This window comes from Massilia sp. 2TAF26 (genome assembly GCF_052115005.1).
In the GTDB taxonomy this organism is placed as follows: Bacteria; Pseudomonadota; Gammaproteobacteria; order Burkholderiales; family Burkholderiaceae_D; genus Telluria.
In genome coordinates, this window is the sequence record NZ_JBFRFV010000011.1 from 54,990 (window position 1) to 110,972 (window position 55,983).

54 protein-coding genes (2 of these 54 running past the window's edge) are annotated in these 55,983 nt (G+C 67.2%); 26 read left to right on the forward strand and 28 right to left on the reverse strand.

Annotated features, from left to right (window positions below):
• The 9 genes from AB4Z32_RS13610 to AB4Z32_RS13650 form a co-directional block, all read left to right on the forward strand.
• A protein-coding gene (locus tag AB4Z32_RS13610; RefSeq protein WP_442122385.1) for a carbamoyltransferase family protein crosses the window boundary here: on the forward strand, positions 1–186 show its final stretch. It extends 1,662 nt beyond the left edge of the window; only the last 186 of its 1,848 coding nucleotides appear in the window; its start codon lies off the left edge, out of view; the stop codon is at positions 184–186.
• Positions 173–538: a hypothetical protein gene (locus AB4Z32_RS13615; RefSeq protein WP_442122386.1), complete on the forward strand. Its 366-nt coding sequence runs from the start codon at positions 173–175 to the stop codon at positions 536–538. The genes AB4Z32_RS13610 and AB4Z32_RS13615 overlap by 14 nt, the downstream gene beginning before the upstream one ends.
• A gap of 19 nt (positions 539–557) precedes the next feature.
• Positions 558–1,295: a hypothetical protein gene (locus tag AB4Z32_RS13620; RefSeq protein WP_442122387.1), complete on the forward strand. Its 738-nt coding sequence runs from the start codon at positions 558–560 to the stop codon at positions 1,293–1,295.
• 33 nt (positions 1,296–1,328) lie between these two features.
• Complete coding sequence (locus tag AB4Z32_RS13625; RefSeq protein ID WP_442122388.1) at positions 1,329–2,123, forward strand: DUF6597 domain-containing transcriptional factor; 795 nt, start codon at positions 1,329–1,331, stop codon at positions 2,121–2,123.
• Positions 2,124–2,132: 9 nt separating this feature from the next.
• On the forward strand, positions 2,133–2,435 hold the full coding sequence (locus AB4Z32_RS13630; RefSeq protein WP_442122389.1) for a hypothetical protein: 303 nt from the start codon (positions 2,133–2,135) through the stop codon (positions 2,433–2,435).
• A gap of 116 nt (positions 2,436–2,551) precedes the next feature.
• Complete coding sequence (locus AB4Z32_RS13635) at positions 2,552–4,135, forward strand: methyl-accepting chemotaxis protein (RefSeq protein WP_442122390.1); 1,584 nt, start codon at positions 2,552–2,554, stop codon at positions 4,133–4,135.
• Between the two features lie 112 nt (positions 4,136–4,247).
• A complete protein-coding gene (locus tag AB4Z32_RS13640) occupies positions 4,248–6,962 on the forward strand; it encodes an ATP-binding protein (RefSeq protein WP_442122391.1) in 2,715 nt (904 codons plus the stop codon).
• 126 nt (positions 6,963–7,088) lie between these two features.
• Positions 7,089–7,886 carry a prohibitin family protein gene (locus AB4Z32_RS13645; protein ID WP_442122392.1) on the forward strand — a complete coding sequence of 266 codons (798 nt, stop codon included), beginning with the start codon at positions 7,089–7,091 and terminating at the stop codon, positions 7,884–7,886.
• A 71-nt stretch (positions 7,887–7,957) separates the two neighbouring features.
• Positions 7,958–8,323 (forward strand): VOC family protein, encoded by a 366-nt coding sequence (locus AB4Z32_RS13650; protein ID WP_442122393.1) that lies wholly within the window; start codon positions 7,958–7,960, stop codon positions 8,321–8,323.
• Positions 8,324–8,353: 30 nt separating this feature from the next.
• Here AB4Z32_RS13650 and AB4Z32_RS13655 read toward each other — a convergent pair whose 3' ends face one another.
• The 4 genes from AB4Z32_RS13655 to AB4Z32_RS13670 form a co-directional block, all read right to left on the reverse strand.
• Positions 8,354–10,591 carry a RelA/SpoT family protein gene (locus AB4Z32_RS13655; RefSeq protein WP_442122394.1) on the reverse strand — a complete coding sequence of 746 codons (2,238 nt, stop codon included), beginning with the start codon at positions 10,589–10,591 and terminating at the stop codon, positions 8,354–8,356.
• A 199-nt stretch (positions 10,592–10,790) separates the two neighbouring features.
• Entirely contained in the window at positions 10,791–10,994 is a 204-nt protein-coding gene (gene rpoZ / locus AB4Z32_RS13660; RefSeq protein WP_005665923.1) for a DNA-directed RNA polymerase subunit omega, read from the reverse strand.
• A gap of 62 nt (positions 10,995–11,056) precedes the next feature.
• Complete coding sequence (gene gmk / locus AB4Z32_RS13665) at positions 11,057–11,704, reverse strand: guanylate kinase (protein ID WP_442122395.1); 648 nt, start codon at positions 11,702–11,704, stop codon at positions 11,057–11,059.
• 225 nt (positions 11,705–11,929) lie between these two features.
• The gene (locus AB4Z32_RS13670) at positions 11,930–12,817 is read right to left on the reverse strand and encodes a YicC/YloC family endoribonuclease (protein ID WP_442122396.1); all 888 of its coding nucleotides are present in this window, start codon (positions 12,815–12,817) and stop codon (positions 11,930–11,932) included.
• A 118-nt stretch (positions 12,818–12,935) separates the two neighbouring features.
• Between AB4Z32_RS13670 and AB4Z32_RS13675 the strand changes: the two genes are divergently transcribed.
• From AB4Z32_RS13675 to rph, 3 genes are read left to right on the forward strand one after another with little or no spacing between them, the layout of a single operon-like run.
• Positions 12,936–13,907: a serine/threonine protein kinase gene (locus AB4Z32_RS13675; RefSeq protein WP_442122397.1), complete on the forward strand. Its 972-nt coding sequence runs from the start codon at positions 12,936–12,938 to the stop codon at positions 13,905–13,907.
• A 10-nt stretch (positions 13,908–13,917) separates the two neighbouring features.
• Positions 13,918–14,847, forward strand: coding sequence for a PP2C family protein-serine/threonine phosphatase (locus AB4Z32_RS13680; protein WP_442122398.1), 930 nt, complete (start codon positions 13,918–13,920; stop codon positions 14,845–14,847).
• Between the two features lie 11 nt (positions 14,848–14,858).
• A complete protein-coding gene (gene rph / locus AB4Z32_RS13685) occupies positions 14,859–15,593 on the forward strand; it encodes a ribonuclease PH (RefSeq protein WP_442122399.1) in 735 nt (244 codons plus the stop codon).
• A 12-nt stretch (positions 15,594–15,605) separates the two neighbouring features.
• Here the strand turns inward: rph and AB4Z32_RS13690 are convergent, their stop codons facing one another.
• Complete coding sequence (locus AB4Z32_RS13690; RefSeq protein WP_442122400.1) at positions 15,606–15,728, reverse strand: hypothetical protein; 123 nt, start codon at positions 15,726–15,728, stop codon at positions 15,606–15,608.
• A 13-nt stretch (positions 15,729–15,741) separates the two neighbouring features.
• Entirely contained in the window at positions 15,742–16,950 is a 1,209-nt protein-coding gene (locus tag AB4Z32_RS13695; protein ID WP_442122401.1) for a cation:proton antiporter, read from the reverse strand.
• A gap of 259 nt (positions 16,951–17,209) precedes the next feature.
• On the opposite strand from AB4Z32_RS13695, the gene AB4Z32_RS13700 reads away from it, so the two are divergent.
• Positions 17,210–18,280 (forward strand): glycoside hydrolase family 43 protein, encoded by a 1,071-nt coding sequence (locus tag AB4Z32_RS13700; RefSeq protein ID WP_442122402.1) that lies wholly within the window; start codon positions 17,210–17,212, stop codon positions 18,278–18,280.
• On the opposite strand, the gene AB4Z32_RS13705 is transcribed toward AB4Z32_RS13700, so the two are convergent.
• The gene (locus AB4Z32_RS13705) at positions 18,277–18,720 is read right to left on the reverse strand and encodes a nuclear transport factor 2 family protein (RefSeq protein WP_442122403.1); all 444 of its coding nucleotides are present in this window, start codon (positions 18,718–18,720) and stop codon (positions 18,277–18,279) included. The two genes, AB4Z32_RS13700 and AB4Z32_RS13705, sit on opposite strands and share 4 nt — an antisense overlap.
• Before the next feature lie 111 nt (positions 18,721–18,831).
• Between AB4Z32_RS13705 and rdgB the strand changes: the two genes are divergently transcribed.
• Together rdgB and hemW are read left to right on the forward strand one after the other, a co-directional pair.
• Entirely contained in the window at positions 18,832–19,422 is a 591-nt protein-coding gene (gene rdgB, locus AB4Z32_RS13710) for an RdgB/HAM1 family non-canonical purine NTP pyrophosphatase (protein ID WP_442122404.1), read from the forward strand.
• A complete protein-coding gene (gene hemW, locus AB4Z32_RS13715; RefSeq protein ID WP_442122405.1) occupies positions 19,419–20,675 on the forward strand; it encodes a radical SAM family heme chaperone HemW in 1,257 nt (418 codons plus the stop codon). The genes rdgB and hemW overlap by 4 nt, the downstream gene beginning before the upstream one ends.
• Positions 20,676–20,683: 8 nt before the next feature.
• On the opposite strand, the gene AB4Z32_RS13720 is transcribed toward hemW, so the two are convergent.
• Entirely contained in the window at positions 20,684–22,003 is a 1,320-nt protein-coding gene (locus AB4Z32_RS13720) for a carbohydrate porin (RefSeq protein ID WP_442122406.1), read from the reverse strand.
• A gap of 198 nt (positions 22,004–22,201) precedes the next feature.
• Here AB4Z32_RS13720 and AB4Z32_RS13725 point away from each other — a divergent pair, with 198 nt between their 5' ends.
• Positions 22,202–23,395, forward strand: coding sequence for an aminotransferase class I/II-fold pyridoxal phosphate-dependent enzyme (locus AB4Z32_RS13725; protein ID WP_442122407.1), 1,194 nt, complete (start codon positions 22,202–22,204; stop codon positions 23,393–23,395).
• 21 nt (positions 23,396–23,416) lie between these two features.
• Here AB4Z32_RS13725 and AB4Z32_RS13730 read toward each other — a convergent pair whose 3' ends face one another.
• The 4 genes from AB4Z32_RS13730 to AB4Z32_RS13745 are packed head-to-tail and all read right to left on the reverse strand — an operon-like array spanning position 23,417 to position 29,346.
• Positions 23,417–26,533 (reverse strand): efflux RND transporter permease subunit, encoded by a 3,117-nt coding sequence (locus AB4Z32_RS13730; RefSeq protein WP_442122408.1) that lies wholly within the window; start codon positions 26,531–26,533, stop codon positions 23,417–23,419.
• Positions 26,523–27,695 carry an efflux RND transporter periplasmic adaptor subunit gene (locus AB4Z32_RS13735; protein ID WP_442122409.1) on the reverse strand — a complete coding sequence of 391 codons (1,173 nt, stop codon included), beginning with the start codon at positions 27,693–27,695 and terminating at the stop codon, positions 26,523–26,525. The genes AB4Z32_RS13730 and AB4Z32_RS13735 overlap by 11 nt, the downstream gene beginning before the upstream one ends.
• Positions 27,692–28,963 (reverse strand): TolC family protein, encoded by a 1,272-nt coding sequence (locus tag AB4Z32_RS13740; RefSeq protein ID WP_442122410.1) that lies wholly within the window; start codon positions 28,961–28,963, stop codon positions 27,692–27,694. The genes AB4Z32_RS13735 and AB4Z32_RS13740 overlap by 4 nt, the downstream gene beginning before the upstream one ends.
• The gene (locus tag AB4Z32_RS13745) at positions 28,960–29,346 is read right to left on the reverse strand and encodes a hypothetical protein (protein ID WP_442122411.1); all 387 of its coding nucleotides are present in this window, start codon (positions 29,344–29,346) and stop codon (positions 28,960–28,962) included. Before AB4Z32_RS13745 ends, AB4Z32_RS13740 begins: the two co-directional genes overlap by 4 nt.
• A gap of 232 nt (positions 29,347–29,578) precedes the next feature.
• Here AB4Z32_RS13745 and AB4Z32_RS13750 point away from each other — a divergent pair, with 232 nt between their 5' ends.
• The 5 genes from AB4Z32_RS13750 to AB4Z32_RS13770 all read left to right on the forward strand — a co-directional run bounded on the left by AB4Z32_RS13750 (position 29,579) and on the right by AB4Z32_RS13770 (position 33,996).
• On the forward strand, positions 29,579–30,280 hold the full coding sequence (locus AB4Z32_RS13750) for a response regulator transcription factor (protein ID WP_442122412.1): 702 nt from the start codon (positions 29,579–29,581) through the stop codon (positions 30,278–30,280).
• Positions 30,261–31,622: an ATP-binding protein gene (locus AB4Z32_RS13755; protein ID WP_442122413.1), complete on the forward strand. Its 1,362-nt coding sequence runs from the start codon at positions 30,261–30,263 to the stop codon at positions 31,620–31,622. Before AB4Z32_RS13750 ends, AB4Z32_RS13755 begins: the two co-directional genes overlap by 20 nt.
• A gap of 8 nt (positions 31,623–31,630) precedes the next feature.
• Positions 31,631–32,209, forward strand: coding sequence for a DUF4337 domain-containing protein (locus tag AB4Z32_RS13760; RefSeq protein WP_442122414.1), 579 nt, complete (start codon positions 31,631–31,633; stop codon positions 32,207–32,209).
• Between the two features lie 96 nt (positions 32,210–32,305).
• The gene (locus tag AB4Z32_RS13765; protein WP_442122415.1) at positions 32,306–33,085 is read left to right on the forward strand and encodes an ArnT family glycosyltransferase; all 780 of its coding nucleotides are present in this window, start codon (positions 32,306–32,308) and stop codon (positions 33,083–33,085) included.
• Complete coding sequence (locus tag AB4Z32_RS13770) at positions 33,082–33,996, forward strand: hypothetical protein (protein WP_442122416.1); 915 nt, start codon at positions 33,082–33,084, stop codon at positions 33,994–33,996. The genes AB4Z32_RS13765 and AB4Z32_RS13770 overlap by 4 nt, the downstream gene beginning before the upstream one ends.
• 12 nt (positions 33,997–34,008) lie before the next feature.
• On the opposite strand, the gene AB4Z32_RS13775 is transcribed toward AB4Z32_RS13770, so the two are convergent.
• From AB4Z32_RS13775 to AB4Z32_RS13800, 6 genes are all read right to left on the reverse strand, one after another.
• On the reverse strand, positions 34,009–35,637 hold the full coding sequence (locus AB4Z32_RS13775) for a methyl-accepting chemotaxis protein (RefSeq protein ID WP_442122417.1): 1,629 nt from the start codon (positions 35,635–35,637) through the stop codon (positions 34,009–34,011).
• A gap of 123 nt (positions 35,638–35,760) precedes the next feature.
• A complete protein-coding gene (locus AB4Z32_RS13780; protein ID WP_442122418.1) occupies positions 35,761–36,489 on the reverse strand; it encodes a haloacid dehalogenase type II in 729 nt (242 codons plus the stop codon).
• Between the two features lie 13 nt (positions 36,490–36,502).
• A complete protein-coding gene (locus tag AB4Z32_RS13785; RefSeq protein WP_442122419.1) occupies positions 36,503–37,492 on the reverse strand; it encodes a M28 family peptidase in 990 nt (329 codons plus the stop codon).
• Positions 37,493–37,602: 110 nt separating this feature from the next.
• Positions 37,603–39,024: an efflux transporter outer membrane subunit gene (locus tag AB4Z32_RS13790; RefSeq protein WP_442122420.1), complete on the reverse strand. Its 1,422-nt coding sequence runs from the start codon at positions 39,022–39,024 to the stop codon at positions 37,603–37,605.
• Positions 39,025–39,032: 8 nt separating this feature from the next.
• Positions 39,033–42,191, reverse strand: coding sequence for an efflux RND transporter permease subunit (locus AB4Z32_RS13795; protein WP_442122421.1), 3,159 nt, complete (start codon positions 42,189–42,191; stop codon positions 39,033–39,035).
• 27 nt (positions 42,192–42,218) lie between these two features.
• On the reverse strand, positions 42,219–43,466 hold the full coding sequence (locus AB4Z32_RS13800; protein WP_442122422.1) for an efflux RND transporter periplasmic adaptor subunit: 1,248 nt from the start codon (positions 43,464–43,466) through the stop codon (positions 42,219–42,221).
• A gap of 257 nt (positions 43,467–43,723) precedes the next feature.
• Here AB4Z32_RS13800 and AB4Z32_RS13805 point away from each other — a divergent pair, with 257 nt between their 5' ends.
• From AB4Z32_RS13805 to AB4Z32_RS13815, 3 genes are all read left to right on the forward strand, one after another.
• The gene (locus tag AB4Z32_RS13805) at positions 43,724–44,248 is read left to right on the forward strand and encodes a TetR family transcriptional regulator (protein ID WP_442122423.1); all 525 of its coding nucleotides are present in this window, start codon (positions 43,724–43,726) and stop codon (positions 44,246–44,248) included.
• A gap of 92 nt (positions 44,249–44,340) precedes the next feature.
• Positions 44,341–44,847: a hypothetical protein gene (locus tag AB4Z32_RS13810; RefSeq protein WP_442122424.1), complete on the forward strand. Its 507-nt coding sequence runs from the start codon at positions 44,341–44,343 to the stop codon at positions 44,845–44,847.
• A gap of 3 nt (positions 44,848–44,850) precedes the next feature.
• Positions 44,851–45,294 (forward strand): hypothetical protein, encoded by a 444-nt coding sequence (locus AB4Z32_RS13815; RefSeq protein WP_442122425.1) that lies wholly within the window; start codon positions 44,851–44,853, stop codon positions 45,292–45,294.
• A gap of 14 nt (positions 45,295–45,308) precedes the next feature.
• Here the strand turns inward: AB4Z32_RS13815 and AB4Z32_RS13820 are convergent, their stop codons facing one another.
• A complete protein-coding gene (locus AB4Z32_RS13820) occupies positions 45,309–46,202 on the reverse strand; it encodes a LysR family transcriptional regulator (RefSeq protein WP_442122426.1) in 894 nt (297 codons plus the stop codon).
• Between the two features lie 64 nt (positions 46,203–46,266).
• Between AB4Z32_RS13820 and AB4Z32_RS13825 the strand changes: the two genes are divergently transcribed.
• Positions 46,267–47,484 carry a YbfB/YjiJ family MFS transporter gene (locus AB4Z32_RS13825; protein WP_442122427.1) on the forward strand — a complete coding sequence of 406 codons (1,218 nt, stop codon included), beginning with the start codon at positions 46,267–46,269 and terminating at the stop codon, positions 47,482–47,484.
• Complete coding sequence (locus AB4Z32_RS13830) at positions 47,481–48,548, forward strand: NAD(P)H-dependent flavin oxidoreductase (RefSeq protein WP_442122428.1); 1,068 nt, start codon at positions 47,481–47,483, stop codon at positions 48,546–48,548. The genes AB4Z32_RS13825 and AB4Z32_RS13830 overlap by 4 nt, the downstream gene beginning before the upstream one ends.
• Positions 48,549–48,671: 123 nt before the next feature.
• On the opposite strand, the gene tal is transcribed toward AB4Z32_RS13830, so the two are convergent.
• The 9 genes from tal to pgi form a co-directional block, all read right to left on the reverse strand.
• Complete coding sequence (gene tal, locus AB4Z32_RS13835; protein ID WP_442122429.1) at positions 48,672–49,601, reverse strand: transaldolase; 930 nt, start codon at positions 49,599–49,601, stop codon at positions 48,672–48,674.
• Positions 49,602–49,663: 62 nt separating this feature from the next.
• Positions 49,664–50,074, reverse strand: a complete 411-nt coding sequence (gene fos / locus AB4Z32_RS13840) for a fosfomycin resistance glutathione transferase (protein WP_442122430.1) — start codon at positions 50,072–50,074, stop codon at positions 49,664–49,666.
• On the reverse strand, positions 50,068–50,565 hold the full coding sequence (locus AB4Z32_RS13845) for a GAF domain-containing protein (protein WP_442122431.1): 498 nt from the start codon (positions 50,563–50,565) through the stop codon (positions 50,068–50,070). The genes fos and AB4Z32_RS13845 overlap by 7 nt, the downstream gene beginning before the upstream one ends.
• Before the next feature lie 84 nt (positions 50,566–50,649).
• Positions 50,650–51,351, reverse strand: coding sequence for a YjjG family noncanonical pyrimidine nucleotidase (locus tag AB4Z32_RS13850; protein WP_442122432.1), 702 nt, complete (start codon positions 51,349–51,351; stop codon positions 50,650–50,652).
• A gap of 34 nt (positions 51,352–51,385) precedes the next feature.
• Positions 51,386–52,009, reverse strand: a complete 624-nt coding sequence (locus AB4Z32_RS13855) for a glutathione S-transferase family protein (protein ID WP_442122433.1) — start codon at positions 52,007–52,009, stop codon at positions 51,386–51,388.
• 10 nt (positions 52,010–52,019) lie between these two features.
• A complete protein-coding gene (locus tag AB4Z32_RS13860) occupies positions 52,020–52,874 on the reverse strand; it encodes an SIS domain-containing protein (protein WP_442122434.1) in 855 nt (284 codons plus the stop codon).
• Between the two features lie 13 nt (positions 52,875–52,887).
• The gene (gene zwf, locus AB4Z32_RS13865; protein WP_442122435.1) at positions 52,888–54,357 is read right to left on the reverse strand and encodes a glucose-6-phosphate dehydrogenase; all 1,470 of its coding nucleotides are present in this window, start codon (positions 54,355–54,357) and stop codon (positions 52,888–52,890) included.
• 179 nt (positions 54,358–54,536) lie between these two features.
• Complete coding sequence (locus AB4Z32_RS13870) at positions 54,537–55,433, reverse strand: SMP-30/gluconolactonase/LRE family protein (protein ID WP_442122436.1); 897 nt, start codon at positions 55,431–55,433, stop codon at positions 54,537–54,539.
• A 19-nt stretch (positions 55,434–55,452) separates the two neighbouring features.
• Positions 55,453–55,983, reverse strand: the final stretch of a protein-coding gene (gene pgi / locus AB4Z32_RS13875) for a glucose-6-phosphate isomerase (protein ID WP_442122437.1). The gene runs 1,122 nt beyond the window's last position; only the last 531 of its 1,653 coding nucleotides appear in the window; its start codon lies off the right edge, out of view; its stop codon occupies positions 55,453–55,455.

The window sequence follows — 55,983 nt, forward strand, 5'->3', positions numbered from 1 at the left end:
CTGCTGGTGAACACCTCGTTCAATGTGCGCGGCGAGCCGATCGTGTGCAGTCCACAGGATGCCTACCGCTGCTTCATGCGTACCGAGATGGACCTGCTGGTGCTGGAAGACGTGCTGCTGTGGCGTTCGGAACAGGCGCCTCTGCCCGACGACGAAGACTGGAGAAAGACCTATGAGCTCGATTGACGATGCGGTACTGGGTGCGGCCACGGCGGCCCTGTTCGACGCCCTGACCGCGGGCGCCGCGCCGCCGGCCAGGGGGCAGGCGCCATTCCCGATGGGACCGGACCCGCAGCTGCCCAGCTATTACATCCAGCGCGGTCGGCCGGCGATGGCGCGTGAGGATTTCCTGTCCGCGTCCTGTCTCGATGCCGGCGAGTTCGGGCAGCGCCTGGCGGCCTGCTGGCTGGCGGCGGGGCGGCCGGCACTGGCGGCGCAGGCGCCGCTGGCGGCCGAGACGGCGGCGGCGCTGCACGCCCTCTACGTGCAGGCGCGGCCCGAGGCCGAGCTGTCGCCCTATATCTACCAGATGTTCTAGCCGGGCATGGTGGCCGAACATGAAGAACGCCGATGCGGAAGTCGCTGCGGTGGCGGCCGGTCTCGCGTGCCCGCCGGGCTTCGTCGTGGTGCCGGAGACCGTCCTCCCATGCGGCATCACGGTGCCGGCCTTCGCCGTCGCGCGCTGGCTGGCGGCGTGCGGGCCCGACGGCCAGGTCCTGCTGCGCGAGGATGCGCCGCCGTGGGTGAACGTCAGCTATCACGCGGCGCAGCGCGCCTGTGCGGAGGCTGGGCTTGGCCTGCTGACCGAACTGCAGGCCCTGGCCATCGCGCATGACCTGGCGCGCCAGGACGCGAACTGGAGCGGCGGCGAGGCCGGGGCAGGCGAGTTGTACCGGGGCCTGCACCTGGCCGGCTTCGGCTGCGCCCAGCCGCCTTGCGTGTGCTCTCCCGATGCGCGCGAGCGGCGCTGGCACGTCCTGTCGACCGGCGAGCGCATCCACGATGCCGCGGGCAATGCCTTCAGTTGGGTGTTCGACGACGTGCAGGGCAACCCGGATGGCATCGTGGCGCGCGGCTTCGCCGAGACCTCGCCCACCGTGTCGGGGGCGCCCGGCAGGCGCTGGGAGCGGGGACTGGGCTGGTGGCCGAAGGCCGGACGCTGCTGGTGGGGGCGGGCGCTGGCGCGGGGCGGCGCCTGGTCGTCGCAGGAAGGAGCGGGGCTCTTCACGGTAATCGACGAGAAACCGGGAGCGCAGCGGCCCTACGTCGGGTTCCGCTGTACTTTCCCCGTGTAGTATTTTCCTGATAAGCCGCACTATACTCGGGGCATGCACCTGTACCGCGAATATCCGCCCCATCCGCTTCTCGCAGGCCACGTCGCCTGCCTGTGGACCAGCCACGCGGCGCCGAGCGGCGCGCTGGTGCGCCACCGCGTGCTGCCGGACAACTGCATCGACATCCTGTGGCAGGACGGCGCGCCGCTCGGCTTCGTCGCCGGGATGATGTCGCGCCCGCACCGGGTCGAGGTGACGCAGCCGGTGCTGACGGTGGCGGTGCGCTTCCTGCCGGGCGCCGCGCGCGCCGTTTTCGACCTGCCGCTGCACGCCCTGCAGGACGGGCATCCGGCCTTGTCCGAGCTGTGGCCGCGCCATGAGGCGGAGGCGCTGGCGGCAGCCTTGTGGGATCGCGCATCGAGCGCTGAGCAGCACCTGGCGGTCATCGAGCGTGCGCTGCTGGCGCGCCTGGGCCGCGCCCCGGATGGCGGCCCGGATCGCGCCAGCCGCCTGGTACGCGCGGCCGTCGGGCAGATCGAGCGTGCCGGCGGCGCCCTGCGCATCGAGGAGCTGGCGGGCACGCTGGGCGTCTCGCGCCAGCACCTGGCCCAGCAGTTCCGCGAGCGGGTCGGCCTGAACGCCAAGACCTTCGCCATGGTGTGCCGCTTCCGGCGCGCCAGCGCCGCCCTGCGTGCCGAAGCGGGCAGCGGCGCGGGCGCCATCGACTGGGCCGGGCTGGCGGGGGAGTGCGGCTACTATGACCAGTCGCACCTGATCCACGAGTTCCAGCAGTTTGCCGGGGAGACGCCGCAGGACTTCGCGCGGCCGCGGACGGGCCGGGCCGGCTAGAATGCCGGCATGCCCAAGAAAACCCCCACTTTTCCCGGCCCGCGCACGGCGCGCGGCCAGGTCCTCGCGATCCTGCTGTCGAATACCGACCAGGCCGGCGCCGAGCCCCTGCGCGGACGCGTGACGCTCGCCGCCATCGTCCGTTCCCTGAAACGCAAATACCATTGGCCGATCGAGACCACCAGCTTTCCGTCGAATGCGGCGGACGGCCGCGCCACCTGGGCCACCGTGTACAGCCTGCCGGCCGAGGTCATCGACAAGGCGCTGGATGCGCGTGGACGGGATTGGTTGCGCAGCAGCCTCGGAATGTGAAAATCTCACCAAAAACTACAATCTTTACCTGGATTAACAAATTTTTCCCGGAGGAAATCGTATAGTAGGGACTCGTGTCTGGTTTCCCTTTGGCACTCTTTTGTTGAGGTCATAAAATGTTCAACAAGCTCACGATACGCACCCGCCTCATCGCGACGATGGCCTTCCTTGGACTGATCATCCTGGCATTCGGCCTGCTGGGCGTTTTCGGCATGCGCTCCCTCGAGTCCTCGCTGGAAGACGTGTATTCGAACCAGCTGGTGTCGAGCATCTCGGTCAACGATTCGAAGAATTTCCTGTCCCGCGCCCGTTTCGCCATCGACCGCGCCGCCCTGCATCCCGAGGATCCGGAAGTCGGCAAGACGCTGGAGCGCGTCGCGGCTTTCCTGGCCGATTCCGACAAGTCCTGGGCCGCCTACATGGCCCTGCCTCAGGACGCGGAGGAAAGCGTACTGGCGCGCGACGTCGTCGCCAGGCGCGACGTCTATGTCAGGGAAGGCTTGCTGGCGCTGGCGGACGCGGTGAAAAAACAGGATGCCGCGGCGATCGATGCCCTGAACAACCGGCTCCTGAACCTCTACACCGATTTCAATGACGCTGCAGGCAAGCTGGACCAGTACCAGATCAGGGAAGCGAAGAGCCATTACGAAAGCGGCGTGCACCTGGCCGACAAGGTGATGTACACGTCGATTGCCGGCATCGTGATCGGCGCCCTGCTGATCGTGGTCTCGTCGGTGTCGCTGGTGCGCGCGATCATGGGCCCGCTGGATCAGGCGCTGCGGCACTTCCATGCGATGGCCGAAGGCGACCTGGCCACCAGCGTGGTCATCGAGCGCGAGGACGAGATGGGCAAGCTGCTGGCGGGCCTGGCGAAGATGCAGGGCCAGCTGGCCCGCACCGTGCGCAGCGTGCGCGACAGCAGCAGTTTCATCGCCGGCGCTAGCAGCGAGATCGCTTCCGGCAACCTGCACCTGTCGGGCCGCACCGAGGAGCAGGCCAGCAGCCTGGAGGAAACAGCGTCCTCGCTGGAAGAACTGACGTCGACGGTGCGCCATAATGCCGACAACGCACGCCAGGCGAACCAGCTGGTGGTGTCGGCATCCGAAGTGGCGCTGCGCGGCGGCCAGCTGGTGGCCCAGGTGGTGGACACCATGGGCACCATCAGCGATTCGTCCAGGCGCATCGTCGACATCATCGGCGTGATCGACGGTATCGCCTTCCAGACGAATATCCTGGCGCTGAACGCGGCCGTCGAGGCGGCGCGCGCCGGCGAGCAGGGCCGCGGCTTCGCGGTCGTCGCCGGCGAAGTGCGCAACCTGGCCCAGCGCTCGGCGGCCGCCGCCAGGGAGATCAAGGAACTGATCACGGCTTCGGTGGCGAATGTCGATACCGGCACCGAACTGGTCGACAAGGCCGGCGCCACCATGAGCGAGGTGGTGGCGAGCGTGGCGCGCGTGACCAGCATCATGTCGGAGATCGTGACCGCCAGCCAGGAGCAGAGCGAGGGCATCGAGCAGATCAACCGCGCCGTGCTGCAGATGGACCAGGTGACGCAGCAGAATGCCGCCCTGGTCGAGGAAGCGGCCGCGGCCTCGTCCTCGCTGCAGGAACAGGCCAGGTCCCTGACGGATGCGGTCGCGGTGTTCCAGCTCGAGCACCATCAGGCACCGCAGCGCGGCGCCATGCTGTTGACCGCCTAGCGGGTGCCTGGGCCTGCGGGCGTTAGCTGGACTTTGAAGAAACTGCTGTAGGATTGTGAGACCGGCGCAACCGGTCTCTACTCAACGTGCCGTCAACCACATTGGAACACACGTGTCCTTCCGCACCCACCCGGAGCTGATCGAGCTTGCCAGCCGCGCCCCAGGCAGGAGCCAGTCGCGCTTCGTCCTCCTGACCCTGCTCGCGGGTGTCGCCGCCTACGTCGCCGTACTTGGCGTTGCCGAAGCGCCGGTCAGCCCGGCCCTGGGCATCGTCGAGATCCAGAGCGCCGGGCTGGCCATCACCGGCCTGCTCACCGGCCTGATGCTGATCGGCCAGATGCAGCTGCGCCGCTCAGCGGCCCTGGCCATCCTCGCGTTCGGCTACCTGTTCTCCTCGGTTGCGGCCTGCGCCTACACGCTGCTGTTCCCCGAATTCATCAGTCTGTTCCAGTCGATCAGCAGCCGGCAGGCCAACGACTGGCTCTACCTCGCATGGCATGGGGTCTTCTCGGCCTGCGTGCTCGGCTACGCCTTCGCGAGCGGCGAACCGTCACGCCGCCAGCGCAGGCGCCAGGCAGTGCTGTCGTTATGCACCCTGCTCATCGTCGTCATCGGATTCGCCATCGGGCCGGACCCGCTCGTCGCTTCGCTCGCCGCGAACCGCCGTGCCGGCGGGACCTATTTTGCCGGCATCGGAATCGTGCTGGCGGTGTCGATACTGGCCCTGGCCGCCGTGCTGCAAAAGCGGCCGCGCACCCTGCTCGACCTGTGGCTGAGCGTGGTCATGCTGACCTGGGTGTACGACATCGCGCTGGCGGCCTCCTTCGACAACCAGTCCTTCGATCTCGGCCTCTATGTCGGCAGGCTGGGCAGCCTGCTGGGGTCCCTGTTCCTGCTCGGCGTTCTCGGCGCCGAAAACCTCAGCATCCACGTGCGCCTGCGAGCGGCCTTCGACGACATGATCGAATCGCGGGTGCGCGAAAAGTCCAACGAATTGCTGGCGGCCGTCCTGCACCAGCTGCCCGAAGGGGTGTTCGTCTTCGACGGCGACGAGCGCCAGGCCGTCGTCAACGCACGCGGCAAGGCGCTGATCGACGGCGGCCGGTCCGGGATCATGGACATGGTCGTCGCGCAGGCCGACCGCGCGGCCGGGCAAGGCCCCTTCGAAGACGAGATCGTGGAACGCGTGGCCGCGGGAGACCGCCGGGTCTTCTCGGTCAGCGGCGCGCCGATCTACACCAGCGAAGGAAGCCTGGCCGCCAGGGTGGTCGTCGTGAACGACGTGACCGAGCGGATCGAGGCCGAACGGGCCCAGTGGGAATATCTCGAGCGCCTGCACGCCCTGTTGGAAAACACGCCGCTGGCCGCCATCGAGTGGGGCGGCGACCGCATCGTGCGGCGCTGGAGTAAGCGCGCCGAGGAACTGTTCGGCTGGCCCGCCTCCGAGGTGATCGGCAAACCGATCGATGCCCTCCAGCTCATCCATCCCGACGATCTCCACATCGTCGACGGGATCATGGCTGCGCTCGTCACCGACGAGGCCGCCTACATCAAGAGCGAAAACCGGAATATCCGGCGCGACGGCACGGTCGTGCAATGCGAATGGCACAATTCGGCGCTGCGCGACGAGCAGGGCAGGATCGACGCGGTCTTCTCGCTCGCGCTCGACATCACGGAACGCAAGCAGGCGATGGCCCAGTTGACCGAGGCGGATGCGCGCAAGGACGTCTTCATCGCCACCCTCGCCCATGAGTTGCGCAACCCGCTGGCGCCGATCGCCAACGCGGCCTCGCTGCTCGTGAGCCAGCATGCGGACCGGGAGCGCGTCGAATGGCTCGCGGCGATGATCAGCCGCCAGAGCGCCCGCATGGGCCGCCTGCTCGACGATCTGCTCGATGTGTCGCGTATCGGCCGCGGCAAGATTCAATTGCGGAAGGAGACCATCGACCTGACCGGCCTGGTGCACGAAGCGCTCCAGGTCAGCATGCCGCTCATCGAGGCCGGGCGCCATCGCGTCGACATCGCTTTGCCGGACGAACCCGTGTGGGTGCTTGCCGATCCGGTCCGGATCGCCCAGCTCATGTCGAACCTGTTGAACAACGCGGCAAAGTACACGCCCGCGGGCGGCCGGATCGAGGTGCGGCTCGAGAAAGCGGATGCGCACTGCATGTTCACCGTCAGCGACAATGGCATCGGCATCGAGCCGGACATGCTTTCCCAGGTGTTCGAGGCCTTCGTCCAGGTGGGCAGCGCGCGTCACCTGGCCCAGGGAGGATTGGGCATCGGCCTGTCGCTCGCCCGCGGCCTGGCCGAACTGCATGGCGGCACGCTCACCGCGGCCAGCGAGGGCAAGGATCGCGGCTCCACCTTCACCCTGTGCCTGCCGCTGGCCAGCCGCCATCGGGATGCGCAGCCGCCGGCCGCCGGCTGCGAACCGGCGGCGAAGCTCGAGGCCAGCGTCCTCGTGGCCGACGATAACGTGGACGCCGCCGAGTCCCTGGCCATGCTGCTGCGTGCCCGCGGCGCGGAGGTGACGGTGGCCTACGATGGCGAGCAGGCATTGAGGATGTTCGGCGAGCGCCCGGCGGACATCCTGATTCTCGACCTCGGCATGCCCCACGTCGACGGACTCGAGCTCGCGCGCCAGCTTGCGCGCGTCCATCCCAGGCCCTACCTGATCGCCCTGACGGGCCGCGGCCGCAAGGAAGACCGCACGGAATCGCTGCTGGCCGGCTTCGACGAACACCTGATCAAGCCGGTCGACCTGGAACGCCTGGCGGCGATCTTGCAGCGCGCCGCCTTGAAGACAAACCGGGAGCGAGCTTGAGGCCAGCTTCGAATTTCCTGAACTTCAACATCCGAATTTCCTGATGTTCTTATCGCTTCTGCCGCTATACACTTTGTTGGCAGTTCATAAATAGTTCGTCAGAACAATTCAGAAAGGGACATCGAAATGCGAAGCTTTCCGTTGAAGGCCTTGGGGTTTGTGATCGTGCTGATCCTGCTGGTGGCGCTGGCGCCCTTCGGCACCGTGCCGGCGGGTCACCGCGGCGTGATGACGACCTTCGGCAGCCCGAGCAGCGAGGTGCTGAGCGAGGGCATCCACTTCCGCGTGCCGCTGGCGCAGAAGCTCAACCTGGTCAACGTCTCGATCCAGAAGGGCGAGGGCGACGGCGATGCCGCTTCGCGCGACCTGCAGACCGTGCACACCCGCGTGGCCCTGAACTACCACGTCAAGCCGGAAGCCGCCGTGACGGTGTTCCGCGACCTCGGCAACGAGCCGGGCACGCGCATCATCATCCCATCGGTGCAGGAAGCCGTGAAGGCCGTCACCGCGCGCTTCACGGCCGAGGAGCTGATCGCCAAGCGCACCGACGTGCGCGACCAGATCGTGACCCAGCTGCGCGAGCGCCTGGCGCGCCACGGCATCGTCGTGGACGAGTTCTCGATCGTGAACTTCAACTTCTCGCGCTCCTTCAACGAGGCGATCGAAGCCAAGACCACGGCCGAGCAGCTCAAGCTGAAGGCGGAACGCGACCTGCAGCGCATCGAGGTCGAAGCCAAGCAGCGCGTGGCCCAGGCCAGGGCCGAGGCCGAATCGCTGGCCGTGCAGCGCCAGCAGGTGACGCCGGAACTGATCCGCCTGCGCGAGATGGAGAACCAGCGCCAGGCCATCGAGAAGTGGGACGGCAAGCTGCCCAACGTGGCCGGCGGCGCCATCCCCTTCATCAATGTGAGCCCGGCCAAGTAAAGCTTCCATTTTTCCAATACACGGCGGGCGGCGTCGGGCATGATGCCGCTTTGCCATTCAAGGAGACGAATATGATCAAGGGATTACGTACCGTGAAGTACCCGGTGTCCGACCTCGGCAAGGCCAAGGCCTGGTTCACGGAGGTGTTCGGCAGCGCACCTTATTTCGACCAGCCTTTCTACGTTGGCTTCGCCATCGGCGGCTTCGAACTCGGCCTGGTGCCGGACGGGACGCCGGGCACGGCGGGCTCGGTGGTGTACTGGGGCGTGGACGACATCGAGGCCGAGTTCGCGCGCATCCTCGGGCTGGGTGCGACCGTGCATGAAGCCATCCAGGAGGTCGGGGAGGGGATCAAGGTGGGCGAGCTGGAAGACCCGTTCGGGAATGTGCTGGGATTGATCTACAACCCCTTGTTCGATCTGGCGGCCGTGCGTTGAACGCGCGGGCTCTCCGAGCCCACGCGCAAATCAGGTCCGCTCGCGCTCGACCCGGTTCACGCCGGCCACGCGCCGCAGGTTGCGGATCAGGTGGGCCAGGTGCACGCGGTCCTTCACCTGGATGGTGAAGCGCAGCTGGGTCATCATGTGTTCGTCGTCCTCGTCCATGCCCACATAGGTGATGTTGGCGTCGGACTCGCCGATCTCGGCGGCGACTCGGGCGAGGATGCCCTTCTCGTTGTTGATCAGCAGGCGGATGCGGCAGTCGAAGCGGCGGTTCAGCTCCGTACCCCACTGGACCGCAATCCAGCGGTCCGGCTCCTTGTTGCGCAGGCGCTTGGCCTGCGAGCAATCGCCGGTGTGGACCACCAGGCCCTGGTCGCGGCGCAGCTGGCCGATGATCTGGTCGCCCGGGATCGGCAGGCAGCAGGGCGCCAGCTGCACCGACACGCCTTCGCTGCCGTAGATCGTGACCGGATCCAGTTCCGGCGAACTGCTCGGCTGGGTGGGCACCGTGTCGACCGGATTGTCCATCAGGCCGAAGATGTGGCGCGCCACCAGCGCCGGCATGCGCTTGCCGATGCCGATGTCGGCGTACAGCTCCTCCATCGACTTGGCCGAGGATTCGGACAGCAGCTTCTCGATCGTGGTTTGCTGGATTTCGCCGCGGATGCCCAGCTGGCCCAGTGCCTGCGACAGCAGTTCCTGGCCCAGTTCCACCGATTCGTTCAGGTTGATGGTGCGCAGGTAGTGGCGGATCGCCGAGCGCGCCTTGCCGGTGCGCACAAAAGAGAGCCAGGTCGGGCTCGGGCGCGAGTTCGGGTCGGTCTCGATCTCGACGATGTCGCCATTGTGCAGCTCGGTGCGCAGCTGGGCCGGCTCGTGGTTGATCTTGACGGACACGGTGTGGTCGCCGATGCCGGTGTGGATCGAGTAGGCGAAGTCGAGCGGGGTCGCGCCGCGGGGCAGGGCGATGATCTTCGACTTCGGCGTGAACACGTAGACCGAATCCGGGAACAGGTCGACCTTGACGTGCTCGAGGAACTCGGCCGAGTCGCCGGTCTGCTGCTGGATGTCGAGCAGCGACTGCAGCCAGACGTGGGTACGCTGCTGCAGGTCCGACATGTTCTGGTCGCCGGTCTTGTACAGCCAGTGCGCCGCCACGCCGCTTTCCGCGGTGCGGTGCATTTCCTGGGTGCGGATCTGGAATTCGACCGGGGTGCCGTAGGGGCCGATCAGGGTGGTATGCAGCGACTGGTAGCCGTTGATCTTGCGGATCGCGATGTAGTCCTTGAACTTGCCGGGCATCGGCTTGTACAGGGCATGCAGGGTGCCGAGCGCCACATAACAGTTCGGCACGGTGTCGACGACCACGCGGAAGCCGTACACGTCCAGCACCTGCGAGAACGACAGGTGCTTGTTGCGCATCTTTTTATAGATGCCGAACAGGGTCTTCTCGCGGCCGTAGACTTCGGCATGGATGCCGACGGCGGCGAGCTGGTTCTTGACGGCGTCGAGGATCTTCTTGACCACTTCGCGGCGGTTGCCGCGCGCGGCCTTGATCGCCTTGGCCAGGGTGCGGTAGCGCAGCGGGTACAGGTGCGAGAACGACAGGTCCTGCAGCTCGCGGTAGATGTCGTTCAGGCCGAGCCGGTGCGCGATCGGCACGTAGACTTCCATGGTCTCGCCGGCGATGCGGCGCTTCTTCGCGGGCGCCATCACGCCCAGCGTGCGCATATTGTGCAGGCGGTCGGCCAGCTTGATCAGGATGACGCGCACGTCGGATGCCATGGCCAGCAGCATCTTGCGGAAGTTTTCGGCCTGGGCCTCGACCACGCTCTGGAATTCGATCTTCTCCAGCTTGGACAGGCCGTCGACCAGGTTCGCCACCTGCGGGCCGAAGCGCTCGAGCAGCTCTTCCTTCTTGACGTCCTGGTCCTCGATCACGTCGTGCAGCAGCGCGGCCATGATGGCCTGGGCGTCGAGCTTCCAGTCGGCGCAGATCTCGGCGACGGCGATCGGATGGGAGATATAGGGTTCGCCCGACTTGCGCACCTGGCCGAGGTGCATCTCGTCGGAGAAGCGGTAGGCTTCCTTGACCTTCTTGAGTTCGGCGGGCGTGAGGTATTCGGCCAGCTTGCTGGCCAGGTGGCTGATCGACGCGACGCCAGGAGCAGGCGCCGGTTCGGCTTCCTGTGGCTTTGCAGGCCGGCTGGGCCGGCCTTTGGTGGTGCCTGAGTGGATGGAATCCGGTGGAGACAAAGTCATACTCGAAGAAAATCGGCCGCTGTGGAGAACAGCATATCAGAATAAGTCGGGGTCAGAGCCCGGTTCATGCGGTTGGGCTCTGACCCCGACTTATTCTCGATTCACTGATTCCGGCTCCAAAATCAGTTGGGGCCAGATCCCAGGCGTAAAAACCGGGATCCGACCCCAAGAAATCTGCCAAGAAATCTGACCCCAAAAATTACATCGGGACCTTTTTCAGCATTTCCAGGCCGACCTTGCCGGCGGCGATTTCACGCAGGGCGACGACGGTCGGCTTGTCCTTGGCTTCGACCTTCGGGGTGTGGCCCTGCAGCAGCTGGCGTGCGCGGTAGGTGGCGGCCAGGGTCAGCTGGAAACGGTTCGGGACGTTTTTCAGGCAATCTTCGATGGTGATGCGGGCCATGGTCTACTCCAAAATGATGATCGGTCGAGGTCGATCGGCGTCAGCCAATGACCCCGGAGGGTTTAATTTTGCGGTTGATGCGCGTGGATTCCCAACTGCGCGAACAGCGAAGCATTGCGGGCCGCCTGCTGGGCGAATCGTGCTCGTGTCGCTTTGACAATCGCCTGCAGCTCGGACAGGGCGACGTTGAACTCTTCGTTGATGATAACATACTCGAACTCGGGAGCGTGAGCGATCTCGCCGCCCGCAGCCAGCAAACGTCGCGTAATGATGTGCGGTTCGTCGGTGCCCCGCTTGTGCAGCCGCTCCTCCAGCGCCGCGATCGACGGCGGCAGGATGAAGATGCCGGCCGCATCCGGGAACAGCTTCTTCACCTGGCGCGCGCCCTGCCAGTCGATTTCCAGCAGGATGTCGGTGCCGTTCTTCATCTCCTGTTCCACCATCAGGCGGCTGGTGCCGTAGTAATTGCCGTGTACCTCGGCCCACTCCAGGAACTCGCCGCGCTCGGAGCGGGCGACGAAATCCTCGGCGGTGGTGAACTGGTAATGGACGCCGTCCTGCTCGCCCGGGCGCGGCGGACGCGTGGTGGTCGAGATCGACAGCTTGATGCCCGGCTCCTGCGCCAGCAGCGCATTGACCAGGGTCGACTTGCCGGCGCCCGACGGGGCCGCGACAATGAAGAGGCTGCCGGAGAAGGCGTTGGTGTGCATGGTTGTTCCTTTGTTACGTGTATTCGATATTCATAATGTCCGTGGGCACGGAGTGCCCACCCTACGAATCGATGTAGGGTGGGCACCCCGTGCCCACGTGCGCCAGGCAAATCAGCCCGGCGTATAGTCAGTCGGGGTCAGAGCCCACCCGCCAAGTTCGGGCTCTGACCCGTTTAATCAGTCGGGGTCAGAGCCCAACCGTGAAATTCGGGCTCTGACCCGCGATTATTCGAGATTCTGCACCTGCTCCCGCATCTGCTCGATAAGGAGCTTGAGCTCCATCGACGCATCCGCCAGCTCCTTGACCGAAGCCTTGGCGCCCAGCGTGTTCGCTTCGCGGTTCAGCTCCTGCATCATGAAGTCCAGGCGCTTGCCGACCTGGCCGCCTTTCTTCAGGATGTGGCGGGTCTCGTTCAGGTGCGCGGTCAGGCGCGACAGCTCCTCGGAGACGTCGATGCGGATGCCATACAAAGTGACTTCCTGGCGAATTCGTTCGAAAACTTCCTGTCGCGTCAGCACCTGCGGATTGCCGTGGCCGGCCAGGCCCAGCGCGTCCTGCATGCGTTCGACCGCTTTCTGCTGGAACTGCGAGATCACCTGCGGGATCAGCGGCATGATGCGCTTGACGATGGCTTCCATCGATTCGATGCGCGACAGCAGCATCGCTTCCAGGGCCGCGCCTTCGCGCTGGCGGCTGTCGACGAAGTTGGCCACCACTTTCTTGGTGAGCTCGGCGACGTCGGCCTGCAGCGACTCCTGGCCCACCTGGGCTTCCTCGATCACGCCCGGCCAGCGCAGCAGCTCGGCCACCGTCATCGGGGGAGCGGACACGAAATGGCGCGTGACCTCGCCCTGCAGCCGCGCGAGGTCGGCCAGCAGCTCGTGGTTCAGCACCTGGGAGCCGCTCGCCGCCTTGCGGCCGAACGAGAGGCGGACTTCTACCTTGCCGCGCGTGATCGCAGCCATGATCGCCGAGCGCAGGTCCGGTTCGAGCGCACGAAGCTCGTCGTTGATGCGGAACTGGAGGTCGAGGAAGCGCGAATTGACGCTCTTGATCTCGATCGTGAGGGTACCCGCAGCGCCTTCGCTGGTGGCGACCGCATAACCTGTCATGCTAGAAATGCTCAATGGAGTCCCCGGATAATCACAGGCCCTGAAGTGGCCGTTTATTCTTTACAAAGCGGTGATTTATCCACACAATCGCCGTGTTACGCAAGGAATACTTTCCCAAATGGCTGCACAAAATAACGCTCCCCTGCCCGACGGGCTGGAAATTGGCGGATATCGCATTGTAAAGAAAATTGCGTCCGGCGGGTTCAGTATTGTTTATCTTGCATATGACGGCGACGGCAATGCGGTCGCGATCAAGGAATACCTGCCCAGCGCCCTGGCGCTGCGCCAGCCCGGCGAGCTGGCCCCGAGCATTTCGAAGGCCAACCTGCCGGTCTTCCGCATCGGCCTGAAGTGCTTCTTCGAAGAGGGCAGGGCGCTGGCGAAGATCGTCCATCCGAACGTGGTGCGGGTGCTGAACTTCTTCCGCGCCAACGACACGGTTTACATGGTGATGGCCTACGAGTCCGGCCACTCCCTGCAGGAGCAGATCTCGCGCCTGCTGGCGCGGGGGCAGCGCGCCGGCGAGGGCTTCATCCGCCAGTCCTTCAAGGGCGTCTGCGGCGGCCTGCGCGAGGTCCATGCCAACAAGCTGCTGCACCTCGACCTGAAGCCCGCCAACATCTACCTGCGTACCGATGGCACCCCGCTGCTGCTGGACTTCGGCGCCGCGCGCCAGACCATCAACACCGACGTGCCGACCCTGGCGCCGATGTACACGCCGGGCTTCGCCGCCCCCGAGCTGTACGCGAAGGGCGCCACGCTCGGCCCCTGGACCGACATCTACAGCATCGGCGCCGCGATCTATGCCTGCATGGCCGGGGCGCCGCCGCAGCCGGCCGACCAGCGCAGGGGCGCGGACGAGATGGCGGCCCGCATCAACAAGATCGGCGTGGCCTATTCGGCCGAACTGGTGGCGATGGTGAGGGCCTGCCTGGCGATGGATCCGCTGGCGCGCCCGCAGAGCGTGTTCGCGGTGCAGAAGGTGCTGCAAACCGGCCCTTCGGCGCATGCGCCGGCGCCGACCCCGGCACAGGAAGCGCCGATGTCCGGCTGGCGCGGCTTCGTCAACCGCTTCCGCGGCCAGACCTGAAAGGAACCCGATGCAGTTTTCCGTCTACCAGCAGAGCCATATCGGCGGCCGCAAAGTCAACCAGGACCGCATGGGCTACAGCTACACCCGCGAGGCCCTGCTGCTCGTACTGGCCGACGGCATGGGCGGCCACCAGCGCGGCGAGGTCGCGGCGACCATCGCCCTGCAGACCATGTCGACCCTGTTCCGCAACGTGGCCACGCCCTGGGTGAAGAAGCCGGAGCGCTTCCTCGAAGAGGCCTTCATGCAGGCCCATGAAGCGATCCAGCGCTATGCCCGCGAACACGCGATGCCGGACAATCCGCGCACCACCATCGTCGCCTGCCTGGTCCAGCACAACTGCGCCGTCTGGGCCCACTGCGGCGACTCGCGCCTGTACTGGCTGCGGCGCGGCCAGATCCTGGCGCGCACGCGCGACCATTCGCACATCGAGCACCTGATCGCCAAGGGCCTGGCCGACCCCGGCGAGCGCAACACCCATCCGGACCGCAACAAGCTGTACAGCTGCCTGGGGGCGTCGGCGCCGCCCAGGGTCGAGCTGTCGCGCCAGGCCAGCCTGGAGCCGGGCGACGTCCTGCTGCTCTGTTCGGACGGCCTGTGGGGCGTCCTGCCCGACACCGAGATCGTGCACCAGCTCTCGACCCACACGATCGTGCAGGCGGTGCCGGACATGATCGGCATGGCCACCGCGATCGCCGGCCAGCGCGCCGACAACACCACCGCCCTCGCCATCCAGTGGCAGGGCGCGCATGATGCGCCGTCCGCCGGCGACGACAGCATGGTCTCGACCCTGATGCTGCCGGAAGGCGAGGTCACGACCCGCCTGGCCGAGCATCCCGCCGCCGCCGGCATGGCCGACGACTTCGACGACGATGACATCGAAAAAGCCATCGCCGAGATCCGCGACGCGATCGAGAAATCATCCCAGCTACTCAAATGACAAGGACCCCAATGAGCTTCACTTCCCGCCCCAGCAACCGTACCGTCGACCAGCTGCGCGACGTCAGGCTGACCCGCCAGTACACCAAGCATGCCGAGGGTTCGGTGCTGATCGAATGCGGCGACACCAAGGTGATCTGCACCGCCAGCATCGAAGACAAGGTGCCCGGCTTCCTGAAGGGGAAAGGGCAGGGCTGGATGACGGCGGAATACGGCATGCTGCCGCGCTCGACCCACACGCGCATGGACCGCGAGGCGGCGCGCGGCAAGCAGTCCGGCCGCACCCAGGAGATCCAGCGCCTGATCGGCCGCTCACTGCGTGCGGCGTTCGACCTGCAGGCCTTCGGCGAGCGCACCCTGCACCTGGACTGCGACGTGATCCAGGCCGACGGCGGCACCCGCACGGCCTCGATCACGGGCGCGATGGTGGCGGCCTACGATGCCTTCAATGCCCTGGTCGGCCAGGGCCTGCTCGGCGCGGTGCCGGTCAAGCAGTTCGTGGCGGCGGTGTCGGTGGGCGTCTACAAAGGCATGCCGGTGCTCGACCTCGACTACATCGAGGATTCGGACTGCGACACCGACATGAACGTGGTGATGACCGATCTCGGCCACTTCGTCGAAGTGCAGGGCACGGCCGAAGGCGCGGCGTTCTCGCGCGCCGGCATGAACCGCCTGCTCGACCTGGCCGAGCTGGGTATCCGCGAGCTGGTGACCGTGCAGAAGCGGGCGCTGGGCCTGGCGGCGTAATCCGGCGGCAGATCAGAGGAACTTCAGCGCCGGCGGCCGCAGGCGCAGCGCGTCGACGAAGGGGTAGCGGCCCTCGGCCAGCAGCCGGTCGCGACAGGCCCTGATCAGGGATTTCGTGAGTCCCGTTCTCGCCATACGGTTCATGAAGTCAGGAGCTGGCCTGATTGACCAATCCGCGGTTCTGCGCCCGGTTCAGCTTCGGGTGCACCACGGGTGTCGTCAGCATGGTACTGCCGACCGCCATCAGCAGCAAGGCCGTGAAGGTCTCGCTGGTGATGATCTGCTTGTCGAGCAGGATGTTGGCGAAGATGATCTCGATCAGGCCCTTGGTCTGCAGCAGCCAGCCGATGATCGAGGCCTCGCCATCCTTCCACTTGAGGACCTTGCCGGCGATGCGGGCGCCGGCCAGCTTGCCGGCCACCGACGCGAACAGCAGCAGGCCGCCGACGAAGAACACCTGGTAGCCGCCCAGGTCCCACTTGGTGCGCAGGCCGGTGCTGAGGAAGAACACCGGCATCAGCACCAGCAGCACGTTCTTGAACAGGGCGTCGAGCTGGTCCTGGCCGAACCACTCGGCGTCCATCACCACGCCGGCCAGGAAGGCGCCGACCATGAAGTGCAGGCCGGCCCAGTCGGCGCCGAAGGAGCAGGCGATCAGCCAGATCACGGCGACGTACCAGCGGTCGCTGCGCGGCAGGCGCGCCATCAGGCGGCGGAACAAAACGGTCAAGATGGCGAACGCGAGCAGGAAGCCGAGCTGGCGGCCCACGCGTTCCCAGTCGAGCATGATCAGCGCCAGCACGCCCCAGATGGCGACGTCGTCGAGGCTGGCGTAGCGCAGGATGCGCTGGCCCATCGGCTGGCGCAGGATGTCGAGTTTCTCCATCAGCAGCACCAGCACCGGCAGCGCGGTCACCGCGCAACCCATGCCGGTGCCCAGCATGAACTGCCAGGTCGCGGCCTTCGGTCCCATCCAGCCTTCGTAATGGACCAGCAGGAGGGCGGCGCCGCAGCCGAACAGCAGCGGCATGCCGAGCGACAGGCCGGCCGCGGTCGCGCTTTCGCGGCGGTACTGCCAGACCTTCTTGAGGTCGAGTTCGACGCCGGCCAGCATCACGAACAGCATCACGCCCCATTGCGCGACGCCGTTCAGGGTCTTCACGACGTCGGGATTGAAGACGAAGCGGTGGTATTCGGGGAAGAGGGCACCGACCACGCCCGGCCCCAGCACGATGCCCATGATGATCTGGACGATGGCCAGCGGGGCGAAGTAATCGGTCCTGAAGAGACGCCAGACCAGGTAGGGCGCGACGAAGATCAGCAGCATCGCGAGCAGGAAGATTTCGGTGGTGCTCATGGGTCTCCTCGGGATTACGTAATCATGTAATGGCGGGATGCTAGCGAACAATTAACACGATGCAAAGCAATTTCCGGTGGAAATGGGAGCGTTTCCAAACAGCCTCCATGTCTTGATAGGTAAATAGCGGCGGCAAATGATTCGTTTATCGCGAAACCACGAAACAGACGTGGACGAGCGGCGCTTTCGGAACATTCGCCTTTTTCGTCGGCGATAATAGTTTTGGGAATGACCACTTCGACTGACATCGATGAGAGTGATGAAAAAGTATCCACGTCTCGTAAGCCACGCCGCGATCTCGCTGTGGATGGCCGCCGCCGGCACCCTCGCACAGGCGGCCAACCCGATCGTCCCCGGCTGGTACGCCGATCCCGAAATCCGCATCTTCAAGGGCCAGTACTGGATCTACCCGACCTATTCCGACGACTACGGCAAGCAGGACCGTTCCACCCGCTTCACGGCCGCGCAGGAGAAGATGCGCGCGCAGAAGGAGCTGATCTGGGAGCCCTACCTGAAGCAGACCTTCCTCGACGCCTTTTCTTCCCCTGACCTGGTGCACTGGACCAGACATCGCCACGTGCTCGACGTCGAAAACGTCGCCTGGGCCGCCTACGCGGTCTGGGCGCCGTCGGCGATCGAGCACAAGGGCAGGTACTACCTGTTCTTCGGCGCCAACGACATCAAGAGCAACGGCCAGCCGGGCGGCATCGGCGTGGCCGTCAGCGACCGCCCCGAGGGACCGTTCAGGGATGCCATCGGCAAGCCGCTGATCGGCGAGATCGTCAACGGCGCCCAGCCGATCGACCAGATGGTGTTCAGGGACGACGACGGCCAGTTCTATATGTACTACGGCGGCTGGAAGCACGCCAACGTGGTCAGGCTGGCGCCGGACCTGCTGAGCGTGCTGCCTTTCCCCGGCGGCACGACCTACAAGGAAATCACGCCCGACCCCGACTATGTGGAAGGCTCCTTCATGGTCAAGCGCAAGGGCGTGTACTACCTGATGTGGTCGGAAGGCGGCTGGACCGGGCCCGACTACCGCGTCGCCTATGCGATGGGTTCCTCGCCCGTCGGGCCGTTCAAGCGCATCGGCACGATCCTGGCGCAGGACGGCAAGATCGCACGCGGCGCGGGGCACCATTCGGTGGTGAACGTGCCGGGGACCGACGACTGGTATATCGTCTATCACCGCCGGCCGCTGGGCGACGACAACGGCCACCACCGCGAGATGGCCATCGACCGGATGATCTTCAATGAGGACGGCACGATCCGGCCGGTGGTCATGAGCAATGAAGGGGTGGCGCCACGTCCTCTCGGCCCTGGCGTTTAATGGTGCAGCTGGCTCGGCATGGAAGGCTGGGCGGACTGGTCTGAACGGAAAGCCCGTTCGCCGGCCGCCGTGTCGGCATGCGCTTCGAATCGGATCACCTTGCCGTCACGCATGGTGAACGCGTGGATGAAGGGGGTATCGAAACTGCGTCCGGTCGGCTTGGCCTGCCACGTGGCATGCCCGAGGACGATGACCTTGTCGCCTTCCGCCACGAATTCCCGCGGTTCGAAGCGCAGGGCTTGCGCATTGGCGTCCAGCCGGGAAAAGAAATCCGCAATGCCTTGCTTGCCGTGGAAGGTGCCGGCGAAGGGGATGTATTCCGAGTCCGGGCTGGTCCATTCCGCATTGTCGTCGCAGCGTTCGATCACGCCGCGGATGTCGCCGTTCAGGAACAGACGGTAAGCTTCCTGTATCACTTGCTTGTTTTGTTGTGCGTCCATGACATCTCTCCAGTGACTCGGCCCCATGTGGCCGATGAATCAGCCTAGTACCGCACCCGGATAAGTCAAGACGGCTAAAATATGGCCTTCCCCGCGCTTTCCAACAAGACCATGACCCAACGCCTCATCCTTGCCTCGAATAACGCAGGCAAGCTCAAGGAATTTGCCCAGCTGCTGTCCCCGATCGGCTTCGAACTGCATCCGCAGGGCGAATTCAACGTTCCCGAAGCGGAAGAGCCTTTCGGCACCTTCGTCGAGAACGCCCTGCAGAAGGCCCGCCACGCCTCGCGCCTGACCGGCCTGCCGGCGCTGGCCGACGATTCCGGCGTGTGCGTGAACGCCCTCGGCGGCGCGCCCGGCGTATACTCGGCGCGCTATGCCGGCGAGCCGAAGTCGGACGCCCGCAACAACGAGAAGCTGATCCAGGACCTCGCAAGCCACGCCGACAAGTCCGCCTATTACTACTGCGTGCTGGTCTATGTGCGCCACGCCGACGACCCGCAGCCGGTGATCGCCGACGGCATCTGGCGCGGCCGGATCGTGGATGCGCCGCGCGGCGCCAACGGCTTCGGCTACGACCCCCATTTCCTGATCCCGGAACTGGGCAAGACCACCGCCGAGCTGGAGCCGGCCGAAAAGAACGCGATTTCCCACCGGGGCCAGGCGATCCGCGCACTGGTCGACAAGCTGAAACTGAAATGATCCCGATTAAACCCGTCGGCAACGGCGTCCCGGCCGGCACTCGCAGTTCGAACGACATGCGTTCCCCGGCCACCGCCGCCCTGCAATACCTGCAGCCTGGTTCCCTGAACCTGGCGGCGCTGCCGCCGCTGTCGCTGTACATCCACTGGCCCTGGTGCGTGCGCAAATGCCCCTATTGCGACTTCAACTCGCACGAATCGAAGGGCTTGGCCCCGGAACAGGAATACCTGGACGCGCTGCGCGCCGACCTCGAACAGTCGCTGCCGCTGATCTGGGGCCGCAAGATCCACACCGTGTTCATCGGCGGCGGCACGCCCAGCCTGATGTCGGCGGCCGCGCTGGACCGCCTGCTGTCCGACCTGCGCACCCTGCTGCCGCTGGAGATCAATGCCGAGATCACGATGGAAGCGAATCCCGGCACCTTCGAGGCCGAGAAGTTCAAGGCCTACCGCGCCAGCGGCATCAACCGTCTGTCGATCGGCATCCAGAGCTTCAACGGCAGGCACCTGCAGGCCCTGGGCCGCATCCATGACGAGAACGAAGCGAGGAAGGCTGTCGAGATCGCGCAGGCCAACTTCGACAACTTCAACCTCGACCTGATGTTTGCGCTGCCCGGGCAGACATTGGATGAGGCAAAGCGCGACATCGATACCGCGCTCTCCTTCGCGCCGCCCCACCTGTCGCTGTACCACCTGACGATGGAGCCGAACACGGTGTTCGCCAAGTATCCGCCGCAGCTGCCCAGCGACGACGAGAGCGCCGACATCCAGGACATGATCCTCGAGAAGATGGCGGGGGCAGGGTATGAGCACTACGAGGTCTCGGCCTATGCCAAGCCGGGACACCGGGCGCGCCACAACCTGAATTACTGGAGCTTTGGCGACTATCTCGGCATCGGCGCCGGCGCCCACTCCAAGCTGTCCTTCCCGCACCGCGTGCTGCGCCAGGTGCGCTACAAGCAGCCGGCTTCCTTCATCGAGGCGGCGCAAAAGGGCAATGCGGTGAGCGAGGAGCACGAGATCGCGCGCGCCGACATGGGCTTCGAGTTCATGCTCAACGCGCTGCGCCTGACCGGCGGCTTCGATCCGAACCTGTTCGGCGAGCGCACCGGGCTGTCCATCACCATGATCGAGAAGGCCCTCAACGAAGCCGAAGCGAAAGGCCTGATCGACCGCGATTTCAAGCTCATCAAGCCGACCGAGCTGGGACAGCGCTTCCTCAACGACCTGCAGGAGATGTTCCTGGCGGACTAGTACTGATTTTAGTACGACAGGTGCAGGCGCAGCGAGCCGACGTCGACCGGCCCGCGCGCCCGGTTGTAGCCGGGGTTGGCGATGTGCTGGAAGTCGAGCGTCAGCTCGACACCCTTCGCGAGCGGAATCTTGTAGTAGGCCTCGGCGATCGATTCCGGGCGGTAGTCGAGGCGGCCGTCGCCGATGAAGGCACCGACGCCGCCGGCGGCCAGGTAGGCGCGGTGCGCGGCCGACAGGCCGTTCCTCACGACGGCCAGGCCGAGGCTGTCGCCGGCCCGGCCCCAGGCCGCGCCTTGCAGCGTGACCCCGGCGGAGACGGAACGCTCGATCTCGGCGAAGGCATAGGTCTCCGAGCGGCCGTCGTTCCAGCTGGCGCGCGCGAACACGCCCGCATTCTCGCCGAGCGCCTGTTCGGCGCTCACCCCGAATCCGGTCTTGCTGCGTTCGCGGCGCACCTGCCCCACGTCCGGAATGCCGCCGTCCGCCGCCGCCAGCGCATCGCGAAAGCCGCCCATGCGCGCGCGGTCGCGGAAAGCCAGCAGGCGCAGCTTGCCGGGCTGGCCCAGCCAGGAGGTGGCGCGTTCGACTTCGAGCTGGTCGCCGTAGTGGCGGAAGATGCGCTTGTCGAGCGGCAGGCCGTTCGATTCGGCCGGCATCATGAAGCGTCCGGCGCGTACCGCCCACGGACCGTCGTAGTACTCGAGCGCCGCGCCCCAGGTATAGCCGCGGGCATCGGCCGCGAAGTCCCATGCCCCATGCGCCAGCAGGGCCCAGTTCATGAACTCGCTGCGGGCGTCGTGGGCATAGGCGTTGTTGTCGAAGATGTCGCTGACGGCCAGGTTGCCGGCCGTGAGCACCAGGCGCCGGCTATCGACCGCACCCGCCAGCTGGTTCAGGTCGGATTCCACCGCCTGCCGTTCGCCGCCCAGGTTCCAGGTCTGGCGCAGGAACAGGCGCGCGCGGTACAGCGTCGGGTTGGGGCCGCTGGTCTTCTGCTGCTCGCCGTTGCTCATGCCGCCCAGGCCGTGCAGGCCAGAGAAGGCCTTGCCCTGCACCAGTTCCGGGTCGAGATAGAGTTCGCCCCCGGCCCAGGGGCGCAGGCCGAAGGCGGCGGTGGCGCTGAAGGAATAGCCGGTCTCGCGCTGCGGCGACAGGCTGTTCGGCCCGCTGTAAGCGGCAGGGAAGGAAGGCTTGAGCTGCCAGACCCAGGTGGCCTGGGCGTGGGCATTCCAGGTTTCTTCCCGCGGCAGTTCGTCGGCGCGCGCGCCCGCCGGGGCCAGCGCGGCCAGCAGCAGCCAGGCGGCTTGTTGTTGGGTAAAACGGAACATCGGAATCTCACTTCGTGACAGCGCACGCATGATAGCCGCGTCGTATGACGGTGTCATTACAGATTGGTCATCCGTGCGTGCTTACAACGACATTACCGAACCGTAATATTTCCACTGTTCAGCCGCACCTATACTGCACGCACTCCGCACGTGGGCCTTTGGCCCCGCCATCCTTCTTCACACCGCCACACGATCACCATGCACGACCTGAGCGATATCGCCGACTGGCTGCGAAGCCACGCCATCCATCACGAATCGGCGGTGCACGACACGCTGCCCGACCCGGTGTTCCGGGTCAACGGCGAAGCGGCCGTCTCCTTCAGCACCAACAATTACCTTGCACTGGCCAACCATCCGCGCCTGGTCGATGCCGCCAAGGCCGGCCTCGATCGCTATGGCGTCGGCAACTGCGAGTCGCGCCTGCTGGGCGGCGACCTGCCGGTGTACCGCGAGCTGGAGCGCCGCCTCGGCGCCCTCAAGCACAAGACCGACGCGGTGCTGTTCGTCACCGGCTACATGACCAATATCGGCGTGCTGTCGACCTTGACCAAGGCCGGCATGCTCGCGCGCCTGCACGGCTACCGCGCCAAGACGCGGCGCAAGTACGCCTATTTCACGGACGAGTACAACCACATCAGCATCCGCGAGGGCATCCTGATGTCGGGCGCCGTGCGCCACACCTACCGCCATGCGGACATGGACCACCTGGAATCGCTGCTCAAGGCGGCCGACGGCTACAGCCCGATCATCGTCAGCGACGGCGTGTTCAGCATGGAAGGCACGATCGCGCCGCTGCCCGAGCTGACCCAGCTGGCCGAGCGCTACGGCGCCATCCTGTACATCGACGATGCCCACGCCACCGGCGTGCTGGGCGCGAACGGCGGCGGCACCTCCGAACACTTCGGCTGCTACAGCCCGACCATCATGCAGATGGGCACGCTGAGCAAGGCGCTCGGCGCGATCGGCGGCTTCGTCGCCCTCGAGCGCGAGATGGCCGACGTGCTGCGCCTGACGAGTTCCGCCTACGGCTTCACCTGCCCGCCGCCGCCGGACCAGGCCAACGCCCTGCTGGCCGCGCTCGACATCCTGCAGGAAGAGCCGGAGCGCCGCGCGCGCCTGTGGGACAACCAGCGTTACTTCGTCGAGCGCATGCGTCCGCTCGGCTACGAGTTGACCTCGACCGCCACGCCGATCGTGCCGGTGCTGATCGGCGATGCCGCGCGCTGCCAGCATTTCGCGCGCGCGCTGCGGGCCGAGGGCGTGCACGTCGACGCGATCCAGTTCCCGGCAGTGCCGGTGGGTCAGGCGCGCCTTCGCTTCATGCTGAACGCGGCGCATACGCGCGAGCAGATCGACCACGTGGTGTCCGTGATGGCGCGCCTGAGCGCCTGACCTGCCCGCCAATTTCCCTCCTCAAGTTACCGGCTCCTCGGCCGGTTGCGCCGGCGCCGCGGCCTCGCGGCGCGGGCCGCGTCCGGAAAAATACGGATAGGCCAGCGGCAGCAGCACCAGCGTGAAGATCGTCGCCGAGACGATGCCGCCAACGATCACGACGGCGAACGGGCGCTGGGTTTCCGAACCGATTCCATGCGACAGCGCGGCCGGCAGCAGGCCCAGGCCGGCCATCAGGGCCGTCATCAGGATCGGACGCAGGCGGCCCACCGCACCTTCCACTGCGCTGTGCCACGGCGCCATGCCGCCGCGCGCCACCTCGACGATCTGCTCGACCAGGATCACGCCGTTCTGGACCGAGATGCCGGCCACGGCGATCAGGCCGACCGCCGCCGAGATCGAGAAATGCAGTCCGGCCAGGGCCAGTCCAGCCACCGCGCCGACCAGCGTGAACGGCACGATCGCCAGCACCAGCAAGGCCTTGGGCACCGAGCGGAAGGCGCCGAACAGCAGCGCGAAGATCAGGAAGGCGGTCAGCGGCACGATGATGCGCAGGCGCCGCAGCGCGCGCTGCTGGTTCTCGAACTGGCCGCCCCACACGATCCGGTAGCCGGGCGGCAGCTGCAGCTGCGCGGCCACCTTGGCCTGCGCTTCGGCGACGAAGCTGCCCTGGTCGCGGCCCAGCAGGTTGGCCTTTACGGAGGCGTTGCGCTGGCCGCCTTCGCGGCTGATGCGGGCGGCGCCCTGGCGGGTGCCGATCCGGGCGATGTCGGCCAGGCGCACGCTGCCGGCCGCGCCTGGCAGGCTGACCTGCAGCGCGCCGATGCCGTCCAGCGAATCGCGGGCCTTCTCGTCCAGGCGCAGGGTCAGGTCGAAGCGACGGTCGCCTTCGTAGAACTGGCTGACGGCGATCCCGCCCAGCGCGGCCTGGATCGCGCCATTCACGTCCGCGACGTTGAGGCCGAGGCGGGCGATGCGCTCGCGGTCGATGGCGATATCGAGTTCGCTCTGGCCGCCGATGCGCACCGCCTCGACGTCGGCGGCGCCGCGGATCCCGCGCAGGATCTCGGCCACCTGTTCCGCCTTGCGGCCGAGTACCGCGAGGTCGGGGCCGTACAGCTTGACCGCGATCTCGCCCTTCACGCCGGACAGGGCTTCCTCGACGTTGTCCTCGATGACCTGGGAAAAATTCGTCGGCACGCCCGGCAGCGCATGGATGCGGCGCGAGATGTCCGCGACCAGCGCTTCCTTGTCGGCGAAGCGCCACTCCTGGTGCGGGCGCAGGTCGGCCAGGACCTCCATATTGTTCGGTCCCTTGGGATCGGTGCCGTCATCCGGCCTGCCGACGTGCGCGACGATATTCCCGACCTCGGGGTAGGACTGCAGGATGGCGCGCACCCGGTGTTCGATGCCGCTGGTGGTCTCGAGCGAGCTGGAGGTCGGCAGCTCGATGGTCAGCCACAGGTTGCCTTCGTCCAGCTTCGGCAGGAATTCGCTGCCCAGCAGGGGCGCCAGCGCCAAGGTCAGCGCCAGCAGCGCGGCGGAGGCGCCGAACACCGCAAGCCGGTGCGCGTGGGCGCGCAGCAGGAAGGCGCGGTAGGCCCGCTGCAGCCGCGCCAGCCAGGCATTCGGCCGCTCGCGCAGCGGGCTGGCGCGGTGGGCCCAGGCCAGCAGTGCGGGCAGCAGCGTCATGGTCAGCAGCAGGGCGCCCAGCATCGCGAAGCTGAGCGTGAACGCGACCGGCGAGAAGATCTTGCCTTCGACGCGCTGGAAGGTGTAGATGGGGATGAAAGCGACCACGATCACGGCCTTGGCGAACAGGATGGGCTGGCCCAGGCCGGCCACCGTGTCCCTGACCGCCGCTTCCGCGGATGGCGGGTGGGCGGCGCGCGCCTGCAGGTGCAGGCGCACCAGCAGCGCCTCGACCAGCACCACGGCGCTGTCGATGATGATGCCGAAGTCGACCGCGCCGAGCGAGATCAGGTTGGCCGGAATCCCGCGCGCGTCGAGCACGATGAAGGCGCACAGCAGCGACAGCGGGATCACGGCGGCCACGATCAGGGCGGCGCGCCAGTTGCCGAGAAAGATGACGAGGATCGCGATCACCAGCAGCGCGCCCACCACCAGGTTCTCGGCCACGGTGCGTACCGAATGCCCGATCAGCTCGCTGCGGTCGTAGATGGTGCGGATGCGCACGCCCGGCGGCAGCCGCGCGCCGAGCTGCTCCACCGCCTGCTTGACGTCGGCCACGACCTTGGCCGCGTTCGCGCCTTTGCTCATCTGGACGATGCCTTCGACCACGCTGTCCGCGCGGTTGAACGACACGATGCCGGAACGCGGGCTGTGGCCGACCTCGACCCGGCCGACGTCCGACACCAGCACGGTGCGGCCGTTGCTGGCGCTGACCACGGCGCGGCCGATGTCCTCGATGCGCTCGAAGATGCCGATGCCGCGCACCACCAGGGACTCGTCGCCGCGGCGCACCAGGCCGCCGCCGGCGTTGGCGCTGGCATTGTTCAGGGCCTGGCGCACCTGGTCCAGGGTGACGCCGTAGCGGTTCAGGGCCAGCGGATCGACCAGTACCTGGTATTCCTTGACGGTGCCGCCGAAGCTGACCACGTCGGCCACGCCCGGTACCGAGCGCAGCGCCGGGCGCAGCACCCAGTCCTGCAGCGCCCTGGCCTCGTTGCCGGGCATGTCCGACGGCACCTCGAGCACGTAGCGGAATACTTCGCCGACCGCGGTACTGAGCGGCGCCAGGGCCGGCTGCACGCCGGCCGGCAGGGTCACGTTCTGCAGCCGTTCCAGCACCTGCTGGCGGGCGAAATAATCGTCGGTGCCGTCGGCGAAGGTGAGGGTGATCACCGACAGTCCGCCGATGCTTACGGAACGCAGCTGGGTCTGGCGCGGCACGCCGCTCAGCTCGCGCTCGATCGGCAGGGTCAGCACCCGCTCCACTTCCTCGGCCGCCTGGCCGGGCAGCTGGGTCACCACCTGCACCTGCACGTCCTGCACGTCGGGAAAGGCTTCGATCGGCAGGTCGTCCAGCGCATGCCAGCCGACCGCCGCCAGGCAGGCGGTCAGGAACAGCACCGCCACCCGCTGGCGCAGCACCAGGTCGATGAACTTAGCCAGCATGGTTCGACGCCTCCGCATTGAGCAGCAGCGCTCCTTCCGTCACGATCAGCTCGTGCGAGTGCAGGCCGGTATCGATATAACTGTGGGTAGCGCCGCCGAGTGCCACGCGCACGCGCCGCTTCTCGAACGTGCCGCGGTCGCGTTCGACGAACACGTAGGTGTACAGGCCTTCGGTCACCAGTGCGGTGTTCGGCACCGGCAGGGCTTGCGCCGCGCCAGCCGCGGGCACGAAGGCGACGCGGGCGAACATGTCGGGCTTCAGGCTGCCGTCTGGATTGTCCAGTTCGCATCTCACCTGCACCCGCCGCGAGACCGGATCGACCGCCACCCCGATGCGCTTGATGCGGCCGTGGAAGCTTTTACCCGGGAAGGCATCGGTCTCCACCAGCACCGGCTGGCCGGGGCGCAGCGAGGCGGCCACGCGCTCGGGCACGTCGGCGATCACCCACAGGTGGCGCAGGTCGCTGATCACCAGTAGCGGATTGGCCTGGTCCGGCCGCACTTCCTGGCCGATGTTGAGCTGCCGGTCGGCGACGGTGCCGGCGATCGGCGCGCGCAGGCCGAAACGGCCGTCCACCTTGCCTTGCGCATGCAGGTTGCCGATTCGCTGGCGCGCGCGGCGCGCCTCGGCGTCGGCCTGGCGGTAGTCGGCGTCCGCGTTCTCGACGTCCTTGCGGGCCAGCACGTCGGCCTCGACCAGCATCCGGGTACGCGCCAGCGCCAGCCGCTTGCGCTCTTCGTCGGCGGCGGCCTTGCGTTCGTCGGCCTGGGCGCCGGCCAGGTCGGGCGAATCGAGTTCCGCCAGCAGCTGCCCGGCGCGCACGCTGTCGCCGACGTCGACCCGCTGGGCCGTGACGCGGCCCTGCACCGGCGAGGCGATCCGGCTGGTGCGGTCCTCGTCGTAGGCGATGCGGCCGGCGACCGGCTCGGCCACGGGCAGGGCCTGGGCGCTGACCGGGACGATGCGGAGGAAGGACATCTGGGCGCCGCCATCGGGCAGGCTGAAAAGTTGATCCTGGCCGGCGCGCGAAGCCGCCTGCGCTTGCGCCTGCGTCCGTGCCTGCGGCGCCGGTTCCGCGGCGGGGCGCATGGCGTACCAGCCGAGCCCGGCGGCGAGGAGGGCAAGCGCCAGCGGCGCCAGTCGTTTCTGATTCTTCGTCATGGGTGCTCTCGTGAGAGGGCGGCGTCGAGGGCCGCCAGGGATTTGGCGAAATCGGCGTGCGCCGCCAGCGCGTCGAGCTGGGCGGCGCGCCAGGCGCGGCGCACGTCCAGCACGTCCATTACGCCGATGGCGCCGTGCGCAAAGGCGAATTCGGCGGTGTCGTCGGCCTTGCGCGCGGCCGGCAGCAGTTCGCCGTCGTAGCGTTCGACGCGGCGGGCGCCGGCTTCGGCCTGGGCTCTCGCCTTGCCGATCTCGGCGCGTGCGTTCTGCCGCGTCCGGGCCAGGTTTTCCTCGGCGGCGTCGAGCGCGGCGGCGGCGCTGCGGATCTCGCCCTGCATGGCGTAGCGCACGAACAGCGGCACCTGGACCGACACCCCGATGCTGTTGCCGCTGCCCTGGGGATTGGCGGCGCTGGCCGGGTAGTGGTCGACCTGGACACCGACCGTCAGGTCGCGCGTGCGTCCCGCCAGCGCCAGCTCGTGCGCCGTCCGGGCCGCCTGCACGCGCGCACGCGCGGCGGCGACGTCGGCGCGCGCTTCGATCGCGGCGTCCGCAGCCRCTTCCAGCACCGCCGGCGGCAGCGCTGCGGGCCAGTCGTCGGCCGCGCTCAGCGCCGCCGCGTCGTCCAGGCCGAGCAACAGGGCCAGCGCGCGCCGGGCCTGGTCGAGGTCGGCGGTGGCGTCGTCGGCATCGTTGTGCACGCGCAGGGTGTCGATGCGCAGGCGGGCCGTATCGGCGCCGGCCAGGTCGCCGGCGCGGCGGCGCGTCTCGGCCGCCTGCATCGCATGGTCGGCCAGCGCCGCGGACTCGGCGGCGATCCCGGCGCGGCGCTGGGCCGCCAGCAGGTCGTAATAGGCGCCGGCGACGTCGCGCCGCAGCTGGCGCCGCGCGTCCGCGAGATCGAAGCGTGCGGCCTGCTCCAGCTGCCCGGCGGCGGCGGCGCGCAGCCGCCGCTTGCCGCCGCGTTCGATCAGCTGGTCGACGCGCACCGCGCTGTCGACGGTCTTGCTGCGCAGCGGACCGGAGCCGATGCCGGCCGCCGGATTGATGTTCATGGTTTGCAGCGTCAGCACCGGATTGGGCGCGGCAGAGGCGCTGGTCACGGCCGCGGCCGCGCTGTCGACGGCGATCGCGGCGGACTTCAGGTCGTGGTTGCGGCCGTAGGCCAGCGCCAGCGCCTCGTCGAGACGCAGGGCCTGGGCGGCGGCCGGGCCGGCGGCCAGCCAGCAGGCCAGCAGCGGCAGGATGGTCTTGCGCAAAGGTTTCACTGCCGGCCCCCCAGATCGGCGGCCGGTGGGGACAGCACACGCTCGACGCGCGCCAGCCGCCCGCCGCGGCAGTCCTGCGGCCACAGCTCGACCTCGTCGCCCGGCTGCGGCGCCAGGCCTTCCGCTACCGTCGCGACGGTCTCACGGTGCAGGCGCACGCCGCGGTAGCGTACCCGCACGTAGCGTCGGTCCGCCTGCCAGTCCCAGCCATCCGGAACGCAGGTCCGCGCTTCGGCTTCGGCCGCCTGCGGGCCAAGTGTCGCCAGCACCCTGGCGCGGCGGGCGCCATGGTCCCAGTCAACCTCGCCGTGGCCGAGGGCCTGGACGCACGAAGCCAGGCAGCCGCAGGCCGCCAGGCCGATGATGAGTGAGCCAATACGCATGCTATCCTCTGAGGAAAATACGCGCGGAAAATTCGCGCTGGACAGCCACGCATGATAGGCAGGCGCAAGCGGGGCGAGATTACCATCGAGTAATCATTACGAAGTCTTAATCCGGCCAGGGCTTGCCGTTGCAGAAACGCCCAGCTTACCGATCGGTAATGCCGGGCAATCCGCAGCTCGCCTATACTGCCTGTTCGAGCCGGCATGCCGCCGGCCCCTTTTTTCTATTGCCATGCCACATTGTCTTGTCATCGAAGACGACGCCGAAACCTGCAGCTACCTGCGCACCGGCCTTGAGTCCGCCGGCTATACCGTGGTCACGCTCGACAATGGCACCGACGGCAGCCGCGAGCTGCGCGAACGCCACTGGGACATCGTGGTGCTCGACCGCATGCTGCCCGGCCAGGTCGACGGCGTCGGCATCCTCGAGGAATTGCGCGGGCGCGGCGACACCACACCGGTGCTGATCCTGAGCGCCCTGAGCAGCGTCGACGAGCGCGTGCGCGGCCTGCGCGCCGGCAGCGACGATTACCTGGTCAAGCCCTTCGTCATGTCGGAACTGCTGGCGCGCGTGGCCAACCTGACGCGGCGGGCCAGCTGGGCGCACGAGGTCAGCCAGCTGCAGGTGGCCGACCTGCAGCTCGACCTGCGCACCAACCGCGTCACGCGGCGTGGCGTGGCGATCCTGCTGCAGCCGCGCGAATTCCGCCTGCTGGAATACCTGATGCGCCACGAAGGCCATATCGTCACCCGCACCATGCTGCTGGAAGGGGTGTGGGACTACCACTTCGATCCGCAGACCAATGTGATCGACGTGCAGATCAGCCGCCTGCGCAGCAAGATCGACAAGGACTTCGACCCGCCGCTGATCCACACGGTGCGCGGCGCCGGCTATGTGCTGAGCGCCTCAGGCTATGGCCCGTCTGCGGCTTAGCCTGCGCGGCTCGATCGTCGCGCGGCTGGCGGTCGGCTACGGCCTGCTGGTGGCGCTGTCGGTGGCGGTGCTGTCGACGGTCTTCTATGCCGGCACCGTGGGCGTGTTCGAACGTTCGATGGACAACAAGATCCAGGCCATCGCGCTGCGCCTGGTCAGCGCGTGGAATGCCGGCAGCGACGCCGAGCTGATACGCCAGATCGACCTGCAGCTGCACGACCGCATCGACAGCGACACCGAACTGGTCGGCCTGCTCGACGGCAGCGGCCATCTGCTGGCCGGCAACCTGCCGCCCTGGCAGGGCAAAGCGCCGCAGGGCCAGCTGGTGTTCGACACGATGAAGCGCAGGAAGGGCGTCGTGTCGGTGCGCCTGCTGGCCATGCCGCTCGGCGGCGGCCGGCAACTGGTGGTCGGGCGCGATCTCAGCGAACTCGACGCCATCCGCGAGGTGGTCGAGCGCGCGCTCCTGATCAGCGCCTCGATCTCGCTGCTGCTGGCCTTTGCCGGGGCCTTGCTGTTCCGGCGCCAGATCGACGCCCGTATCGGCCATATCCGGCGCACCGCCGCGCGCATCGCCGCCGGCGAACTGTCGAGCCGCATCGCGGTGCAGGGCAATGACGAGTTCGCGCGCCTCGGCACCGACATCAACCAGATGCTCGACCGTATCGAGTCCCTGATGGAAGGTGTGCGCCATGTGTCGAACTCGATCGCGCACGACCTGCGCACGCCGCTGGGCCGGGTGCGCAGCCGCCTCGAGCGGGCGCTCGCCGCCACCGCCGATCCCCAGGCCCTGGTCGGCGACGCCCGCCTGGCGATCGAAGAAATCGACAACGTGATCGGCCTGTTCGACAAGCTGCTGCAGATCGCGGCCGCCGAGAGCGGCGTGCGGACCCGCTCCTTCGGCCAGGTCGACATCGCCGCCATCGCGCGCGACATGGCCGAGCTGTACGAAGCCTCCGCCGAGGAGCGCGGCATGGTGCTGCGCTATGTCGGCACCGGGACGCCGAGCGTGCGCGGCGACCGCGACCTGCTGGCGACGGCGCTGGCCAGCCTGATCGACAACGCCATCAAGTACGCCCCCGCCGGCACCTGGGTCGACGTCGGCGTGTACGCCAGCCAGGAAGAAACGGTGGTGTCGGTGCGCGACTACGGCCCGGGCGTGCCGGAAGCCGATATCGGCAAGCTGTGCGAACGCTTCTACCGCGTCGATCAGAGCCGCCACCTGCCGGGCAACGGCCTCGGCCTGTCGATCGTGACCGCGATCGCCCAACTGCACGGCGCCGGCCTGCGCCTGCGCAACGCCGGACCGGGGCTGGAAGCCAGCCTGGTTTTCCGCGATTAGGAGCCGCCATGGACGACGACGATTACGAAGTGCCCAGTCCGCACGAGCATGCGCTGGAAGAAGCCGCCGAGCGCGAACGCGACGGCCTGGCGCAGAAGGTCGCGCTGATGACGGCGATCCTGTCGACGGTGGGCGCACTCATCAACTACCAGAGCGGGAACGCGCAGACCGAGGCGATGTTCCTGAAGAACGAGAGCATCCTGAAGCAGGCCCAGGCCAGCGACCAGTGGGCCTATTACCAGGCCAAGTCGACCAAGGCGCAGATCGCCGGCGTCGCCGCGGCGCTGGCCACCGAGCCGGCGCAGCGCCAGCGCTTCGCCGACGTGCGCGACAAGGAAGACCGGGCGCGGATCGGGGTGCAGCGCACGGCGGAGAAGCTGCAGGAGGAATCGCGCCAGCTGGCGGCGGAGTCCGACGCCAAGCTGCGCCCGCATGAGCGGCTGGCCCTGGCGCTGAGCTGCGTGCAGATCGCGGTGGCGCTGGCGGCCATCACGGTGCTGACGCGGCGGCGCTGGCTGCTGTGGGGCGTCGGGCTGTCGGCACTGGCTGGCTTCGGCGCCGCGGCCTCCGCGTTCCTCGTTTCCTGACGATGCATGAGCTGCTTCAAAGATGACTAATCTGTAACCCATGCTTACGGCATGCGGGACTAGAATCACCTGCAGTCTTTACGCACTGGGTCATCGATGGATTACGAGTCTTCCCTGATTGAACGTGAAAGGCCGCCGGTTCGCGGCGCCGCCGAGGCCGGACGGCGCCCGGCGGACCCGGCGCCGTCCGCGGGCGGGTTCGAGCGCAGCCGCTTCGTGCTGGCCGGCTCGAGCCGGGCCTTCGCCTGTTTCATCCTCCTGTATGCCTTGCCCGGCCTGCTCGGCCACGAGCCGTGGAAACAGGACGAAACCTATATCGCGGAAATCGTGCGCAGCATGTCGGCCACGGGCGACCTGGTGGTGCCGACCATGGCCGGCGAAACCTTCCTCGAAAAGCCGCCGCTGTTCTACTGGCTTGCCGCGGCGCTCGCCCGGATCTTTGCCGGCGTTCTCCCGATGTGCGACGGCGCCCGTCTGGCGGCCGGGGTCTTCGTCGTGCTTGCCTGCGGCGCGGTCGCGCGCTGCGGGCGCCGCTGGCGCGGGCGCGAGTTCGGACGCACCGCGGTCTTCGTGCTGCTCGCCTGCGTGGGACTGGAAACCTACGCCCACCTGATGCTGACCGACCTGGCCTTGCTGGCCGGCGTGGCGGTCGGACTTGCCGGCCTGCCGCGATGGCGCCAGTCGCCGGTTGCGAGCGGGCTCGAAATCGGCACCGGCGTCGGCATCGGCTTCCTGGCGAAAGGGCTGCTGGCGCCGGCGTGCCTATCTGCGTACCGGGCTGGCGGCCCTGGCCGCGGCGCTGCCCTGGCTCCTGATCTTGGCCGGCCGTCCTGTATGCCCGTTCGCCAGCGCTGTTTGCCGACTGGTTCTGGGTGAACAACATCGGGCGCTTCGTCGGCTTTGCCGTTCCCGAGCTGGGCGCGGCGCACGACAGCGGCTTCTGGTCGAGGAATCTGTGGTGGGTGACGCTGCCGGCGCTGCCGCTAGCCCTGCTGAGCCTGTGGCGCGAACGGCGCACCCTGCGCACCAACGAACTGCTGCAGGCCAACCTGGTCATGGCAGGGGTGATCCTGGGCGTGCTGGTCCTGTCGGCTTCCGCACGCGGCGGCTACGCCTTGCCCTTGCTGATCCCGCTGTCGCTGCTCGGTGCGTCCAGCGCCGTATCGCCCGGTGCACGCCTGGAACGCGCATGGCGCGGCGCCGCCCGGCTGGTCTTCGGCGCCGTCGCTGCCTTGCTGTGGCTGACCTGGGCCTATGTCATGTTTTCGGGCGATCCGCTGCACCTGCATGGCTTGTATGCCCAGCTGCCGCCGGTGCCGGACCGGCATCTCGATGCCGCCGTCGTCGGCGCCTGCGCGCTGGCGAGCGCGGCTGCGCTGGCGCTGATGTTCTGGCGCGCGCCCCGCCAGGTCGCACTGCAGACATGGGCGGTCGGTCTCGCCCTCTGCTGGCTGTTGGCGGCAGGCCTGTTCACTCCCTGGGTCGACCAGGTCAAATCCTACCGGGACGTCTTCACCTCGATGCGCCCCTTCCTGGCGCCGGGTGCGGAGTGCGTCGCCAGTCCCGGACTCGGGGAGAGCGAGCGGGCGATGCTGCGCTATTACACCGGCGTGGTCACGCAGAGAGTGGAGTCGAAGCAGGCCGCCGATTGCCGCCTGCTGCTGGTGGAAGACTGGCGCGGCGAGGCGCCCCGCCGGGTCGACGGCCGGCGGTGGGTCGCGGTATGGGAGGGGACGCGGCCGGCCGACGACCGCGAGCGATTCCGGCTGTACCGGCGCCGGCCTTAGCCGGCGCAGGCCTTAGTCAGCGGCGGCTGGTGCGGCAAGGCGGGACGCCGTAGGCGCCGGACGGACGCCGGGCTGGCGTCCACTGGCCGTCTCCGCCAGGCGGAACCGGCGCATCAGCTGCTCCAGGCGTACCGACTGGTCCTGCATGCTGGAGGCGGCGGCGGCGGCTTCCTCGACCAGGGCCGCGTTCTGCTGGGTGGCCTGGTCCATTTGCGTGATCGCCGCGTTGACCTGGTCGATGCCGGCGCTCTGCTCGCGGCTGGCGGCGGTGATCTCGGCCATGATGTCGGCCACGCGCGCCACGCTGGCGACCACTTCCTCGATCGTGGCGCCGGCCTGCTGCACCAGCGTCGTGCCATTGTTCACCTGGGCGACCGAATCGCCGATCAGGGCCTTGATCTCGCGCGCCGCGGTGGCCGAGCGCTGGGCCAGGTTGCGCACTTCGGAGGCCACGACGGCGAAGCCGCGGCCCTGTTCGCCGGCGCGCGCCGCCTCGACCGCCGCGTTCAGCGCCAGGATATTCGTCTGGAAGGCGATGCCGTCGATGACGCCGATGATGTCGACGATCTTGCGCGAGGCGCCGTCGATGGCGCCCATGGTATCGACCACCTGGCCGACGATCTCGCCGCCGCGCGCGGCCACCTGCGAGGCCGCCTGCGCCATCTGGTTGGCCTGGGTCGCGTTGTCCGCGTTGTGACGCACGGTGGAGGTGAGTTCTTCCATCGAGGCCGCGGTTTCTTCCAGCGAGCTGGCCTGCTGTTCGGTGCGCGCCGACAGGTCGAGGTTGCCGCTGGCGATTTCGGTCGATCCGGCGGCGATCGTCCGCGAACCGGCCTGCACCTCGGCCACGACCTTGGCCAGGCCGTCGCTCATGGATTGCATCGCGCGCATCAGGGCGCCGATCTCGTCGCGGCGGCCGTGGTCGTAGGACCCGGTGAGGTCGCCGGCCGCCACGGTTTCGGCCGCACGCACGGCGCGCGACAGCGGACGGACGATGCTGCGCGTGATCGCCACCGCGGCGAATGCGCCCAGCACGATCATCAAAGCGTTCAATAGCAGCACCAGGCGGGAATGTTCCTCATAGGTGGCGCGGCTGTCGCGGGTCATTGCGTCGATGGTGCGGCGCTGGATCGACAGCAGTTCCTGCAGAGCGGCGGAATAGGCCTGGGCGGCGGGGGCGAAGCCCTCGTCGTAGCGGCGCTCGGCGGTCGCGGAGTCGCCGGCCTTCTTGGCATTCATCACCTCGACCTTGGCGGCCTGGTATTTGGCGCGCAGGGCCTGCACTTCCTGCAACTTGGCCTTTTCTTCCGGAGAAACGAGCAGGGGCTCGACCTTCTTGATGATCTCGGTGCTGCGGGTGACGCTGTCGGCGATGTCCTTGGCGAAGACGGTGCTGAGGGTGTTGTCGGTGCTGCGCGCAATCAGCGAGGTGCGCACGATCGCGGAATAGGTGTTCACGTTCCAGTCGGACACCATGCGTTCCTTGGCCAGCGGCACGGCCAGCATCCTTTCGGTGGCCTCGGCGTTGGCGCGGGCGGTCATGAGGGCGGAAGCGGTGGCGATGGTGGCGAGCACCAGGATCAGGGCAAAAGCGACGGCGAGGCGGGTGCCGATGCGCGTATGGCGTAGCAGGTACTTCATGTGTCTCCCATGGTTTTTGTTGTAGGGAAAGTATGCGATATTTACTTGTGGTATGGAAATTCTTTCGAGCGAAGGGCGCAATCTGTGGCAATTTTGCCGCGTCCGAGATCTGTTCAATATTTCTCAGGCGCAGCCAAGAATATCCGCCACCTCGATGAGCGAATCGGCAACCACGTCCCAGTCTTCCTCGGCCCGCAGGTCCTGGTCCTGGTCCGGTCCATACTCGTGCGGCCGGCGCACGAACACGGTGTGCATTCCCAGCGCCCGCGCGGCCCGCAGGTCGCCGTTGTGGGCGGCCACCAGCGCCGCCTGGCCGGGCTCGAAGCCGGCCGCTTCCAGCGATTTCAGGTAGGTGGCGGGCTGCGGCTTGTAGCTACGCGAAATCTCCGCGCCCAGGATGGCGTCCCAGGGCAGGCCGCCGAAGCGGGCCAGTTGCAGCATGCCGGCGATATGGCCGTTCGAGATCGGTGCGATGGCGAAGCGGCGCTTCAGGCGCGCGAGGCCGTCGGCGACATCCGGCCACGGGTCCAGCCTGTCCCAGGCGCGGGTCAGCTCGGCCAGGTCCTGCTCCGGAATATCGTCGACCGCCACGCCATGGCCGGCGAGCAGCCGCTCCAGGTTTTCGCGCTGCAGGACGTCGAGCCGGACCCAGGGCCGTTCGCCCGAACGCACGCTCTCCATTGCCGGCTGGTACAGCGCGCGCCAGGCGTTGGCAAAGTCGAAGGGATCGAGTGCGATGTCGTAGCGCTCCAGGAAGGGCGCGGCCGCGCGCGCCACGCCCGAACGCCAGTCGACCACCGTGCCGAACACGTCGAAACCGAGGAAGCCGACCTGCTGCAGCCTGCAATTCATGTCCGCTCCCGGCTCAGCCCTGGGCGCCGGCTGCCAGCGCCACGATGGTGCGCGCCAGGCCCTCCAGCACGCGCGCCGTGGCGGTGTAGTCGAGGCTACCCGGCGTGTCACCGGCCTGGTCGCCGGCATCCATCTTGTAGTAGGGATAGCGCAGGAAGGCGGTGTCCGTGACCATGACGGCGGGATAGCCGGCGTGCCCATAGGACGCGTGGCCGGACAGGGTCACGCCCTGCACATAGGCCGGTGCGGCCAGGCCGTAGGAGGGCAGGTCGGAAGTCGCCCGGAAAGCGGACAGGGCATCCTGTACCCGGCGCGAGGATTCGAGCGTGCCGACGTAGGCGATGAAGCTGCCGGCGTCCGGGCTGCCGGTGTCCGGACGTGCGGCATCCTCCTTCGCGCCGGGCGGGAGTTTGCGGCCGTGGCGCCGCAGCGCGTACCATCCGGCGTCGTGCGGCGCCGGCGCGTCTTCGAGCCGCTGCGCGCTGCCCGGTTCCCCATCCCTGGACCAGGACGGCTCTTCGTCGATGAAGAACACGAACTTCACTTCGGTGCCCTGACTGGGCCGCAGGTCCTTCAGCAGGCGCGCCAGCTCCAGCACCGCCGCGGTGCCGCTGCCGTCGTCGTCGCCCGGCGCCGGGTCGCAGCGCGCGCCGACGATGAAGATGCGCGTCGGCCTGGCGCCGGGCGCGAGATTCGATACCGCGACCTCGATATTGCGCACGAGGCGGGGCGCATGCGGTCCGCCGGCCTGGTAGCGCTGCCGCCGGATCGCGTAGCCGTCGCCGCGCAGCACGTCCTCGATGTAGCGCGCGGCCCGTTCCCGCCTGGCCGGAGTGGCCGCGCCGCGCTCGCCGGCATCGATGGCGGCCACGTGGGCGCGCAGGCGCGAGGCCAGCGGGATCTCCGGCACCGCGGCGCCGGGGCTCACGGTGAACAGCGCCAGCACCACCAGCAGGACGATGGCGACCAGGGCTTTCCAGTGTGCGCGCAGAAAGATTCGCATGACATGAAGACGCCGCAAAAAGAGACCGGGGCCGGCCTGCGATTTCATGATACCGAAATCACAAGCCGGCCCCGGTAGGGCGCTTTCAATTACGCGGAGTAACTCAGAGCTCAGCGCGCCGCGGTCGTGTTCCCCGCCGGCTCGGTCCAGCCGCCGCCGAGCACGCGGTACAGCGTGACCTGGTTCTGCAGTCGCGCCAGGTTCGCTTCGATCGCCTGTTGCTGGGCGGTGAACAGCGAACGCTGGGCATCCAGCAGGTCGAGGTAGCTGGCGGTGCCGTTGCGGTAGCGCAGGTCCGACAGGTTGAAGCGGTCGCTTTCCGCTGCCGCCACGGCCTGCTGGGCGCGCAGCTGCTCGCTGAAGGTGGCCTGGCCGGCGAGGGCGTCCGAGACTTCGCGGAAGGCGGTCTGGATCGACTTCTCGTAGCGGGCCACGGCGATGTCGCGGCCGGCAACGGCGCTCTCGACGCCGGCGCGGCGGGCGCCGAAGTCGAACAGCGGCAGGATCGCCTGCGGTGCGAAGCTCCAGCCGAAGGAGCCGGACTTGAACAGGCCCGACAGCTCGGAGCTGGCGCTGCCGGCGCTGCCGGTCAGCGAGATGCGCGGGAAGTAGTTCGCGCGCGCCGCGCCGATGTCGGCATTCGCCGCGATCAGCTGCTGCTCGGCCGAGCGGATGTCCGGACGCGCGACCAGCAGGTCGGACGGCAGGCCCGCCGGCAGGTCCGGCAGGTTGGTTGCCGCCAGGGTCGCGCCCGGCGGCAGGTTGTCCGGAATGGTCTGGCCGACCAGCAGGGTCAGCGCATTCGTGTCCTGCGCGATAAGGCGCTGCTGCTGGGCCAGCACGGTGCGGGCCTGTTCGACCAGCGAGACCGCCTGCTGCAGGTCGAGCTTGGAGATCACGCCGTTATCGAAGCGCAGCTGGGAGAGGCGCAGCGATTCCTCGCGCGTCTTGAGGGTCTGCTGGGTCAGGTCCAGCAGTTCCTTGTCGGCCAGCAGGGCCAGGTAGGTATTGGCCACCGTGGCGATCAGGCTGATCTGCGCCGTCTTGCGTGCTTCCTCGGTCGCCAGGTATTGCGCCAGCGCCGCATCGCTCAGGTTGCGCACGCGGCCGAACAGGTCCAGCTCGAAGGCGGACACCGACAGGCCGGCCTGGTAGACGCTGGTCAGGGGCGCGTCGCCGGGCGTCGAGGCGCGGTTGGCGGTCAGGCCCGCATTAACCTGCGGGAAACGCGCCGCCCGCTGGATCTGGAAGGCGGCGCGCGCCTGCTCGATGTTCAGGATCGAGACGCGCAGGTCGCGGTTGTTCGCCAGCGCCATCTGGATCAGCTGCTGCAGGCGGGCGTCGGCGAAGAAGCGCTGCCAGGCGATGTTGGCCGGGGCCTCGGCCGCCACCGGGTTGCCGCTGTGGACGGTGCCTTCCACGGTCGGGAAGGCGCCGGCCACCGGCGCGGCCGGGCGCTCGTACTTGGGCGCCAGGTTCACGCAGCCGGTCATCAGCATGGCCAGGGCCAGGGGAGTCAGGACTTTTTTCATGGTTCCGTTCATATTTCTTCTTTCGCAATACCTGCGGCTTCGGCGTGGTGCTCGTAGATCTCCTGCTGGCGTTTGCTGCCCTTGAAGATGCTGCGGATGACCACGAAGAACACCGGCACGAAGAACACGCCGAGCGCGGTCGCGGTGATCATGCCGCCCATCACGCCGGTACCGATGGCGCGCTGCGAAGCCGCGCCGGCGCCGCTGGCGATCACCAGCGGCAGCACGCCGAGGATGAAGGCCAGCGAGGTCATGATGATCGGACGGAAACGCAGGTGCGCCGCCTCGATCGCCGCCTCGATAGGCGACTTGCCCTGCGCCTGCAGGTCCTTCGCGAACTCGATGATCAGGATCGCGTTCTTCGCCGCCAGGCCGATCACGGTGATCAGGCCGACCTTGAAGTAGACGTCGTTCGGCATGCCGCGCATGGTCGCGGCCAGCAGCGAGCCGAGCACGCCCAGCGGCACCACCAGCAGCACCGAGACCGGGATCGACCAGCTCTCATACAGTGCCGCCAGGGCCAGGAACACCGCCAGCAGCGAGAAGCCGATCAGGACGAACACGGTCGAGCCGGACAGGATTTCCTCGCGCGACTGGCCGGTCCATTCGTAGGCGAAGCCGGCCGGCAGCTTGGCCGCCAGGTTCTGCATCTCCTGCAGCGCGTCGCCCGACGAGTAGCCCGGCTTCGGTTCGCCGGTGATGCTCATCGCCGGATAGCCGTTGTAGCGGGTGGTCTGCTGCGGACCGTTGATCCACTTGGTGCTGGCGAAGGCCGACAGCGGCACCGGCTGGCCCTTGGTATTCAGGGCGTTCAGGCGCAGCAGGTCTTCCGGTTGCATGCGGTCCTTGGCGTCGGCTTGCACCACCACGCGCTGCAGGCGGCCGGCGTTCGGGAAGTCGTTCACGTAGCTCGAACCCAGCGAGGTCGAGATCGCGGTGTTGATCGCGTCGAAGGTCACGCCCAGGGCGTTCGCCTTGTCGCGGTCGATCTCCAGCTGCAGCTGCGGCGCATCTTCCAGGCCTTCCGGACGGATGCCGGTCAGAACCGGGGATTGCATCGCCATGCCCAGCAGCTGGTTACGCGCCTGCAGCAGGGCTGCGTGGCCGAGGCCGCCGCGGTCCTGGAGACGGAAGGAGAAGCCGGCGCCGCGGCCCAGTTCCGGGATCGGCGGCGGGCTCACCACGAAGATGAAGGAATCGCGCAGCGACATCAGGTGGCCCGTGATGCGGCCCGCCAGGCTCTGTGCGTCCGAACCCGGCGCCTTGCGCTCGTCCCAGGACTTCAGCGGGATGAAGGCGAGACCCATGTTCTGGCCCTGGCCGGAGAACGAGAAGCCGGTCACGGACACCATGTCGGCGACTTCCGGCTGCTTCAGCACATAGGCTTCGGCGGCCTTCAGCACGGCGTCGGTACGCTCGGCGGTGGCGCCCGGCGGCAGCTGGATGTTGGCGATGATGTAGCCCTGGTCTTCGTTCGGCAGGAAGGAGTTCGGCATCCTGGTGAACACCAGGCCAACCAGGCCCAGCAGCAGCACGAAGGCGACCAGTGCGCGGCCGGTGCGGCGCAGGATCTTGCCGACGAAACCTTCATAGCGCTTGGCGCCGGTGCTGAAGGTGCGGTTGAACCAGCCGAAGAAGCCGCGCTTCTCCATGTGGTGGCCGGCTTCGACCGGCTTGAGCAGGTGGGCGCACAGCGCCGGGGTCAGCGACAGCGCCAGGAAGGCCGAGAACGCGATCGAGGACACCATCACCGCCGAGAACTGGCGGTAGATGTTGCCGACCGCGCCGGCGAAGAAGGCCAGCGGCACGAACACCGAGATCAGCACCACGGTCACGCCGATGATGGCGCCCGAGATCTGGCCCATGGCCTTGCGGGTCGCCTGCAGCGGCGGCAAGCCTTCCTCGGACATGATGCGCTCGACGTTCTCCACCACCACGATGGCGTCGTCGACCACGATACCGATCACCAGCACCATGCCGAACATGGTCAGCACGTTGATCGAGAAGCCCAGCGCCAGCAGGGTGGCGAAGGAGCCGAGCAGGGCGACCGGCACCACGATGGTCGGGATCAGGGTGTAGCGGATGTTCTGCAGGAACACGTACATCACGATGAACACCAGGATCACGGCCTCGATCAGGGTCTCGATGACCTGGCTGATCGAAATCTGGATGAACTTGGTGGAGTCGTAGGGAACCGCGTACTTCATGCCGTGCGGGAAGTACTTCTGCAGCTCGGCCATGCGGGTCTTGATCAGGTTGGCGGTCTCGAGCGCGTTACCGGTCGGCGACAGCTGCACGCCGATACCGCTGGACGGCTTGCCGTTCAGGCGCGCCGAGGTCGAATACGCCTGGCCGCCGATCTCGATGCGGGCCACGTCCTTCAGGCGCACGGTGGAGCCGTCCGGATTCGCGCGCAGCACGATGTTGCCGAACTGTTCGACGTTCGACAGCTGGCCGGTCACGACCACGGTCGCGGTGATCTGCTGGCCCACGTTCAGCGGCAGGTCGCCGATGGTGCCGGACGCCACCTGGGCGTTCTGGGCGCGGATCGCGTTGTTGACGTCGGAAGCGGACAGCTTGAAGCCGACCAGCTTGGCCGGGTCGATCCAGATGCGCATCGCCTTCTCGGTACCGAACAGCTGGGCCTGGCCCACGCCCTTGATACGCTGGATCTCGGGCAGCACGTTACGCGAGGCGTAGTCGCCCAGCGCGATCGGGTCCCAGTTCGGGTCGTCCGAGGAGAGGATGGTGAACAGCAGGAAGTTCGAGCGGGCCTTGTCGACGCGCACGCCCTGCTGGGTCACGGCAGCCGGCAGGCGCGGGGTCGCGCGCGACAGGCGGTTCTGGACGTCGACCTGGGCCAGGTCGGGATCGGTACCGGTCTCGAAGGAGATCGTGATGGAGCCGGTGCCGTTGGCCTGGCTGGTCGACTCCATGTAGACCATGCCGGGCGAACCGTTCATCTCGCGCTCGATCACGGAGATGACCGAGTCCTCGAGGGTCTGTGCGGAAGCGCCAGGGTAGGCGACGCTGACGACGATCGACGGCGGCGCCACGGTCGGGTATTGCGCGATCGGCAGCTGCTTGATGGCGACGCCGCCAAGCACCATGATGAACAGCGCGATCACCCAGGCGAAAATTGGGCGGTCAATAAAAAAACGAGCCATTGGGAAGTCCTGTTTCTAATGTTGCTCTTACTGGCGGGTAGTGCCCGTGCCGGCGGCGGCGGCGGCCGGCGAACCGGTCGCGGCCGGGGCGCTGTTGGCGTTCTGCGGAGTCCATGCCACCGGCTGTACCGGGGTGCCCGGCGGCAGCATCTGCAGCTTCTGGAAGCCGTCGACCATCACTTTCTCGCCTTCCTTCAGGCCGCTTGTCACGACCCAGTTGGCGCCTTCCTGCGAGGCGATCTTGACGGTGCGCGGGGTCGGCTTGTTGTCCGCGCCGATCACCATCACGGTGTCGCCGGTCTGGCCGCCGCGGGTCACGGCCTGCTGCGGCACCAGGATGCCCGACGGCAGCTCGGCCTGGGCCAGGCGCACGCGCACGTACTGGCCCGGCAGCAGGGCGCTGTCCGGGTTCGCGACCTGGGCGCGCAGGGTGACCTGGCCGCTGGTCGGGTCCACGGTCACGTCCGAGAACAGCAGCTTGCCTTTGCGGCCCAGTTCGCTACCGTCGTCGAGGATCACCGACACCGGGATCGCCGAGTCGATGCCGCGGTTGCCAGCGCTCTTGCGCAGGCGCTGCAGTTCGGCGGCGGACTGGGTGATGTTCAGGTAGACGTTGTCGGTCTGCTGGATCAGCGCCATCTGGGTCGCCTCGGTGCTTGATACCAGTGCGCCTTCGGTCACGAGGGCGCGGCCGATACGGCCCGAGATCGGGGCGTAGACGTTCGCATAGCCATAGTTGATCTGGGCGATCTTCACCTGCGCCTTGGCGGCGTTGACGTCGGCTTCGGCCTGCTTGGCGGCGGCGACGGCGTTGGTGAACTCCTGCTTGCTGACCGCATTCGCCTCGACCAGCGGCTTGTAGCGCTCGACGGTGGCCGAAGCCGAGGTCAGGTTGGCCTGGGCGCGGCCGAGCGAGGCCTGGGCGCTGTTGAGCTGTGCCTGGTAGGGCTCCGGATCGATCTGGAACAGGGACTGGCCCTGCTTGACCATGCTGCCTTCGGTGAACAGGCGCTTCAGGACGACGCCGTTGACGCGGGCGCGCACCTCGGCCACGCGGATCGCTTCGACGCGGGCCGGCAGTTCGGTTTCGAGGGCAACCTGCTGGAATTTGGTCGTGATGACGCCGACTTGCGGCGCCGGCATCTTGCCGCCGGGGGCACCGGCGCCGGCCTGGGCGGCATCCTTGTGGCCGCAGCCCGACAGCAAGGCCAGGGCGGTCAGGGTGCACGCGGCAATCCTGGTCAGATTCAGGGTAGATGGTTGGGCAGAACGCATTAAGTGCTTCCTTCTGTTGAAAAAAGGACAAAACCGTCCTGCAGTACTACTCCGGCACCGCACAACGATTCGTCATTGGCTTTTAGGTAAACGGGGATATACTATCACGAGTGTATGTTTAATGTTTCTTGACCACCAAAAAATGGAGATAGGCGCCAATGGCCCGCAGAACCAAAGAAGAGGCCGCTGCCACGCGTGACAGCATCCTTGATGCTGCAGAGAAATTGTTTGTTGAACAGGGTGTTTCGAGAACGACCTTGCAGCATATCGCAACCGCTGCCGGTGTGACGCGCGGTGCGATTTATTGGCACTTCGACGACAAGGGCGCCCTGTTCAACGCGATGATGGAGCGCGCGATCCTGCCGCTGGAGGCGGAGCTGCAGGTGCTGGACGAAGCCGATTCGAGCGATCCGCTGGCCGACCTGCGCGAGTACATGCTGGCCGTGCTGCGTCGCACGGTCGAGGACCCGGTGGCCCGCCGCGTGTTCGAGATCGCCATGCTGAAGGTGGAGTTCGTCGACGAGATGGATGCGGTGCGCTGCCGTCGCCAGCATAGCCTGAGCCAGTGGATGGCGCGCGTCGAACGCCGCATCAAGGTGGCCGCCGACCAGGGCTTGATCTCCTGCAAGGTCGAGCCGAGCACGCTGGCGCTGGCGATGTGGACCATGATCGACGGACTGGTCCGCAACTGGATGTTCGCGCCCCAGAGCTTCGATCTGCTCGAGTTGGGGAAGTGCGTGATCGATCCGTATATGGAAGGCTTGCGGGCGGGGCGCGCCTGAGCCCGCCTGAGCCCGGCAAGCCTTCGAGTATGCATGTTTACAATATTGCCAACTGATGCAAGGATGGGGCCTGTTTCCTTGTGGAGGACGGCATGCGTACCAGACTGACCATTGCGCTAGCCTTGTTCATGGTTGTACTGCTGGGCTGGCAGCATTTGCACGGCGGTGTCCCGGCCCACCACCTGCTGGCGCGCGAAGACCTGCCCGCGGTATCCAACTGGTGGGGAGTGCTGACCCTGCCGGTCCTCGCCTGGTTCCTGCTGGGCCGCATCGAGCGCCGCCGTGAAGGCGGGCAGGGCGGTACCCGTGCCATGGCCGCAGGTTTCGTCGCCAGCCTGCTGTATGGATTCACGCTGGCGCTGTGCTTCGTCTCCGGCAAGCCCGAGGTCAGCGACATCATGGCCCAGGGCGTGTTCGTCATCGCCTTGTTCCTTCCGGTTTACCGCGCCGAATGCGTGCTCGGTTTCGTGATGGGGATGAGCGTGTTCCTGGGCGCCATCCTGCCGATGATCGCCGCGCTGGTCTTCGCCGCGGTCGGCGCGCTGCTGTATCACGCCGTCCGCTTCGTCTGGCTGAGGCTGTCGGCACTGGCGCGCTAGCTCATGAGATTGTTGTTGGCATTCCTGCTCGGCCTCGGCTGCGCCCCTTCGGTCCTGGCGCAGGCGCAGGCGCTGCCGTTCGCGGGCCGCTGGCTGCTGGACGATCGGCCGGCGGCACAAGCTGCCTATACCGTCCTGAACATCAACAACGATCGCCTGCGCTGGAGCGGACCGGATAAATCGGTCCCGCCCTGCGAGCAGGAATTCGCGCTGAAAAAGGAAAAGCCCGGCACGGTGTACCTCGATGGACGCGGCACCAGATTCCTGGCCGGCGTCCCGGGCAGCATCCCGACCTATCTGCTGACCTTGCGCAGCAGCACCTGCGGCCGCGCCGGCGAGGATGTGAGGATCCGCTATCCGCTGATCTACGATGCCCAGCACATCGAAGTCATCGAATACGAGAACGGCAAGCCGGTGAGTTCGCGGCGTTTTCACCGCAAGAAATAAATTCTTCCGAAAGATCAATGCACATCGGCCGGCATTTCTTCAGGGGATTCCGCGCGCAGCATCGAGATCAGGCCTTCCAGCGCCAGCGAAGCCTCGCCGCGCCACACCAGGTGGGTCCGGTTCTCCGCGATGTGTGCCGGCAGCTTGTGCTGCCTCACCTTGTCCGCGGCCTGCAGCGCGCCGAGCACGCTCTGCGGCACGACGGCAAAGCCGGTCCCCGCCGCCACGCAGGCGATCATGCCCTGGTAGGAACCGAATTCGAGCACCCGTTCCACCGTCACGTTTTCGCTGCCCAGCCATTCGTCCAGGCGCCGCCGGTAGGAGCAGCCGTGGGTAAAGGCGATCATGGTCAGGCGGCCGAGGTCTTTCGCATCGCGCACCGGACCCGTGGCAAGGGGCGTGATCAGCACCAGCTCTTCGCGGAACACCGGCAAGGCTTCCAGCTCGGGCGCGGTGAAAGGCTCGGACACGAAGGCCGCTTCGATCTCGAAGTTCCTGACCGCCTTGAGCAGGGCGCCGGTGGTGCCGGTGACGAGCTCCACCACCACGCCCGGATGTTCTTCGTGGAAGCGCGACAGGATGGGCGCCAGGCGGCTGCCGGCCGTGCTTTCCAGGGAACCGAGGCGAAACACGCCCTGCGGCTTGCCGCTGCGCAGCTCGTCGACGGCTTCGTCGGCCAGGCGCAGCAGGCGGGTCGCGTAGTTCAGCAGCGTCCTGCCTTCGGCGGTCAGGCTGAGCGAGCGGCCGTCGCGGCGGAACAGGCGCACGCCGAGGTACTCTTCCAGTTGCCGGATGCGGGTGGTGACGTTGGATGGCACGCGGTGCAGCTTTTCCGCGGCCCGGTTCACGCCACCCTCGCTGACGACGGTACGGAAAATGAGCAGGGCTTCCAGGTCGATCGTTCTCATGGAGAGAATGATAGTCCATTTTTATTCATTAGTCAGCGCGCCCAGCTTGCGCTTTAATTTAGGCATGGATAGCACGACACTTCCCCTTGCCGCCAGGAGCGGCCGCGTTGCCGCCGCCGTCTGCGCCGCGGCCATGATCTCGCTGGCGGTGGCCATGGGCATTGGCCGCTTCGCCTTCACGCCCCTGTTTCCGCTGATGGTGAGGGACGGGCTGCTCGACAGCCACGCCGGCGCCATGCTCGCCGCCGCCAACTACCTGGGCTACCTGGCCGGGGCGCTGGCGGCCTCGCGCCTGCGCATCAAGCCGGCGCTGCTGCTCGCCCTCGGGCTGGCCGGCACCGTGCTGATCACGGCGGCGGTCGGCTGGACCGCCTCCGGCTTCTGGTGGGCCGTGCTGCGCTTCCTGGCGGGCGTGATGAGCGCCTGGACCCTGGTCGCGACCAGCGCCTGGGGCCTCGGCTGGCTGGCGGCGATCGGGCGTCCGGACCTGGCCGGGGTCCAGTTTTCCGGCGTCGGGATCGGCATTGCCGCCGCCGGCATGTTCTGCCTGCTGCTGGGGCGTTCGCTGCCCTCGCCGCAACTATGGATCGGCCTGGCGGCGCTGGGCGCACTGGCGTCGATCCTGCCGCTGGTGCTGAGCCGCAGCCTGCCGGCGCCGCCGGCGCCCATGCCCGCAGCCGCAGCGGCCGCCACCGGGCCCGCCGCGCCGCAAGCCACCTTCGGCCTGGTCGTCTGCTATACCCTGTTCGGCTTCGGCTACATCCTGCCCGCCACCTATCTGCCGGCGCTGGCGCGGCAACTGGTCGACGATCCCGCCGTGTTCGGCCTGGCCTGGCCGGTGTTCGGCGCCGCGGCGGCCATCTCCACGGTGCTGGTGTCCTGGCGCCTGGCGAAGGCGCAGCGCCTGGGCGTGTGGGCGGCCGCCCACCTGCTGATGGCGGCCGGCGTGCTGCTGCCGGCCGTGTGGACCTCGCTGGCCAGCGTGACCCTGGCGGCGCTGCTGGTGGGCGGCACCTTCATGGTCATCACCATGGTCGGCATGCAGGAGGCGCGCGCGCGTGCCGAAGGGCAGGCCACGCGCGTGCTGGGCAGGATGACGGCAGGCTTCGCAGTCGGCCAGCTGGCGGGGCCGCTGGTGAGCGCGAGCATCGCCCGCCTGACGGACACCGAGGCCGCGGCCCTGCACATGGCGCTGGCGCTGTCGGCGCTGGGCCTGCTGGGCAGCGCAGCCTGGCTGTGGAAAACGAACTCGCACATTGCACATCGAAAGGGGAAACCATGAATCCGAGCCAGAGCCAGCAATTCCTTGAACGCCTCGCGCTCCAGTATCCGATCATCCAGGCGCCGATGGCCGGCGTGTCGACGCCGCGCATGGCGGCGGCGGTGTCCAACGCCGGCGGCCTGGGATCGCTGGGACTGGGAGCGAGCAATGCCGCCCAGGCGCGCCAGATGCTGGAAGAAACGCGCGCCCTGACCAGCCGCTCCTTCAATGCGAACGTGTTCTGCCATGTGCCGGCACGCCGCGATGCCGAGCGCGAAGCGGCCTGGCTCGGCCACCTCGCGCCCCTGTTCGCCGATGCGGGCATCGCGGCACCAATCTCGCTCGACGAGATCTACAAATCCTTCAACGAAGATGAAGACATGTTCCGCATGCTGCTCGAGCTGCGTCCGGCGGTCGTGAGCTTTCACTTCGGCCTGCCGTCCGCCGAACGGCTGGCCGCCTTTCACGAGGCGGGCGTGTTCACGATGGCCACCGCCACCAGCCTGCGCGAGGCCGGGATCATCGAACGGGCGGGTGTGATGGCGATCGTGGCCCAGGGCATCGAGGCCGGCGGCCACCGCGGCATGTTCGATCCGGAACAAGGCGACGAAGGCCTGAGCACCTCGGTGCTGGTGCGCCTGCTTGTCAGGAAGACCGGCCTGCCGATCGTCGCCGCCGGCGGCATCATGGACGGTGCCGGAATCAGGGCCGCGCTGGACCTGGGCGCGGTGGCGGCGCAGCTGGGGACCGCCTTCATCCTGGCGCCGGAATCCTCGGCCAGCGCCGTCTACCGCGCAAACCTGAAGAGCGAACGGGCCGAGGCCACGCGCATGACCGCGGCCATTTCCGGACGCCCGGCGCGCGGCATGCTCAACCGCCTGATCGCCCACGGCGACGCGGCCGGCAGCCCGCCGCCGGCCTCGTATCCGGTCGCCTACGATGCGGCCAAGCAGCTGCACGCCGCGGCCGCCAAGGCCGGCAACCACGAGTTTGCGGCGCAGTGGGCAGGGCAGGGAGCGCCGCTGGCGCGCGAGATGCCGGCGGGGGAGATGCTGCAGCAGCTTGCCAGGGAAATGGCGATGTAAACGGAAAACGGCGGCACGAATGCCGCCGTTCACCCACTACCGTCATCCCCGCACACACCACCACGTCGTCCCCGCGCAGGCGGGGATCCAAGTTCTGCGTGCGTTACGTCAGCTTATGCAAAATCAGCGCAGCTCCTCGATCATCTTCTTCAGCTTGACCGAATCCGCAACGAAGGCACGGATACCCTCGGCCAGCTTCTCGGTCCCCATCGCGTCTTCGTTCAGCATGAAGCGGAAGGTCTTCTCGTCCATCGCGATCTTTTCGATGTCCGCGGACTGGTCGGCCACCAGCTTGCGCTCGACGGTCGCGTCGGCGTCGGCCAGCTTCTGCAGCAGGTCCGGCGAGATGGTCAGCAGGTCGCAGCCGGCCAGTTCCAGGATCTGCGAGGTGTTGCGGAAGCTCGCGCCCATCACTTCGGTCTTGTAGCCGAACTTGCGGTAGTACTGGTAGATGCGCTTGACCGACTGCACGCCCGGATCGTCGGCGCCCTGGTAGTCGGTGCCGGTCGATTTCTTGTACCAGTCGTAGATACGGCCCACGAACGGCGAGATCAGCTGAACGCCCGCTTCGGCGCAGGCCACGGCCTGGCACAGCGAGAACAGCAGGGTCAGGTTGCAGCGGATGCCGTCTTTTTCCAGGATCTCGGCGGCGCGGATACCTTCCCAGGTCGAGGCGATCTTGATCAGCACGCGCTCGCGCTTGATGCCGGCGGCTTCGTACAGGGCGATCAGTTCGCGGCCCTTGGCGACGGTCGCTTCGGTGTCGAAGGACAGCGCGGCGTCGATCTCGGTCGAGACGCGGCCCGGTACGAACTTGAGGATCTCGACGCCGAAAGCGATCAGCAGGCGGTCGACGATCTCTTCGACCGAAGCGCCCTTGGAGTCGGCGACGGCTTTTTCCAGCAGCGGACGGTATTCCGGCTTCTGGACCGCCTTCAGGATCAGCGAGGGGTTGGTGGTCGCGTCTTGCGGCGCGTAGGCCTTGATCGACTGGAAGTCGCCGGTATCGGCCACCACGGTGGTGTACTGCTTGAGCTGTTCGAGTTGGTTCATGGTGCGTGGCAAGTGATGTGAGATACAGATTCCGTGATTGTACCGCACCGGCAGCCGGCGATTTATTCGAAAAAACGCATGCCGGCATATGGCGCCGCACGGCACTGGGCCAGGCGGCTGGCCAGTTTGCCGACGTGGACCTCGAGCTGGTGGCCGTCCGGATCCAGGAAATAAAAGGAATCGCCTTCGCTCCTGTTTTTCCGCCACTCGACGGCGCCGGCCTCGAGCAGGCGCGCACGGAAGGCGGCGAAATCGACCTGGGCGACATCGAAGGCGTAGTGCGTATAGTCCGGCTCGGCCGGGGCTGCGCGCTTGCCGTCGAGCGACAGGCACAGCCATAGTTCGCCCAGGCTCAGGTAGGCGCCCGTGTTCCAGATCGCTGCCGGTTTGAAGCCAAGCAGGTCCTTGTAAAAGGCGAAGCTGCGCTCGAGGTCGGCAACGGCCAGGGTCAGGTGATTCAGTCCGCTCAGCAATCGGTGGCGTCCAGGAAGGCCGCGACCATGCGCTCCAGGCCGGCCTTGTCTTCATCTGAGAAACGTTCCAGCTTCGGGCTGTCGATATCGAACACGCCGACCAGCTTGCCGTTCTTGATGACCGGAAGCACGATCTCCGAGGCCGAGGCCGAATCGCAGGCGATGTGGCCGGGGAAGGCGTGCACGTCCGGCACCACGATGGTCTCGCGCTGCACGGCGGTGGTGCCGCAGACGCCGCGGCCGAAGGGGATGCGGGCGCAGGCCGGCTTGCCCTGGAAGGGGCCGACCAGCAGATCCTGGCCTTCGCCCTTCTTGCTCGGCACGGTGAAATAGAAACCGGCCCAGTTCAGGTCGGCCAGGGTGTCGTAGACCAGCGCCGAAAACTGCGAGGCGTTGGCGGTGAGGTCGCGCTCGCCTTCGAGGACGCTGGCGACCTGGCGTACCAGCAGGTCGTAGTCGGGGCGGGTGCTGCGTTCGGGATTGATGTGCATGGCGTGAGCTCGAAGGAACTGATCGGAAAGCGATATTTTACCGCCAGCATGGCAATACTGCCGGGCCGAACCGGATGGCGCCTTTCAGGCGGCGGCCAGCTGCCGCAGGGCCGGCAAGATGGCATGCAGGCTGTCGACTTCGCAGGTCGGCACGGCCTCGCTCGCATTGCCCAGCTTGCCCGGATTGAACCAGCAGCTGTCGATGCCGAAGCGGTTGGCGCCGAGGATGTCGGCGTCCAGCCGGTCGCCGACGATGACGGTTTCCCGCTTCGCAAAGGCGCGCGCCATCTTCGCCGCGTAGTCGAAGAAGCGGCTGTCCGGCTTGGCAAAGCCGCAGGCTTCGGAGGTCGAGACAAAGGAGATGTGGTCCTTCAAACCCGAGCTGGCGATGCGGCGGGTCTGGATGTGCTCGACGCCATTGGTGATGATGCCGACCTCGCCGATGGCGGACAAGGCTTCGCAGACCTGCCTGGCGCCGTCGATGAGGACGACGGTGTCCGACAGCGACTCGAGATAGAGGTGGCTGGCGGCTTGCGGATCGAGGTCGAGGGCCTTCTGCGCGAAGGTACGGCGGAAGCGTTCGACTTTCAGGAAATCCTTCGAGACGGTCCCCAGCTCGAATTCCTTCCACAGCGCAATGTTGATGGCCTGATATTGCGGGAACAGGGCTTCGATGCCGTCTTTCAGGCCGAGCGCCTGCATGGTGCGCACGAAGGAAAGCTGTTCGGATGCCTTGAAGTCGAGCAGGGTGTCGTCGAGGTCGAAGAGGAAGAGCGTATGTTTCATCGGCTATATATTAGCCGAGCATGCGAACTCTGTCTCAGGTGGTCAGCGGCGTCATCACCAGCTTGTGGAAGGCCGGGCGCGCCGCAAGGCGGTCGAACCATGCCTGCAGCCCGGGCAGGGGTTCGCGTTCGATCGGCAGGGCGAACCAGCGCCAGGCCGCGCAGCCCACGGCGATATCGCCCACCGTGAACGTGGCGCCGCCGACGTAATCCTGGTCGCCCAGATGGCGGTCGAGAATGCGCATCGTGGACAGGGCGGCAATGCGCTGCTCCTCGATCCTTGCCGGATCGCGGTCGGCCGCGGGCGTGCGCATGAAGGCGCGGAACAGGGGCAGCAGGGCCGGCCACAAGGTCGAATTCGTCCAGTCCATCCAGCGCTCGGCATCGGCGCGCGCGCGCGGCTCGAGCGGCAACAGGCCGTCCAGCGCGTATCGCCCCGCGAGGTACCTGACGATGGTGTTGGATTCCCAGACCACGAAACCGTCGTCGTCGATGGTGGGCACCAGGCCGTTCGGATTCAGGATGCGGAAGGCCGGCGTGCCGACCACGCCGAAGTGGCGTCCGGCGTCGATGCGGCGATAGTCGAGCGCCAGCTCCTCGCAGCACCAGAGGACTTTCTGTACATTGATCGAATCGGCGTTGCCCCAGACGGTAATCACGGCGCCGGCATCAACCGATGAAGGAATCGAACTGCATGTCGAATTCCTGCAGCGCCTTCTGCGCATTCTGCATCTTCTTCCTGAACTCCGGCCCGCGCTTCAGGGCCAGGCCGACCGCCAGCACGTCGATCACGACCAGGTAGGCCAGGCGCGCCGAAATCGGCGTGTAGGGGTCGATCGCGAACACGAGGTCGATCGGGATCAAGAGGCTGGCCATGTCCGCCAGCGGGGTGCCGGAGGGCGCCAGCACGATCACCTCGGCGCCGCCGCGGCGCGCCAGTTTCGCGGAACGCGTGAGTGCGGGATTGTTGCCGCGTTGAGAAATTGCCACCACCACGTCGCCTTCGCGCAGCAGGGCCGCGGCAATCGAATGGATCGCCGGATCCGTGTAGGCGATGGTCGGCACGCCCGAGCGGAAGAACTTGTGCTGGGCGTCGGCGGCCACGAAGCCGGAGGTGCCCTGGCCGTAGAACTCGATCTTGTTGGCGCGCGACAGGATGTCCAGCGCCTTCTGGATCAGCTCCGGCTTGAGGTTGTTGCGCAGGTCGAGCAGGGTGTTGATCGAGCGGCTGCAGATCTTGTTGACCAGGTCGGCGGCGAGGTCGTCCTGGGCCGGCTGCTCGGTGGCGCCGGGCAAGGCCAGCGCCAGGCCTTGCGCCAGTTTCAGCTTGAACTCGTGCCAGCCGTCGTAGCCGAGGGTGCGGCAGAAGCGCACGACGGTCGGCTCCGAGACCCCTGCTGCGCGCGCCAGCGCGGTGATGTTCTGGCTGACGGTGGCGCTGGGCGATGCCAGCACGGCGAGCGCCACCTTGCGTTCGGATTTCGACAGCGAGTCGAGCTGGGTGCGGATGGAATCGAGCAGCACGGGGTCGGCGTCCTTAATCTTCCGGCAGCGCTTCTTCGCGCCACTGCAGGCCGTCGCGGCCGATCAGGGCGCTGGACGCGGCCGGGCCCCAGGTGCCGGAGGAATAGGGCACCGGCGAGGTGTCGTCCTGCTCCCAGTAATCGAGGATGGGCTCGACCCATTCCCAGGCCGCTTCCAGCTCGTCGCCGCGCATGAACAGGGTCAGCTGGCCGCGCAGTACATCCAGCAGCAGCCGCTCGTAGGCTTCCATGCGCGGCGCCTTGAACTGCTCGCGGAAATCGAGTTCGAGCTCGGCCTGCTTCAGGCGCATGCCGTCGCCCGGGGTCTTGGACATCAGGTTCAGCGACAGGCCCTCGTCCGGCTGCAGGCGGATCACCAGGCTGTTCGGCTGGAAGCTGGAGGTCGGCTGGTTGAAGATCGAGTGCGGAATCGGCTTGAAGCGCACGACGATCTCGGCCAGGCGGTCGGCCATGCGCTTGCCGGTGCGCAGGTAGAAGGGCACGCCGGCCCAGCGCCAGGTATCGATCTCGGCCTTCATGGCGACGAAGGTCTCGGTCTTCGACTGCTTGGGCGCGCCCGGCTCGTCGCGGTAGCCCGGCACCGGCTGGCCGTCGACGTAGCCGGCGCGGTACTGGCCGCGCACGATGTTCTGCGTCAGCGTGGTCGGCGTGAAGCGCTTCAGCGAGCGCAGCACCTGCAGCTTGGAATCGCGCACGGCGTCCGGCGCGATCGAGGTCGGCGGTTCCATGGCGACGATGCACAGCAGCTGCAGCAGGTGGTTCTGCAGCATGTCGCGCAGGGCGCCGGAATTGTCGTAGTAGCCGAGGCGGTTGCCGACGCCGATCTTCTCGGCGATGGTGATCTGCACGTCCGAGATCCACTCGCGGCGCCACAGCGGCTCGAACAGGACGTTACCGAAGCGCAGGGCCAGCAGGTTCTGCACGGTCTCCTTGCCCAGGTAGTGGTCGATCCGGTAGATCTGCGATTCGGCGAAGACCTTGCCGACGTCCAGGTTGATCTGCTTGGCCGACTCCAGGTCGCGGCCCAGCGGCTTTTCCAGCACCACGCGCGAGTTCGGCGTGGCCAGGCCGCTGGCGGCCAGGTTGTCGCAGATCTTCGCGAACAGCGAGGGCGGGGTGGCCAGGTAGTACACGCGGGTCAGGGACTCGTCCTTGCGCAATGCCTCGACCAGGCCGGCGTAGCTCTTCAGGTTGACGGCATCGACGGACACCCAGGTGATGCGGTCCAGGAATTTCTTCCACGCGGCTTCGGCGACGCTTTCCTTGATGTGCGGCTTCGAATTCGTCTCGACCATCTGCAGGAAGCCTTCCTGCGTCATCTCTTCGCGGCCCACGCAGATGATGCGCGCGCTCGGGGGAAGGTCGTTGGCGACGTCGCGGGCATACATCGCGGGCAGGAGTTTGCGCATCGCGAGGTCGCCGCTGCCGCCGAAGAAAACGAGATCGAAATCGGAAAGTGCCATGGAGTATCTGATCGTAAGGGAGGGATAAGCTTGAATTGTAAATTTACTACACGAATATTGATCGCGCAAGAAAATTTACTACGCCATCGAGCGATCCGAGGAAATATGGTGCCACATCCATTTAATGGCCGGCATTCGCGTGGGCACGGTGTGCCCACGCCGGCCGCGCCCGCCCTACATCAGCCGCGGTATTCCGGCATCTCGAGCCCGGCCACGTCGACGCGGAAGGCCAGCACCTTGCCGCTGTCCGGCATCGCCGCCAGCTCCTCGGCCGGACGGCCGCCGCACGCACTGGTGACGTACAGGGTACGCAGGTCCGGGCCGCCGAAGCAGACCGCGGTCGGGCACTTCACCGGCAGGTCGATCTGCTGCAGCAGTTCGCCGGTGGGCGACAGCTTCAGGATGCGGCCGCCTTCGTACATCGCGATCCAGTAATTGCCTTCGCTGTCGAGCGCGGCGCCGTCGGGACGGCCGCCATAGGTGCCCGAGGTTTTATCGGCCTCGAAGGTGACCAGGTTGCGGCGGTTCGACGCGGTGCCGCTGGCGAGGTCGTAGTCGTAGCAGTCGATGCGGTGGCTGGTGGTATCGGCGTGGAACATGGTCTTGCCGTCCAGGGACCAGGCCAGGCCGTTCGAATTGGTCATGCCGCCGCTCCAGGCCAGGCGCAGCTCACCCCTGTCCAGCACGTACATCTCGGCCTTCGGCTGGTCGCGCGGTTCGTAGATGGTGCCGACCCAGAAGCGCCCTAGCGGGTCCACGCGGCCGTCGTTGAAGCGCATGATCTTCGTATCGTAGGGCGCGGGCGCGATGTCCTCGACCTCGCCGCTGCTGGTGTTCAGGTAGACGAAGCCGTTGCGGGTGGAGATCACCAGGTTGTTGTCGACGTCGACGGCCAGGGCCGACGGTTCGCTGTCCATCTTCCACGCCGAATACTTGCCGCTCGCCGGATGCAGGCGGTGCACGGTCAGGCCGGGAATGTCGACCCAGTACAGCGCCGATTCGACCGCATGCCAGATCGGGCATTCGCCGGTCTTCATCGCCTCGTCGTGCGCTACCACGAAATGTTCGGTTTTCATGAGGAATCCTTACAGAGACTCAGATGGCGGCCTTGGCGCGCGCGATCAGGCCATTGGTCGAGCTGTCGTGCCGGGCCGGCTGCACGTCGCCGTTGAGCTCCGCCTCGATCTTCTTGGCCAGCACCTTGCCCAGTTCGACGCCCCACTGGTCGTAGCTGTTGACGTCCCACAGCGCGCCCTGCACGAAGACCTTGTGCTCGTACAGCGCGATCAGGGCGCCCAGGGTGGCCGGGTTCAGGTAATCCATCAGGATGGTGTTGCTGGGGCGGTTGCCCGGGAAGGTCTTGTGCGGTACCAGGCGCTCGATTTCTTCCGCCGGCTGGCCGGCCAGGTCGGCGCGTACTTCAATCGCGGTCTTGCCCTTCATGAAGGCTTCCGACTGCGCGAAGCAGTTGGCCAGCAGGGCCGCGTGGTGGTTGTGGAACTCGTGGGCCGGGCGCAGGGCGGCGATGAAATCGATCGGCGTCACGTCCGTGCCCTGGTGCAGCAGCTGGAAGTAGGCGTGCTGGCCGTTGGTGCCGACGTCGCCCCAGATCACCGGGCCGGTGTC

Coding starts and splice junctions, on each gene's coding strand:
- zwf (WP_442122435.1), bottom strand. CDS start 54,357: ATGGCACTTTCCGATTTCGATCTCGTTTTCTTCGGCGGCAGCGGCGAC.
- AB4Z32_RS13655 (WP_442122394.1), bottom strand. CDS start 10,591: ATGACTTTGTCTCCACCGGATTCCATCCACTCAGGCACCACCAAAGGC.
- AB4Z32_RS13700 (WP_442122402.1), top strand. CDS start 17,210: ATGAAAAAGTATCCACGTCTCGTAAGCCACGCCGCGATCTCGCTGTGG.
- AB4Z32_RS13620 (WP_442122387.1), top strand. CDS start 558: ATGAAGAACGCCGATGCGGAAGTCGCTGCGGTGGCGGCCGGTCTCGCG.
- AB4Z32_RS13760 (WP_442122414.1), top strand. CDS start 31,631: ATGGACGACGACGATTACGAAGTGCCCAGTCCGCACGAGCATGCGCTG.
- AB4Z32_RS13625 (WP_442122388.1), top strand. CDS start 1,329: ATGCACCTGTACCGCGAATATCCGCCCCATCCGCTTCTCGCAGGCCAC.
- AB4Z32_RS13735 (WP_442122409.1), bottom strand. CDS start 27,695: ATGACGAAGAATCAGAAACGACTGGCGCCGCTGGCGCTTGCCCTCCTC.
- rdgB (WP_442122404.1), top strand. CDS start 18,832: ATGACCCAACGCCTCATCCTTGCCTCGAATAACGCAGGCAAGCTCAAG.
- AB4Z32_RS13820 (WP_442122426.1), bottom strand. CDS start 46,202: ATGAGAACGATCGACCTGGAAGCCCTGCTCATTTTCCGTACCGTCGTC.
- AB4Z32_RS13795 (WP_442122421.1), bottom strand. CDS start 42,191: ATGGCTCGTTTTTTTATTGACCGCCCAATTTTCGCCTGGGTGATCGCG.
- AB4Z32_RS13645 (WP_442122392.1), top strand. CDS start 7,089: ATGCGAAGCTTTCCGTTGAAGGCCTTGGGGTTTGTGATCGTGCTGATC.
- AB4Z32_RS13785 (WP_442122419.1), bottom strand. CDS start 37,492: ATGCGAATCTTTCTGCGCGCACACTGGAAAGCCCTGGTCGCCATCGTC.
- AB4Z32_RS13705 (WP_442122403.1), bottom strand. CDS start 18,720: ATGGACGCACAACAAAACAAGCAAGTGATACAGGAAGCTTACCGTCTG.
- AB4Z32_RS13730 (WP_442122408.1), bottom strand. CDS start 26,533: ATGCTGGCTAAGTTCATCGACCTGGTGCTGCGCCAGCGGGTGGCGGTG.
- AB4Z32_RS13695 (WP_442122401.1), bottom strand. CDS start 16,950: ATGAGCACCACCGAAATCTTCCTGCTCGCGATGCTGCTGATCTTCGTC.
- AB4Z32_RS13745 (WP_442122411.1), bottom strand. CDS start 29,346: ATGCGTATTGGCTCACTCATCATCGGCCTGGCGGCCTGCGGCTGCCTG.
- AB4Z32_RS13765 (WP_442122415.1), top strand. CDS start 32,306: ATGGATTACGAGTCTTCCCTGATTGAACGTGAAAGGCCGCCGGTTCGC.
- AB4Z32_RS13630 (WP_442122389.1), top strand. CDS start 2,133: ATGCCCAAGAAAACCCCCACTTTTCCCGGCCCGCGCACGGCGCGCGGC.
- gmk (WP_442122395.1), bottom strand. CDS start 11,704: ATGCACACCAACGCCTTCTCCGGCAGCCTCTTCATTGTCGCGGCCCCG.
- AB4Z32_RS13690 (WP_442122400.1), bottom strand. CDS start 15,728: ATGGCGAGAACGGGACTCACGAAATCCCTGATCAGGGCCTGTCGCGAC.
- AB4Z32_RS13800 (WP_442122422.1), bottom strand. CDS start 43,466: ATGCGTTCTGCCCAACCATCTACCCTGAATCTGACCAGGATTGCCGCG.
- AB4Z32_RS13850 (WP_442122432.1), bottom strand. CDS start 51,351: ATGAAACATACGCTCTTCCTCTTCGACCTCGACGACACCCTGCTCGAC.
- AB4Z32_RS13790 (WP_442122420.1), bottom strand. CDS start 39,024: ATGAAAAAAGTCCTGACTCCCCTGGCCCTGGCCATGCTGATGACCGGC.
- AB4Z32_RS13775 (WP_442122417.1), bottom strand. CDS start 35,637: ATGAAGTACCTGCTACGCCATACGCGCATCGGCACCCGCCTCGCCGTC.
- AB4Z32_RS13755 (WP_442122413.1), top strand. CDS start 30,261: ATGGCCCGTCTGCGGCTTAGCCTGCGCGGCTCGATCGTCGCGCGGCTG.
- hemW (WP_442122405.1), top strand. CDS start 19,419: ATGATCCCGATTAAACCCGTCGGCAACGGCGTCCCGGCCGGCACTCGC.
- AB4Z32_RS13750 (WP_442122412.1), top strand. CDS start 29,579: ATGCCACATTGTCTTGTCATCGAAGACGACGCCGAAACCTGCAGCTAC.
- AB4Z32_RS13725 (WP_442122407.1), top strand. CDS start 22,202: ATGCACGACCTGAGCGATATCGCCGACTGGCTGCGAAGCCACGCCATC.
- AB4Z32_RS13650 (WP_442122393.1), top strand. CDS start 7,958: ATGATCAAGGGATTACGTACCGTGAAGTACCCGGTGTCCGACCTCGGC.
- AB4Z32_RS13670 (WP_442122396.1), bottom strand. CDS start 12,817: ATGACAGGTTATGCGGTCGCCACCAGCGAAGGCGCTGCGGGTACCCTC.
- AB4Z32_RS13615 (WP_442122386.1), top strand. CDS start 173: ATGAGCTCGATTGACGATGCGGTACTGGGTGCGGCCACGGCGGCCCTG.
- AB4Z32_RS13815 (WP_442122425.1), top strand. CDS start 44,851: ATGAGATTGTTGTTGGCATTCCTGCTCGGCCTCGGCTGCGCCCCTTCG.
- AB4Z32_RS13720 (WP_442122406.1), bottom strand. CDS start 22,003: ATGTTCCGTTTTACCCAACAACAAGCCGCCTGGCTGCTGCTGGCCGCG.
- AB4Z32_RS13635 (WP_442122390.1), top strand. CDS start 2,552: ATGTTCAACAAGCTCACGATACGCACCCGCCTCATCGCGACGATGGCC.
- rph (WP_442122399.1), top strand. CDS start 14,859: ATGAGCTTCACTTCCCGCCCCAGCAACCGTACCGTCGACCAGCTGCGC.
- AB4Z32_RS13675 (WP_442122397.1), top strand. CDS start 12,936: ATGGCTGCACAAAATAACGCTCCCCTGCCCGACGGGCTGGAAATTGGC.
- AB4Z32_RS13830 (WP_442122428.1), top strand. CDS start 47,481: ATGAATCCGAGCCAGAGCCAGCAATTCCTTGAACGCCTCGCGCTCCAG.
- AB4Z32_RS13680 (WP_442122398.1), top strand. CDS start 13,918: ATGCAGTTTTCCGTCTACCAGCAGAGCCATATCGGCGGCCGCAAAGTC.
- AB4Z32_RS13810 (WP_442122424.1), top strand. CDS start 44,341: ATGCGTACCAGACTGACCATTGCGCTAGCCTTGTTCATGGTTGTACTG.
- AB4Z32_RS13845 (WP_442122431.1), bottom strand. CDS start 50,565: ATGCACATCAATCCCGAACGCAGCACCCGCCCCGACTACGACCTGCTG.
- tal (WP_442122429.1), bottom strand. CDS start 49,601: ATGAACCAACTCGAACAGCTCAAGCAGTACACCACCGTGGTGGCCGAT.
- AB4Z32_RS13870 (WP_442122436.1), bottom strand. CDS start 55,433: ATGAAAACCGAACATTTCGTGGTAGCGCACGACGAGGCGATGAAGACC.
- AB4Z32_RS13780 (WP_442122418.1), bottom strand. CDS start 36,489: ATGAATTGCAGGCTGCAGCAGGTCGGCTTCCTCGGTTTCGACGTGTTC.
- rpoZ (WP_005665923.1), bottom strand. CDS start 10,994: ATGGCCCGCATCACCATCGAAGATTGCCTGAAAAACGTCCCGAACCGT.
- AB4Z32_RS13825 (WP_442122427.1), top strand. CDS start 46,267: ATGGATAGCACGACACTTCCCCTTGCCGCCAGGAGCGGCCGCGTTGCC.